Source organism: Candidatus Paceibacterota bacterium (assembly GCA_041666545.1).
Classification (GTDB): Bacteria; Patescibacteriota; Minisyncoccia; order Phycocordibacterales; family JBAYGS01; genus JBAYGS01.
In genome coordinates this window covers 57,672-105,450 of sequence record JBAYGS010000004.1, presented here as the reverse complement: position 1 = coordinate 105,450, position 47,779 = coordinate 57,672, and the positions used below count along the sequence as shown (strand labels likewise).

At 44.4% G+C, this 47,779-nt stretch carries 45 protein-coding genes (1 of these 45 running past the window's edge); 3 read left to right on the top strand and 42 right to left on the bottom strand.

The genetic code is table 11. The features are described from left to right. From WCT25_04020 to WCT25_03950, 15 genes are all read right to left on the bottom strand, one after another. On the bottom strand, positions 1 to 3,760 hold a 3,760-nt coding region (locus WCT25_04020), incomplete at its 3' end, for a hypothetical protein (protein MFA6536564.1). Positions 3,761 to 3,763: 3 nt separating this feature from the next. Beyond that, entirely contained in the window at positions 3,764 to 5,248 is a 1,485-nt protein-coding gene (locus tag WCT25_04015; protein MFA6536563.1) for a fibronectin type III domain-containing protein, read from the bottom strand. Positions 5,249 to 5,250: 2 nt separating this feature from the next. Further along, the gene (locus tag WCT25_04010; protein MFA6536562.1) at positions 5,251 to 7,317 is read right to left on the bottom strand and encodes a hypothetical protein; all 2,067 of its coding nucleotides are present in this window, start codon (positions 7,315 to 7,317) and stop codon (positions 5,251 to 5,253) included. A 130-nt stretch (positions 7,318 to 7,447) separates the two neighbouring features. Then, positions 7,448 to 8,896 carry an Asp-tRNA(Asn)/Glu-tRNA(Gln) amidotransferase subunit GatB gene (gene gatB, locus WCT25_04005; protein ID MFA6536561.1) on the bottom strand — a complete coding sequence of 483 codons (1,449 nt, stop codon included), beginning with the start codon at positions 8,894 to 8,896 and terminating at the stop codon, positions 7,448 to 7,450. 23 nt (positions 8,897 to 8,919) lie between these two features. Then, positions 8,920 to 9,897, bottom strand: a complete 978-nt coding sequence (gene obgE, locus WCT25_04000) for a GTPase ObgE (GenBank protein ID MFA6536560.1) — start codon at positions 9,895 to 9,897, stop codon at positions 8,920 to 8,922. Between the two features lie 79 nt (positions 9,898 to 9,976). Then, positions 9,977 to 10,321 carry a four helix bundle protein gene (locus WCT25_03995; protein ID MFA6536559.1) on the bottom strand — a complete coding sequence of 115 codons (345 nt, stop codon included), beginning with the start codon at positions 10,319 to 10,321 and terminating at the stop codon, positions 9,977 to 9,979. A 28-nt stretch (positions 10,322 to 10,349) separates the two neighbouring features. Next, on the bottom strand, positions 10,350 to 11,246 hold the full coding sequence (locus tag WCT25_03990) for an MYG1 family protein (GenBank protein MFA6536558.1): 897 nt from the start codon (positions 11,244 to 11,246) through the stop codon (positions 10,350 to 10,352). A gap of 65 nt (positions 11,247 to 11,311) precedes the next feature. Beyond that, a complete protein-coding gene (locus WCT25_03985) occupies positions 11,312 to 11,713 on the bottom strand; it encodes a hypothetical protein (GenBank protein ID MFA6536557.1) in 402 nt (133 codons plus the stop codon). Positions 11,714 to 11,809: 96 nt separating this feature from the next. Continuing rightward, positions 11,810 to 12,298 carry an 8-oxo-dGTP diphosphatase gene (locus WCT25_03980; GenBank protein MFA6536556.1) on the bottom strand — a complete coding sequence of 163 codons (489 nt, stop codon included), beginning with the start codon at positions 12,296 to 12,298 and terminating at the stop codon, positions 11,810 to 11,812. 4 nt (positions 12,299 to 12,302) lie between these two features. Further along, on the bottom strand, positions 12,303 to 12,917 hold the full coding sequence (locus tag WCT25_03975) for an HD domain-containing protein (protein MFA6536555.1): 615 nt from the start codon (positions 12,915 to 12,917) through the stop codon (positions 12,303 to 12,305). Positions 12,918 to 12,952: 35 nt separating this feature from the next. Then, positions 12,953 to 13,273, bottom strand: a complete 321-nt coding sequence (locus tag WCT25_03970; GenBank protein MFA6536554.1) for a four helix bundle protein — start codon at positions 13,271 to 13,273, stop codon at positions 12,953 to 12,955. 185 nt (positions 13,274 to 13,458) lie between these two features. Continuing rightward, a complete protein-coding gene (locus tag WCT25_03965) occupies positions 13,459 to 13,848 on the bottom strand; it encodes an NUDIX hydrolase (GenBank protein ID MFA6536553.1) in 390 nt (129 codons plus the stop codon). Positions 13,849 to 13,887: 39 nt separating this feature from the next. Beyond that, positions 13,888 to 14,271: an HIT family protein gene (locus WCT25_03960; GenBank protein MFA6536552.1), complete on the bottom strand. Its 384-nt coding sequence runs from the start codon at positions 14,269 to 14,271 to the stop codon at positions 13,888 to 13,890. A gap of 14 nt (positions 14,272 to 14,285) precedes the next feature. Beyond that, a complete protein-coding gene (locus WCT25_03955; GenBank protein MFA6536551.1) occupies positions 14,286 to 14,777 on the bottom strand; it encodes an asparaginase domain-containing protein in 492 nt (163 codons plus the stop codon). A 7-nt stretch (positions 14,778 to 14,784) separates the two neighbouring features. Beyond that, complete coding sequence (locus tag WCT25_03950; GenBank protein ID MFA6536550.1) at positions 14,785 to 15,147, bottom strand: hypothetical protein; 363 nt, start codon at positions 15,145 to 15,147, stop codon at positions 14,785 to 14,787. A 51-nt stretch (positions 15,148 to 15,198) separates the two neighbouring features. Between WCT25_03950 and WCT25_03945 the strand changes: the two genes are divergently transcribed. Both WCT25_03945 and WCT25_03940 read left to right on the top strand, forming a co-directional pair. Then, entirely contained in the window at positions 15,199 to 15,381 is a 183-nt protein-coding gene (locus WCT25_03945) for a hypothetical protein (protein ID MFA6536549.1), read from the top strand. 109 nt (positions 15,382 to 15,490) lie between these two features. Then, positions 15,491 to 15,700 (top strand): hypothetical protein, encoded by a 210-nt coding sequence (locus tag WCT25_03940; protein MFA6536548.1) that lies wholly within the window; start codon positions 15,491 to 15,493, stop codon positions 15,698 to 15,700. 78 nt (positions 15,701 to 15,778) lie between these two features. Here the strand turns inward: WCT25_03940 and WCT25_03935 are convergent, their stop codons facing one another. From WCT25_03935 to WCT25_03815, 25 genes are all read right to left on the bottom strand, one after another. Continuing rightward, entirely contained in the window at positions 15,779 to 16,237 is a 459-nt protein-coding gene (locus WCT25_03935) for an NUDIX domain-containing protein (protein ID MFA6536547.1), read from the bottom strand. A gap of 115 nt (positions 16,238 to 16,352) precedes the next feature. Further along, positions 16,353 to 18,833, bottom strand: a complete 2,481-nt coding sequence (gene secA, locus WCT25_03930) for a preprotein translocase subunit SecA (GenBank protein ID MFA6536546.1) — start codon at positions 18,831 to 18,833, stop codon at positions 16,353 to 16,355. Positions 18,834 to 19,319: 486 nt separating this feature from the next. Continuing rightward, the gene (gene murB, locus WCT25_03925) at positions 19,320 to 20,333 is read right to left on the bottom strand and encodes a UDP-N-acetylmuramate dehydrogenase (protein MFA6536545.1); all 1,014 of its coding nucleotides are present in this window, start codon (positions 20,331 to 20,333) and stop codon (positions 19,320 to 19,322) included. Positions 20,334 to 20,793: 460 nt separating this feature from the next. After that, positions 20,794 to 21,831: a hypothetical protein gene (locus WCT25_03920; protein ID MFA6536544.1), complete on the bottom strand. Its 1,038-nt coding sequence runs from the start codon at positions 21,829 to 21,831 to the stop codon at positions 20,794 to 20,796. Positions 21,832 to 21,972: 141 nt separating this feature from the next. After that, positions 21,973 to 22,659, bottom strand: coding sequence for an HAD family hydrolase (locus tag WCT25_03915; GenBank protein MFA6536543.1), 687 nt, complete (start codon positions 22,657 to 22,659; stop codon positions 21,973 to 21,975). 80 nt (positions 22,660 to 22,739) lie between these two features. Continuing rightward, positions 22,740 to 24,929, bottom strand: a complete 2,190-nt coding sequence (locus tag WCT25_03910) for an O-antigen ligase family protein (GenBank protein MFA6536542.1) — start codon at positions 24,927 to 24,929, stop codon at positions 22,740 to 22,742. 86 nt (positions 24,930 to 25,015) lie between these two features. Further along, complete coding sequence (locus WCT25_03905; protein ID MFA6536541.1) at positions 25,016 to 26,119, bottom strand: Gfo/Idh/MocA family oxidoreductase; 1,104 nt, start codon at positions 26,117 to 26,119, stop codon at positions 25,016 to 25,018. Positions 26,120 to 26,295: 176 nt separating this feature from the next. After that, positions 26,296 to 27,189 carry a DMT family transporter gene (locus tag WCT25_03900; protein ID MFA6536540.1) on the bottom strand — a complete coding sequence of 298 codons (894 nt, stop codon included), beginning with the start codon at positions 27,187 to 27,189 and terminating at the stop codon, positions 26,296 to 26,298. 110 nt (positions 27,190 to 27,299) lie between these two features. Further along, positions 27,300 to 28,025, bottom strand: coding sequence for an acylneuraminate cytidylyltransferase family protein (locus WCT25_03895; GenBank protein ID MFA6536539.1), 726 nt, complete (start codon positions 28,023 to 28,025; stop codon positions 27,300 to 27,302). An 8-nt stretch (positions 28,026 to 28,033) separates the two neighbouring features. After that, a complete protein-coding gene (locus WCT25_03890) occupies positions 28,034 to 29,587 on the bottom strand; it encodes an N-acetylneuraminate synthase family protein (GenBank protein MFA6536538.1) in 1,554 nt (517 codons plus the stop codon). Positions 29,588 to 29,720: 133 nt separating this feature from the next. Further along, a complete protein-coding gene (locus tag WCT25_03885) occupies positions 29,721 to 30,755 on the bottom strand; it encodes a GNAT family N-acetyltransferase (protein ID MFA6536537.1) in 1,035 nt (344 codons plus the stop codon). Positions 30,756 to 30,778: 23 nt separating this feature from the next. Further along, positions 30,779 to 31,465, bottom strand: a complete 687-nt coding sequence (locus tag WCT25_03880; protein MFA6536536.1) for an SDR family oxidoreductase — start codon at positions 31,463 to 31,465, stop codon at positions 30,779 to 30,781. Position 31,466: 1 nt separating this feature from the next. Continuing rightward, positions 31,467 to 31,910, bottom strand: coding sequence for a MaoC family dehydratase (locus tag WCT25_03875; protein MFA6536535.1), 444 nt, complete (start codon positions 31,908 to 31,910; stop codon positions 31,467 to 31,469). 1 nt (position 31,911) lies between these two features. After that, a complete protein-coding gene (locus WCT25_03870) occupies positions 31,912 to 32,145 on the bottom strand; it encodes an acyl carrier protein (GenBank protein MFA6536534.1) in 234 nt (77 codons plus the stop codon). A gap of 17 nt (positions 32,146 to 32,162) precedes the next feature. Then, positions 32,163 to 33,788 (bottom strand): HAD-IIIC family phosphatase, encoded by a 1,626-nt coding sequence (locus tag WCT25_03865; protein MFA6536533.1) that lies wholly within the window; start codon positions 33,786 to 33,788, stop codon positions 32,163 to 32,165. 4 nt (positions 33,789 to 33,792) lie between these two features. Beyond that, positions 33,793 to 34,122, bottom strand: a complete 330-nt coding sequence (locus tag WCT25_03860; GenBank protein MFA6536532.1) for a 4'-phosphopantetheinyl transferase superfamily protein — start codon at positions 34,120 to 34,122, stop codon at positions 33,793 to 33,795. Further along, positions 34,119 to 35,084, bottom strand: coding sequence for a polysaccharide deacetylase family protein (locus WCT25_03855; GenBank protein ID MFA6536531.1), 966 nt, complete (start codon positions 35,082 to 35,084; stop codon positions 34,119 to 34,121). The genes WCT25_03860 and WCT25_03855 overlap by 4 nt, the downstream gene beginning before the upstream one ends. Positions 35,085 to 35,123: 39 nt before the next feature. After that, positions 35,124 to 35,849 carry a hypothetical protein gene (locus tag WCT25_03850; GenBank protein ID MFA6536530.1) on the bottom strand — a complete coding sequence of 242 codons (726 nt, stop codon included), beginning with the start codon at positions 35,847 to 35,849 and terminating at the stop codon, positions 35,124 to 35,126. A gap of 28 nt (positions 35,850 to 35,877) precedes the next feature. After that, positions 35,878 to 36,609: an acylneuraminate cytidylyltransferase family protein gene (locus WCT25_03845; GenBank protein MFA6536529.1), complete on the bottom strand. Its 732-nt coding sequence runs from the start codon at positions 36,607 to 36,609 to the stop codon at positions 35,878 to 35,880. 6 nt (positions 36,610 to 36,615) lie between these two features. Continuing rightward, positions 36,616 to 37,788 (bottom strand): UDP-N-acetylglucosamine 2-epimerase, encoded by a 1,173-nt coding sequence (gene neuC / locus WCT25_03840; protein ID MFA6536528.1) that lies wholly within the window; start codon positions 37,786 to 37,788, stop codon positions 36,616 to 36,618. A 5-nt stretch (positions 37,789 to 37,793) separates the two neighbouring features. Beyond that, positions 37,794 to 38,903, bottom strand: coding sequence for an N-acetylneuraminate synthase family protein (locus tag WCT25_03835; GenBank protein ID MFA6536527.1), 1,110 nt, complete (start codon positions 38,901 to 38,903; stop codon positions 37,794 to 37,796). Positions 38,904 to 38,929: 26 nt separating this feature from the next. Next, positions 38,930 to 40,258, bottom strand: a complete 1,329-nt coding sequence (locus WCT25_03830) for a hypothetical protein (GenBank protein ID MFA6536526.1) — start codon at positions 40,256 to 40,258, stop codon at positions 38,930 to 38,932. Positions 40,259 to 40,434: 176 nt separating this feature from the next. Then, positions 40,435 to 41,220, bottom strand: a complete 786-nt coding sequence (locus WCT25_03825; protein MFA6536525.1) for a class I SAM-dependent methyltransferase — start codon at positions 41,218 to 41,220, stop codon at positions 40,435 to 40,437. Positions 41,221 to 41,306: 86 nt separating this feature from the next. Next, positions 41,307 to 42,698, bottom strand: a complete 1,392-nt coding sequence (locus WCT25_03820) for an oligosaccharide flippase family protein (GenBank protein MFA6536524.1) — start codon at positions 42,696 to 42,698, stop codon at positions 41,307 to 41,309. 135 nt (positions 42,699 to 42,833) lie between these two features. Next, positions 42,834 to 43,577 (bottom strand): class I SAM-dependent methyltransferase, encoded by a 744-nt coding sequence (locus tag WCT25_03815; protein MFA6536523.1) that lies wholly within the window; start codon positions 43,575 to 43,577, stop codon positions 42,834 to 42,836. 221 nt (positions 43,578 to 43,798) lie between these two features. Between WCT25_03815 and WCT25_03810 the strand changes: the two genes are divergently transcribed. Next, the gene (locus WCT25_03810; GenBank protein MFA6536522.1) at positions 43,799 to 45,793 is read left to right on the top strand and encodes a hypothetical protein; all 1,995 of its coding nucleotides are present in this window, start codon (positions 43,799 to 43,801) and stop codon (positions 45,791 to 45,793) included. On the opposite strand, the gene asnB is transcribed toward WCT25_03810, so the two are convergent. Further along, entirely contained in the window at positions 45,790 to 47,670 is a 1,881-nt protein-coding gene (gene asnB / locus WCT25_03805) for an asparagine synthase (glutamine-hydrolyzing) (GenBank protein ID MFA6536521.1), read from the bottom strand. The two genes, WCT25_03810 and asnB, sit on opposite strands and share 4 nt — an antisense overlap. Positions 47,671 to 47,709: 39 nt before the next feature. Next, a protein-coding gene (locus WCT25_03800) for a lysylphosphatidylglycerol synthase transmembrane domain-containing protein (protein MFA6536520.1) crosses the window boundary here: on the bottom strand, positions 47,710 to 47,779 show its final stretch. 926 nt of this gene lie beyond the right edge of the window; only the last 70 of its 996 coding nucleotides appear in the window; the start codon falls outside the window, past its right edge — the gene reads right to left on this strand; its stop codon occupies positions 47,710 to 47,712.

The following is a 47,779-nucleotide window of genomic DNA, read 5'->3' as shown; positions in this document are numbered from 1 at the left end:
GATTGATGGCCGCAACATTCAAACCGTTCGTGAGAGTTGAGGTGGCGGAGGCGACGAAGTTGCCGACGCCTTGGATTGAGAAAATACTGCCCGGAGTAGTTGTACCGATACCGACATTGCCGGAGTCCAGAACTACGAGTCTGGAAGTATAAGCGGAATCAGTAACTTCAAAAGCTCGACTAGTGGCAGTGGTAGTGGTACCGACAACTGAAAGCGCTGCGTAAGGAGTGGTGGTACCGATACCAACTCGACTGTTGCGAATTCCACCGGCGCCGTCTGATTCGGCGTAGACAGACAGGAGGGCGTTGCCGTCGATTTTGGCGCGATAACTCTCAACCGTGCCGGCAGTGGCCGAAGAACTAACCGGCAAATCGGTCCATGTGACAATGCCGGCATCAGTATCGAAATTGAGCGTACCAAGATTTAGATTGTCGACAGTTGTCACACCTGAGGAGTAGTCGTAGACCAGACCACCCCCACCAACAGACAACCCCCCTGCAATAGTCGAGGTAGCCGAGGCGTTGGTGACATCCAATCTCGTCACCGAAGCATCACCGGCAACCGAAAGGACTGCATATGGTGAGGTGGTACCCAGACCAAGCTTACCTGCCGAGGTAACGATAAGGGCAGTTGAGGTTGCAGAAGCGGTAGAGGTTGAAATTCTAAATAGATCGGCGGTGCCGAGAGACAGACCGGCCAGATAAAAACCGACCGAGGAGCTGCCTTGGATAGACAGACTAGCACCCGGAGTTGTAGTCCCAATCCCAACATTGCCGGTACTGTAATAAATATCTGACCCGTTTGTCGTCCATTGTGATGATGCCCCACCTACGCACGTCCCATTGATTGAGAAACAACCCGAGGCAAGGTTGAGGCCGTTAGCAAAAGTTGAGGTCGCAGTACCAGTTTGATTAATTGCCAAGACACTTAAACCGCCTGCAAAAGTCGAAGTGGCAGTGGTTGTGGCGGTGAAATAAGGAGCAGTAAGAGAAGAGTACAGAGTTGAGATTGTCGGAGCAAAGTTACCGACTCCCGCTACAGAAAGAATTGTTCCTGGAGTAGAGGTACCAAGGCCGACGTTACCGGTCGAAGCTCGCAACCTCAACAAATAAGGAGCCGAATTGGAACTAAATAAAAAATCTCGGGCTTTAGTTTCAATGTTGTTGACCGCATTAAAAACACCTATCCGCATGTATTGTGAAGAATCGGCCGCGGTACCAAAACCCAAGTAAATTCCACTACTATCGGTACTTTGATTTATAGTCAAATTATTTGCAGTATCATAAAGTCGAATTTTTTGACCACTATTGCCGGCCACATCAAGTCCAATTTGTGGCGCCGCCGTCCCGATCCCCACATTACCGCTCGGATTAATATAAAGAGAGTTTGCCGGAGCGGCTGAATTAACAGTCAATCCGGCATTGTTGCCAGCGGTAAGCCCACCAGCAAAGGTGGAGGTGGCAGTAGTTGAAGTTGCGGTGAAAATGTTGGCCAAGACTCCGGTTGAACCGGCCACAGCTAAAGCAGTGTACGGAGAGGTCGTCCCAATCCCAACATTGCCGGTACTGTAATAAATATCTGACCCGTTTGTCGTCCATTGTGATGATGCCCCACCTACGCACGTCCCATTGATTGAGAAACATCCGGCGGCCAAATTAATACCGTTAGCAAAAGTTGAGGTCGCAGTACCGGTTTGATTAATTGCCAAGACACTTAAACCGCCGGCAAAAGTCGAAGTGGCGGTGGTGGTGCCGGTGAAATATGAGCCAATAATATTGTTGCCAAGGATGTCCCCCGCCACTGAAAGTTTCTGACCGGGAGTGGTGGTGCCGATGCCGACGGAGCCTTGTAATATTGTATTAGTGATACTGGTATTGCCAAGTGTTACTGAATTCGAGCCATTACCGATAGCAGAAGATCCGATTACAATTTCATTGGTGTCTCCGGCACTTAAAGCCATACTGTTATATCCTATAAATACAGAGTTGTAACTGGTTTGGTTATTTGTTACACCATCTGCCAAAAATGCACCAGCTTGGTAACCACTGGCAGTATTTTGGTAGCCGGTCGTGTTGCGGTATAGGGAACTGTAGCCAGTGGCAGTATTTTGGTAGCCGGTAGTGTTACCTTCAAGAGCAGAAAGTCCGAGCGCAGCGTTATGATAGCCTGTGGTATTAAAGTACATAGCGAAGGCACCATCCGCAGTGTTGCTGTGACCTGAAGTGTTGGAGTTGAGAGATTGATTTCCGACAGCAGTATTTCGATAACCCGTGTTATTACTAACAAGAGCGGAATAACCAAGAGCTGTGTTTTGATAGCCCGAGGTGTTGCTATTGAGGGAAAGATAACCGTTAGCAGTGTCATGGTGACCTGTAGTGTTTTTATAGAGAGCCTGATATCCAATACCAACATTATAATCAGCTGCGTTGGTTTTGCCTGTAGCATTATCAGCTGAACCAGCTTGATACCCTAACCACGTATTATATTGTCCTAAGTCATATTTACCTGCTTGATAACCAATTTGTGTTCTTAAATCAGCACTATCAAAAGAAATCAAATCCGCCACCTCCAGTAAATTTCCCGGCGTCGCCGTCCCCACCCCGACATTCCCATTTTGCAAAACCGTGAGACCCGAGGAGCCGGCAACTGAAAGACCTCCGGCGAAAGTTGAAGTTGCGGTGGTGGAGGTAGCGTTAAATGTCGAGGCTGATGAGAAACCACCAACGACAAGATTGCGGGAAATATCGACTAGACCAGAGAAGGTGGAGGTGGCAGTAGTTGAAGTTGCGGTGAAAATGTTGGCCAAGACTCCGGTTGAACCGGCCACAGCTAAAGCAGTGTACGGAGAAGTCGTCCCAATCCCAACATTGCCAGCGGTGTAATAGATATCTGAACCTGAAGTCGTCCATTGTGATGAAGCACCACCCACACAGGCGCCATTAATTGAGAAACAACCGGAAGCCAGGTTAAGGCCATTGGCAAAAGTTGAAGTGGCGGCACCGGTTTGATTAATTGCCAAGACACTTAAACCGCCTGCAAAAGTTGAAGTGGCGGTAGTGGTGCCGGTGAAATATGAGCCGATAATATTGTTGCCAAGGATGTCCCCCGCTACTGAAAGTTTCTGGCCGGGTGAGGTGGTGCCGATGCCGATGTTGCCAGTACTTAAAACATTAAAAATATTTGTCGCGCCGTTTGTAATATCCAAAACATTACCAGCGCCAGTTTGGTTTATAGTCAAGAAAGTCGAAGCGGTTGAGGTGGAATTGGTGGCATCCGATCTTAAGAACTGGGCAGAATTTAAGCCGCCAAGTTTGACCGACTCGATTGCCGAAGGCACCGCGCCTAAGATTTTTCGTGGAGACATTTCAGAGTCACTCTCAATCGTCACTCCTAAATAAAGAGTCTGGTTAAAATCCACGCCCGTAAGCGGAGTAGTCGAGCCAAGCATCACGCTGAAGAGACCGCCGGTCACCGTCACTTCGTTTGCACCCGTCAAAGCTTCGGTCCAAAGAGCCGTTCCGCCGGCTGACGCCGTATAAAGAGAAAAAGACATTGCATAGGTGCCATCGGTGACGGCCGTGCCGGCCGAATCGGTGAGTTTGCCTTGGTAGTTAATCTGCTGATTGATGGCCGCAACAGCTTCCGGTACTAGGACAAAACCGAAGGCCGAAGTTGCGGTCAGAGAAATAATACTTGCCATCGCCAAAACACCGGCGATTTTTTTGAAAAACTTTTTCTTTGTAAAAGCAAGCAAGTTCATTTTTTAAGCAATGATGAGAAGCATTCTCCCCAGACCAACCAAGAAAATCATGATCAAAATCACGATTCCAGCCTCATTCAAGGAAATGTTTGGCCAAACTTTATGGATGGTGGCACCGAGCTGATCGGAGACAAATCTGGAAAATGGATACGAGGCGTTCACTTTCCCGTCAATTACTTTGATGGCCTGATTATCATGATCGATAATCGCAATCCGCACTTTATAAGTCCCCGCCTCACCCAAAGCCTCAACCGAAGATTCGTAAGCGGTAAGCCCGCGATTTACCCGAAGCATGAAAGAAAACTGTCGGTCGGGGATTTCGGCGTTTTGGACTGTGACTAGAATAGTTTTTAGAACTTCCGGCAAAGTTTCGTAGTTAACTACCATTTTAAACGGTACCGAACCATTGATTGCGAACCCGTTAGTACCAGCATTAATCAGGCGATTACCTTGAATAATCTTGAAGTCGTCGAAAGTGACCTGATTGAATCTTGGATCGACTTCGGTAGCTTTAGGAATTGAATCGAAGACATCTGGCACAACCACAACCGGTGCCACGCCCTGAATCTCAATCCGGCCGGAAATCAGAACTCCTGAAGAATAATTGCCGGCAGAATCTTGAGAGAAAATTGAGTAGAAATAATTTGTATCGATGTCAATGTTCTGATCAACCACAGAACCGCCATTGCCCCGATAAATCAAAATGCCGTCAGTCGGCCCGGCTGGATAAAATTCCTCCGATCTGACAACTACAACATCACTAAAATCCGTATCAGTCGGGTTTTGCCAATTGAGCCTGACGGCTTTGCCCTCGGCCGAAATCGTAACATCCTGTGGGTTGGCTGGCGGAGTAATGTCTAGCGATGGAGTGGCGACCAGTGAGGCGCCCTCGAGACCAGCTCGGTTATTATTGGAGTCAACTGAAGTAAATCTGAAGTAATAAGTCTTGCCGGCGACCAGATTAGGAATTGTAAAATTATGATTCAAACTCGAAGTCTGCTCGGATAAACTGCCGAGCTCGTAAGTCAAAGTCTCACCCCAAGCTAAAGTAGAGACCGCGTTTTCACTCGTCTGCCAAGTGACAGTAGCCGAAGTGTCGGTTCGACTAATTTGGATTCCACTAACCAAAAGCGCCGGCAACCAATTGCCGTTGACATCGCCGTGCGGCCCATTGGCGCCGACGGCGGTTGTTGCGGTAGTACTATCGCCACCACCACTGCCACCGGAAACCGCAGCCGCCACTTGACGGTAACCGGCCTTAAGAATATAGAGCGCGCTTGAGAGCAGACCTGTGCCGGTTTCGCCCACAGTATCACTCACCTTGTAGGAAGCGCTTGAACTATTTTCCGTCCCGCCAATATTCAAGCTGTCAGATTGGATTTGATAAGTCGCACTTTGCATCACTGCCGCAAAAGCACTTGGCACCAAGACTAGGCTTAGAACCACAAACAACAAGAACAAGATTATGATGTAACTTCCAGTTTCCATGATTATTGTTTTACCGGGACCAGAACATAAATGTACGCGGAATTTCGACCACTCTTGAAATTTGGCTTCACAATCCCAGACTGCCCGGTCTCATCTGGAATCACTTCGACAGTATCGGAAAAAGTCTCTCGGATTTCATTTTTAGCCGCCTCATCCGCGATAGCACTAACACTTGGTTTAACAGCAATCCCGCGCCTCTCATTATCTGCTTTGGTTGCCAAGACTCCCCCAATATTCATCTCCGAGCTTTGCTGGCTAATATTTAGATATTGAGTCAAGCGAGAATAATATTCGCCGGATAAAATTGAGGCGACAGCTCGATAAAGAACTGTCGGCACTTCCACAACCTTGCCAAACACAAGACCAACTTGACCAACAACTTTGCCAAAACCTGAAACTGTAAGTGACTTAGCATCCGAATAACCAGCGGTCAGACCTTCCAAGATCTCACCCTTGGCTAGTCTTAAAACGGCAATGACCCGAAGTGACAAATCCTCGACTGAATTTTTCAGATTACCAAACCATGAACTAGCTTGGACTTGAGACTCAGATTTAGTTGCAACTGCGACAGAAACTGCAGCCACACTTGGTGAACCTCTACCAATTTTGGCAATCCGACCCATCGTCTGGCCGACTTGATTTCGAAAATTAAAACCTAAAGTTTGATAGAAACTTGGAACAGTCTGGATAGCCGAGGCCAGTCCATTTGAAGCCACCGTCGGCCAACCAAACATAGCCGAGACAAACTTGGAACTGCCGACATTGGCAACTCGACTTCGAAAATCAAATCCTAAGTTTTGATATAAATTGGTGAAATTTTGGGAGAGAGCGTTGACACTTTGTGACAGAGCCAAAGGGTAAGTGGCCGCCAGATCAGACCGGAGGTAAACGACTGCACTTACCCGAGCCAACACACCGAGACCTTGATACAGCTTGGCAAAATTGTGCGAGAAATTATTGAAACTCTGCGAAAAGACTTTCGGGTAAACAGCGACTACGGCTGTTTTAGGATAAGTAGCAAGATCAAATCTCAAGTCTGAACCCAGCCTTTGATAAACCCCTGACAAATCTTGGAAAAAGCCAAGAAAGCCTGTAGTAAATTTGGCCGGATATTTAACAACGACACCAGAGCCACCAAAGGCCACGAGATTATTCCTAAAATTTACGCCCAAATTTTGATAAAGCCTAGCCAAATTCCAAACTCCAGCAACATATTTTTCTGACAGCCTGACCGGACCATTGATGATTTTATCTGAAAAATCAGACTGAACAATCGCAACCACATCTCGCCTCAAATTAGCGCCAAGATTCTGATAAAGATGACCGAACAATTTTGTCCCGGCAGTAAAAATTCTGCTTGGCGCATTGGCAATCGGACTATCTGTAAATAAATCGCCAATTCTTGCCGTCTCCCTGACAACTCCAAGATAAGATTCGCCGAACCACTTAACCAGATTTAAAACATGGTCGCCAGAATGAGATAAAATTTCCAAATCATAGTCAACAGCAACTTCGAAACTTGTCATCGCTACGGTTGCAAAATGGACCGGAGCAAGTGAGACATTAGCGACCACTGCAGTGCCGGTAGTTTTAAGTAAATTGGCTGCCGCTGGAAATGGATTATTCTCCTTAGCAATTAAAATGGTGGAGAATAGTACCGCCACGATAAAAAGCGAGAGCAGTCGGGTCATCGAATCAGCCGAGGCTTCACCAAAAAGATGGAAATGCCGTGGCAAACTTGTTTGTGAGTTGGTGTCGCTTTTATGGGTCGGATTTTGGATAGGTAAACTGGCAAATTCATTCGCCGTCGGAATAGCCTCCTCGGTCAATTTTACCTGCTCAATTTTTGACTTCTCGGATATCCGAGAATCATTACCACCTTGTGAGGCGGCTTCCTTGTGTTTCAAGATCGAATCCTCATTCACAAACCAAGTCCGTCCGATTCGCTTACTCTCAACCTTGCCGGTACGACAAAGCTGGCCAACATAATCAATTTTGTAGCCAGTCAAATCCGCCGCCTGCTTGGATGGAAGGTACTTTTTGCCGTTAAAAATTAGGCCCTCGTTCATTTCCCTTAATTATAAAATAAAAAAACGGCTTTAACTAAGGATGAGTGGGGATATCTCGGCTATCCGAGACTATATTTTAAGCCATTTTTTCGAGAAGGTTTTTTAAAATCCAAAAATTGAATGAAAAAACTTAATTTAGCTCTTTTTGGAGGAGTTCGGAGAGAATTTTTGGGTTGGCTGAACCCTTGCTCAACTTCATTCCTTGACCAATCAAAAACTGAACCGAGGCGGTTTTACCAGCTTTGAAATCAGCGACAATTTGAGGATTATTTTTGACGACTTCCTTAACAATTTTATCTAAAGCTCCTAAATCACTTTTTTGAACCACGCCAAGTTTCTCGGCCAAGCTTTTTGGCTCACCACCCTCCTTAAACATCAACGCCAGGACATCTTTACCACCACGCGAAGAAACTTCGCCACCAGCGATCAATCGGATTAGATCAGAAAAATTCTTAGAGCCGATTTTCGCTAAAATATTTTCGATATCATCACTGCCATCATTTTTTTTGATCAAACCCTGAAGATCAGAGAGCAGATAATTGGCAGCTAGTGCCGCTAGTCGAGACACATCAGCACCGAAATCAGCTAAAACTTGGCTGAAAAATTTTTCTAGAGCAAAATTAGAAATCAGATTTTCGATATCAACCGTTTTTAGGCCAAAATCTTTTGCATAGCGAGTTCGCTTTTCACTCGGCAACTCCGGAATTTCTTTTTTTAAATTAACAACAGAAAATTCTTGGAGTTCGCTAAGTTTTAACTTGGGCAAATCCGGGTCAGGAAAATAGCGGTAATCGTGGGAATCCTCTTTAACTCTTTGTGGAAAAGTAATGCTTTTATCCTCGTCCCAACCTCGAGTTTCTTGAACCAGCTTTTCCCCTTTTTTTATAATTTTAATATGACGGTCCAGCTCGAAGGCAATGGCCTGTTCGACAGACTTGAATGAGTTGAGATTTTTAACTTCAACCTTAGTACCGAAGACCTCAAGACTATCCGAAACTGAAATATTCGCCTCCACCCGCATCTCGCCTTTCTCCATATTCGCTTCCGAAACGCCCAAGGTGCGAAGCAAAAGCTGAAGTTCGCGGGCAAATTGACCGGCTTCTTCCGCCGAATGGATTACCGGTTCAGTCACCAATTCCATGAGTGGCACTCCGGCGCGATTAAAATCAACCAGGCTAAAGTTGCCGGTCTCATGAGTCGATCTCGCTGTGTCTTCCTCAAGATGCACCCTGGTGAGCTTGACTCCGGCCAATTCCCCGCCTTTTACCAACGGGAATTTGTACTGACTGATCTGATAACCCTTTGGGATATCAGGATAAAAATAGTTTTTACGGTCAAATTCGGTAAAATCGGCCAATTCACCGTCAACCGCGAGGCCGACCTTCAAAACATGCTTAACCGCTTCCCGATTAATAGTCGGCAGTGTTCCAGGATGACCCAGACAAATTGGGCAGACATTCATATTGGGCTCTTTTTCGTCCGGATTGTTTTTGGAATTGCAAAACATCCTAGTTTTGGTACTAAGTTCGGCATGAATCTCAAGTCCGATTGTTGGAAAATACTTTTTATCGTCTTCCATGAAAATTAATTTTAGCACATTATCTAGCCCTGATTCTCGCGCAAGATTTTCACAATTTCATCACTAATCCTTTTTATCGCCTGATCATCAATAACCGATACCGAAAGGATCTTCGGGCTGATGCTTTTAAATTGTTTTTTAGCTTTGACGAGAGCTGTCTCGTCTACAAGATCGGTCTTGGTCAAAATAATTACTTCCGGTTTTTTAGCGAGCTCGGGATCAAACTTTTCCAGTTCGGCTCTGATGGTACGATAAACTTTTAAAAGATCTTCGTTTTCTAGAGACACCAAATGGAACAAGACTTTGGTCCGACGAATATGTCTCAAAAATTTATGCCCCAAACCCCGCCCTTCGGAAGCGCCTTCAATCAAACCCGGAATGTCCGCCAAAACAAAACCGTAAAGCGCACCAAGATGCGGTTCGAGAGTGGTGAATTCATAACTACCAACTTTCGAATTGGCGTTAGTAATGGCGTTAAGCAATGAAGACTTGCCAGCATTTGGTAAACCCACCAGACCGGCATCAGCAAAAAGTTCTAGCTCAATTAAGAAATCCGCCGATTCGCCGTCTTTGCCCGGAGTCCACTCTCGTGGGGCAACATTGGTCGAACTCTTGAAATGTTCGTTGCCAAAACCGCCAACTCCGCCGGATAGCAATTTTTGCTCTTCCCCCTCTTTCAGAAGCTCGATTTTGATGCCACTGTCTTGATTCGTAATCACCGAACCAACCGGCAATTCGACTATCAAATTTTCACCGGCTAAACCACTTTTGCTTTGCTTGGAACCCGCTTCGCCATTATCGGCGCGAAGGGCTTTGATATTACGATAACGCACCAGAAGACCCGGATCGCGAACCGCCCGCACATAGACATCGCCACCTTTGCCACCGTTGCCACCCGAGGGGCCACCTTTCTCGATAAATTTTTCTTGGCGCCAACGCACCACTCCAGCACCACCCTGGCCAGCAGACAATTTAATTTTTATTTCATCGATAAAAGCCATAAGAATGAGTTATAAAGTTAAAAAGTTCACCAAGTTTATCAAGTAAAAGAAAATACCGATAGCCTATGGACTAATTGCACTAAAGCACCTTAATAAGGCCCGAAATAAGCTTGGAAATTTCCAAAGAATTCGAATAAATTTCTCGTGATTCCGCCTCTTTAAGATAACCTAACTCTACACCAATTTGAGTCATCGAGCGAACTTCCCCGCATGACCCCTTTGCAATATAGAGAAATTGCTTGAACTCCTTATTACTCCGCCTCTCATAACCCTCAGCTGTATTATTTGAAATACTTACTACCGCTCTTTGCATTTGGTCTTTAAAGCCAAAATCTTTATTACCATGTAGCGCCTTGTAAACAATTACCACCAGATTTTTTGACTTCTGCCACGATAAAATATCTTCAAACTTATCTATCTTCATACTTTATAAACTTGAAACTTGACGAACTTTATAAACTTAGAGCGAGTCTTGCGAGCTCTAGCGCTCCATCTTTCGATTTGGCAACAGCGATAAAAAGCGCGTTGTGGCAAAAAGTTGCGTCCGTCACACCGGTGATCTCGGCCAAATCTTTACCGGACTTGCCGGCCCAAGCCAATGGTAGGTCCTTCCGATTTTTGAAAGAAAAAATGTTGTCTCGAACGGCGCGAACCTTCCAAGACGAAATTGTGTGATCTTCAGAAATCGGCTCAATAATAAAAAGTGGCTCCGGATATTTGGCCAAGACCTCGGCCCATGGCAACTTCTGGTCAAAAATAACCAGCCTCTTATCTGCCGACTCTTGATAGGCTTTGACTACTAACAATTTCCCCTCTTCTTCATCTTTTAAAATTTGAATTTCGCGAACGATTAAATCCTTAGCAAAATTTACGGCTTTTCTAAATCCCTGATCCATCTCCTCACCTTCACTTTTCCAAGTCGGCAAGAATGAGAAAATTACTCCGGCTAAGGTATAAGGGTAAACATCGCCAAAAACCGGCTTAAGCTCTCCGTCCCCGTTATCCATAATATCTATATACCTGACAAAATCATGATCGAAAAGATTGGCAATCTCCTTTGGACCGGCAATCTTGTCGCCAAATTTTTTCCAAACCAAACCAAAGGAAGCAAACGGGACACCGTCTGGACGCTTGCCAGCTCCGCCCTTTTGATGATGATCGAACCGATTTTTCGATTCATCATAAATCCCTCCAACATCAAAAACATAATCACCCTGCGAGATTAAAACCTCATCTCGAGTTCTGACCAATTCTAGATTTTCAGTTTCCAGTACCAATTCCAAGGTTGCGGCAGCAAAAACATCGTCCGGATGAAAACTGCCGCTGTGAGTAATGATTCTAAGTGACATAAATTTTAGCCCGCGCGCTTATATCACAATCTGCAAACTCTGCAAAAATGTGCGCACAAACAAGCTTATGGTTGCTTCTGAACTAACAACTCTTTAATCTCCTGAACTTGCTTTTCCAGATTTGTCACATGCAAGTGAACATTTTGAATTGTATACTCGCCTTCTATAACCTCCTTTTCAGTTTTCTCAGTAGTTTTTTTCTCATGCTTAAGGCCGGAAATAATGATGGAATCGCCGATAAAGGAAGCGACCAGAAGTCCGGTACCCATCAGGACCAGCGCCCCAATTATGAGTGAGCCCCAATTCGAGAGTCCGTAGTCATCCGCCACATGCCAAACTCCGCGCCAAAATAGAACATGGGCGGCACCGCCGACGATAGCGTAAACAATCGGCGCTCGGCTCAAAAGTCCTCGGTTTTTATCCTCAAATTTATCAAAGAAACGAACGAGTTTTTTAATCATAGTCATATATGTTTCATTATAGAAGATGACGCCCCGCGGCGCAACGCCGCGGGGCTTTGGGGATAAACCTGTGGATAGCCTGTTAGTAAATCGTGGACAACTCTACATCAAAGGTTCAGTAAAACCGCCAATTTTTACCCGATGTTCGATTACCTTATCGCCTGGCGCAAAAAGAAAATAACCTCGAAACTTTTTCCCTTGCAAAAATATCGGCAACCAATACGGATCATCGCCCCACATCTCCTTAAAAGGAATCTCGTCGACAAAAAACCACTTCGGCGCCATCTCCTCGCTTTCTTTCGGAACACCTTTAAATTCGTGAACTTTAAAAATATGGACTTCCGAAATTTCCGGATTATTTTGAAATTCAAAATCAACAATTCCCAATTGTTCAAGTTTGCCGGCCTCAATTCCAGCCTCCTCACACAACTCTCTCTTGGCGCTATTTTCGATAGTCTCACCTGGCTCAAGTTTACCACCAAAACCATTCCACCTCCCCTTCCCAAAACCTCTCTTCTTCATGCCAAGAAGCACCTTCCGCCCTTGGTGCGGAATAATCAGCGTCAAAATCATTTTTGTTTTCTCCACCATAAATTTAAGACTTTTTCTTTTTGTCGACTTTCCAGTCTCCACCCAAGTGTCGATTTTTAGGAGACTGATTGTGCCAATCGTGGGGATCTGTCTTATCGATTTCATCCCACATTTTTTTAGCTGACTTGGTAAAAAGCCTAGTGTAAACACCGGCTTTTCTCTGCGGTGCTATTTTTTGTCTGATCGTAAAACCTTTAGCTTCATACTCTTTGGTCTCGAGTTCAATGTCCAAAGTGTCAGCATCCTTGACGATTTTGGCCTCTAAGCATTCCCGCTTCTCGTATTCTTCAAAAATTTCAAGCATTTCGGCTTCGTGGACAGTCCCGGCAAACATATCCCGCGCCGCTTCAGTTTGCTTCCGTTCAACATATTGTCGAGATAAGTAATGCACATCGCCAGCTCGACTTTCCGGCAGATCGTGGACCATGGCCATTTTCAAAATTTTCTCATGATTTTTGGCGCCTTCCATTTTAGCCAAAGTCAGAGCGATCCAAATCACCCGAAAAATGTGTTCGGCATTATTGGCTACCGAGTCATCAAAAAATTGCTTCCAGGTCCGATCAACATGGCGTAGAGAGCTCACCTCAAAAAGAAAATTTACATTATTTTTGAAATTCATTGGAGAAAATATCGATATTTCGAGATATCGATATACTAGTCTTTATAAAATCGTTTGTAAACTTCCGGCGCCATTTCTTTGGTCATTTCCTTGAGTGGGTCCGGCCTTTCGGCTGGTTTAAATTGAACGCCACGGTGCGAGCCGCCTTTAACTTTCTCAGCAAAACTGCGAATTAACCTCGCACACTCATCGGTTAGAACCATTCCCTCTCGATATTTCGAAATATCGATATATTTCCGATCCGAAGCTATTACCAATTGACTTCGCACTTCACCAACCTCACCTTTGGCAATAAAAAGCGCATCGACAAATTCATTTCTTGTGCCTCGATCAAAACCCTCGGCAATATTGGACATTGGTGAAATTGCCGCTCGGCGAATTTGCTTTTTAAATCATGGTCTTTAAACTCGGCTCGGTCAGTAATATCAAAAATAAAATTTGCCAATTTGCGAGACTTCTGCCAACAAATCAAATCTTCAAATTTTTCAATGCTTGCCATAACAAAGATATTTCGAAATATCGATATGTCGATATATGAATTTCAAATCTGATTAATGATACTTAGAAAAAATTGCTTATCTTTAGGGTGCGTTAGAAGCTCGGCCACTTTTTCTTTCAGCACCCAACGCGCTTCAGGGTTTTCTGGGTCTATTGGTTTAAGAATATCAGATTTAGATTTAAACAAGAACATCAAGATTGTCTTCTGTTCGCTCCTATCCTCTCTACCGTCTTTGCCAATCCTAAAACGCTGATATTCACCCAAGGTTTTAACAAATTCCAAATCCGACAAGCCCGATTCTTCCAAGGTTTCCCTTTTGGCGGCTGAAATAGCATCTTCTCCCGCCTCAATATGCCCCTTGGGCAATGACCAAGCTGTGCCATGCTGACTCACCACCAAAACTTCTCCTTTTTCGTTCAAGACCACCCCCACCACCGCTTTTAGTCTCTCTAAATCTTATTTTCCATGACATTAAATTTTGTCTCTACTATGAAACCACATTTTTAAATTGTCTTCAGGGTATCTTGGGACAACATGGAAATGCAGGTGGAATACGCTCTGTTCTGCATCTTTCCCGCTCGCGTGCATGATGTTTACACCGGTTGCATTATGTTCATCACAAAGTCTCTTCGCCAAAACCTTAAACATTTTGCCAATTTGGCCCAGGATTTCCTCAGGAATTTCAAAAATATCCTTAAAATGTTGCTTGGGAATTATTAAAGTGTGACCCTTGGTTGCAGGGTTTTTATCCGGAAATGCAACTATAAGTTCGTCTTCATAGGTAATTCTGCGCTCTTCTGAATTACCATTGATGATTTCACAAAACACGCATCTTGTATTGTCTTTATTTTTCATAATGACTCATCTCCTTAAACTGACTCGACAAATTTACCGTCTGCCCGATCTCTCTTTACTCTATCCCAATTATAAACCCGCCCATTCATTGCAATGTAAATACCGGGCGGGAGAGTTTGCACCGCCGCAACCGCAACTCCGATATTGAACATCGCATCAGAATCCGAAAATTTCTCCGGCCTCATCGCCCCAGTAATTACTATTACCTTGTCTTTTATTCCGCTTAACTTTGAAGCGGTTTCAGTCATTGTATCAGTGCCGTGAGTCAGGATAATTTTACTGTCACTGATGTTTCTACAAGTCTCGAGTATTTTCTCTCGATCAGCTTCAGTAATGTCTAAACTGTCTTTCTTAAGTAGAGGGATGATTTCATATTGAAAATTTGGGTTTATTTTATCCAAAACCCTCCCGACAGCGGCCTCACCTATCTCAAAAGCATAACCCTTCATTGTCCTCGGATAGCTTTTATCAATCGTGCCGCCAATTTGGATAAAAGTTATTTTCATAATTAAATTATACACTCATATTTGAATCAACAATAATTTGGTACTGGTCTTCGTAGAGAACCCGTGCCGGCCTGTTGATAGTTATAATGTCTGTCTTACCGTTTACGACTGATGCGTGCCAACTCATTAATCCAGATTCTCGATATTTTCTTAGTCCATATTCAGTCCAATAAGATATCGCCCCCGGATAGTCTAAACCTTTTTTCGGTAGCCAAGACCCATCTGGTTTATTCCCCCTTCTTGGATCATTTCTGGGACAATCTTTCTCGACAGCCTCATAAACCCCCACATCACCGACAACAATTCTATAGAATTTTTCAGACTCACTTCCTGCGGGATCTTTGGTATTCCTAAAATCTTTCCTTGACATTTTAATTGAATTTTGTTATTATATCAAAAGACTCGAACCTGGAAAAACTATATGAAATGGAATGAAATTCTACTAGCAATCCTGGCCGGTGCTTTTGGTGGTTTCATCTTCTTCTCTGTCGGAATGAAGCCCTTATGGGCAAGCGGATTGGGGTTTGCGTTCGCAACTATGTTTGCGCTAATGCTCGCCTATCTCAACCGCACTGGCCCTTTCAAAAAAACCAGGAAGGGCTGACTTTCTTTTAATTTGGCTCGCCAAGGAAACTTGGCGGGCTTTTTAATTTACTCAACTAACTTTAATCTTATCATGCTAAACTTATAGCAGAAGTCTACGAAAGGAAGTTATGAGAAAATTGAAACCTCAGCCCAAATTCCAGGACCTGATATACCAATTCCTTGATGACAACCCCCAAAGTGTTAAGCAGAGATTTGCTGACAGGATGAAGGTCACAATTTCGACCCTCTATCGTTGGGCCGCCGGCACCAGTTGCCCACACAAGCTAGTGAGACTCCGGGTTGCCAAAATTTTGAAGGCTGAATTTACAACTTCCTAAAACCAAACCACAGAAGCCTTGGCTTCTGTGGTTTTAATTATTTTCTGATTTGTGTGACATCTTACAATATTTATCAACTTACTCAAGCGTATAGAATATTTTCTTATTATAATTATCAACAATCTTGGCACTTGGAAAATATAAAGGGGTTGGCAAATTATTAATTCCAAACCATTGCCATTCAGTAATTTCGTCAGGTTCCATAACTTTTGGTTCTCCATTGAACTTGTCGGAAAATAACCCAATGGTTACAAAGTGAGCGTGTTCGTTTTTATCATTATTAACACAAATAACTCTCACATCCTCCAAATTGATTCCGGTTTCTTCAGAAACCTCTCTCCTGGCTCCATCTTCAAATGATTCCCCATATTCAAGCTTTCCGCCAGGCATTGTCCAAGCCCCTTCCCCATGTAACTCCGAGTCGGCCTTATCCGAATCAGAATGTCTCCTACCAAGCAGGATATCACCGTTTTTGAAGACCATCACTCCAAAACCTGCCCCAACTTTCTTATTTTCTTTATTAGCATCATTTCCCATGGCACTTTTTATCCCGCTAGTTAATTTATCAGAACAAATTTACTACGAGACTGCGCTTATTTAGTTTAAATAATTAACTCTCTACACTAGATTATGCACCTATACTTACGGCCGGTTACTGACCATGGCACCGCTTGAATTTTTTCCCCGACCCGCAAGGACAAAGATCATTTCTGCCCACTTTCGGACCTTCCTGCGCCGGCGCAGCCTTAGGATTGTCAGTGTTGCCAACAATCAGTTTTGCTTCATCATGGACTTCTTGCAGTCGCGCCGGTGCCTCCTGTTTAAAGCCGTCGGTCTGCAGTTTTGGCAAAAGCTCCAAGACTTGGTGCCGAATAGAAGCCTCCATATCTTTGAACATTCGTAGGCCTTCTTTCTTGTACTCAACCAGTGGGTCCCTCTGGCCGTAGGCGCGCAAATTAACGCTACCACGCAGATAATCCATGACTTCCAGATGCTCCACCCAGAACATGTCGACTGTCTGGAGAATCAATCTTTTTACAATTCCCAGAAAGACTTCCTTGCCTAGAATCTTTTCTTTTTCAGCCAAAGCCTGTTTGATTGTCTCGTCACTACCCTCGAGCTCAATAAAATTCTTAAGGACTTCCTCTACATCAGAAATCTCGCCGAGCAGAACTTTGCGTCGTCTTTCATAAATAGTTTTTCTCTGCAAATTCAAAACATCATCATATTCCAAAACATGCTTGCGGGCATCAAAGTTGAAACCTTCGATTTTGGTTTGAGCACTCTCCAGCGATTTGGTAATCAACCGGTTTTCAATCGGCTCATCTTCAGCGATATTAAATCGCCCCATCATTTTTTTAATCGTATCCGAAGCGAAAACCCGCATCAAAGAATCATCGAGCGAAACGAAAAATTGTGTCGCACCCGGATCGCCTTGACGGCCGGAACGACCTCGGAGTTGATTATCGATTCGTCTCGCTTCGTGCCTTTCAGTGCCCAGCACAAAAAGTCCACCCAAACCTTTCACAGCTTCATAATCAGACTTCACCAAAGGACTACCGCCCAATTTAATGTCAACACCTCGACCGGCCATGTTGGTAGCAATCGTCACCGCACCTTGCCTGCCGGCTTGGGCGATAATTTCCCCTTCCTGCTCATGATTCTTGGCATTCAAAATCTGGTGCGGCACGCCTTCCGATTTGAGATAGGCCGAGAGCAATTCGTTTTTTTCAACCGAAACAGTACCAACCAAAACCGGCTGGCCGGTTTTATTCAATTCTTTAATTTTTTTGGCCACGGCTTTAAACTTGCCGGTTTCGGTCTGAAAAATTTGATCATTATTATCGACTCGCGCAATCTCCCGATTAGTCGGCACGATCACAACATCAAGACCGTAGACCTTGAAAAATTCCTCGGACGAAGTGGCGGCCGTACCGGTCATGCCGGAAAGCTTCTCATACATTCGGAAATAGTTTTGGAAGGTGATAGACGCAAAAGTTCGAGACTCTTTTTGAATCTTCACGCCTTCTTTGGCTTCAATGGCTTGGTGCAGACCTTCCGACCAGCGTCTACCAGGCTGTAAACGGCCAGTAAAAGGGTCGACGATGATTACTTCATCATCTTTGACGACATAGTCGGCGTCGCGTTTGAAAATCGCCTTGGCTCGCACCGCCGTCTCCAAGTGATGCACATACTTAATCCCGCCTTCAGTGTAAATGTTCTCAATCCCCAAAAATTTTTGCGCCTTCTCAATTCCGGCGTCTTTGAGAGTAATCGCTTTCAGCTTTTCATCAACTTCGTAATCGCTATCTTGATGAAGCTTCTCGGCGATTCCGGCAAAGCGCGTGTAAAAATCATCCGACTCGGCAGTCGGCGCCGAGATGATAAGTGGGGTTCTCGCCTCATCAATCAAAATCGAGTCGATTTCGTCAACAATCGCATAGTGAAATTGGCGCTGACGGATTGAATTGCCGTCGTATTCGATATTGTCGCGCAAATAGTCGAAACCGAACTCATGATTGGTACCATAAGTAATATCTGTGGCGTAGGCCTCTTTGCGACTGACCGGTCTTAAAAATTCGTGCACAACCTTAAACGACCCTAGCCCATCGCGTGTCTCATCCAATTCTTTATGGGCCGGATCATAAACAAAACTACTTTCGTGATTTATAACTCCAACAGAGAGACCCAGTGCATTATAAATCTGTCCCATCCAGACAGCGTCACGGCGAGAAAGGTAATCGTTGACCGTCACCACATGAACACCACAGCCCGTAAGTGCGTTTAGATAAGCCGGCAGAGTGGCCACCAGAGTTTTACCTTCACCGGTTCTCATTTCAGAAATTTTTCCAAAGTGAAGCGCCGCACCACCCAAAAGCTGAACATCAAAATGCCGTTCTCCCAAAGTTCTTTTGGCCGCTTCCCGAACCAAGGCAAAAGCTTCCGGCAAAAGATCGTCAAGCTTGGCTCCGGTAGTAAGCCTAGCTTTTAGGTCTTGGGTCTTAGCCTTAAGTCCACCGTCCGCCAACTGACCAAACTCGGCTTCCAAAGCGTTAATCCGCAGCACCAGAGGCTCGTAGACCTTGGCCGAACTTAGACCTTTGTTCCCAAATAATTTAGCTAAAAATGCCATAGTCGGGTCATTTTAACACAAAACCGAGCCCGCCGGTAAGCGGGCTCGGAGTGACCAAATTACAAGATACAAATTCCAAATTAAAATTCGGAAGACAAAAACTCGACATAAATGTCGAGTTTTTTGTTGGACAAAATGTCCTCAGAGTTATCGGCGTCTTTTCTTGGCCTTCTTTGCCTTCTTGGCTGGCTTTCGCTTCTTTGATGCCTTCTTGGCTTTTTTCTTTGCCATAAAATAGATTGAGTTTCTTTATTTTCACAGAACGAGTGGGAAGAAAGAAACTTAAATTAAATTTTTAACAAGCGTACAATAATTTTATTCGACCATTTTGCCTAGCAAAATTAGAAATTAAATTTATTGCATAGACTTAAGTATATTATGCGCCTTAAATAAACCTAGCACAATCAATTTTTGTCAAAAACAGTGGATAACTCAGAACCAGTTTATAAAATTATTTTTAATTTAAAATTGAAACTTAAAAAGTAATCAGACAATCTGAACTTCTTCCTCAATTTCAATTCCAGTCGCATCCTGAACTTTATTTTTTACCATTTGAGAAAAGTTTTTAATTTCTTCGGCGGTAGCTTCGCCATAATTTACCAAAACCAACGGCTGTTTTTCAAAAAGGCCGGTTGATTTGTGACGAAAACCTCTCAGGAGACAGATTTTGTCCAAAATCCAAGCCAAAGACACTTTGACATGTTCACCTTGATGAGAAAAGGTCGGCAATTCTGGATACCGACTCTTCAATCTAGACGCCACAGAATGATGAACAATTGGATTCTTGAAAAAAGATCCGGCCGTGCCAATTTTACTTAAATCAGGAAATTTACCAGCCCGGATTTTGAGCACCGCCACCCTGACCTCATCGGCACTGACCGGCCTCTGATCGGCAAAATAGCTAGCCAGATCAGTATAAGAGATGCGCGGTTGAAATTTGCGACCTAAAAGATAGCTGACACGGACAATGACAAACTTTTTGCCGGCTAGGGTCTTGAAAAAACTGTCACGATAACCGAAATGGCACTCCCGATTGGAAAATTTTTTGACTTCACCGGTTTCCAAATTAACGGCCTCAACCCAATTAATCAAATCTTTGACCTCAACTCCATAGGCGCCGACATTCTGCACCGGCGTCGCGCCGACTGTTCCGGGGATGCCGGAAAGATTTTCCAAACCCGATAGCTGATGTTCAACGGTGGTTGCGACGAAACTATCCCAATTTTCCCCGGCCCCGGCAATAACCTCGGCCGAGTCACCGACTTCACAAAAATCCAAACCGAGAAAATTAATCTTAATCACCAAGCCGTCAAAACCTTTATCATCAATCAGCAAATTTGAACCGCCACCAAGAATTAGAATTGGCACCTTTTCATGCTTGGCAAAAGCAAAAGCCTCTTTAAGATCGTTTAGGTTATCGGCCAAACAAAAATAGCGAGCGTCACCGCCCACCTTTAAGGTCGTTAACTCTCGCAAAGGAAACTTTAATTTAATTTCCATCCTGCAATTTTTAAATTTTGCGCCGAGAGATGGCCGGCGGGGGCTAACTCCAAAACTAATGTCTTATGTGAGTGCAACCGCCGGCCGTCACTTGAAACAACTAGCATAATCATAACACATAGAACATGGAACATTATGCACACGACACAAATACACGACAGCACTCGACACCAATACGCGAATGAGAACGAATGACACGAATATTAGTGTGCCCTATTCGTAAGGGTTCTTAACACAAACACGAAACCCGCCGGTAAGGGCGGGACTCATGCAGACATTCGTTTTGTTGAGCTAACCAATACCTAAAGAACTTGCGTTAATTAGGGCTAGCACTCACACCCTGTAGCATAGCATATATCATTAAAAAAAGCAAGCTTTTTACCATTTCACTGTGGATAACCCTAAAATAACCAATAAAATAGGCCTTTCCTGTCTCCAGGAAAGGCCTGGGAATCGGGTTCTAATTCGATCCCCTGACAATTGTCTCCATCATCTCAACGGCAATTTTGGCCGCCGTGCCAGGCGGATTCGGCCTCGGATAGCACCGAGCCTGATTTTCCCGAACCGCATCGGCCTTGGGGCTTTTTGGGTCAAACAACGCACTCAAGGCCACTCTAGCCTCGGCAATGCTGTTAACCGGAATCGCCACACCCTCCTCGGCCTCAATCGCCCGTTCGGTGCCGAAGAGAGTTCGCCGTTTCTGACGAATCACCTCGGACAAGAGAACGATGGTCGGGACCCGTCGGTAAGCGGCATCCTGGTAAGTCGTCGACAGGGCGTTAAAGAAAACATCTGCCCCTGCCAACACTTCCGCAGTCGAGGCGGTACTTGGTGGCACCAGCTCAACCCCGGAGAAAGCCGTGTAGCCTTTCCAAGCATTCTTGTCCCCGGGATGAGGACAGAAAATGATTCGGCGACCCTTCAAGTTCGGATCATCAGACAGAAGAGCCTGCGAAACGGTCGCGAGCAGACTCAGGTTCACCGCGAGATCCTTGCTCCCGGAGCAAAGGATGATTTTCGTATCCGCCGGCAGAGCCAACTTTTGCAAAACCGACTCTCGCGAGACATTCGCAAGAACAACTTCCCGAGAAGGGTGCCCGGTCGCTTTCACAAAGGCAACTGGGAAAAGTTCCCGAGCTTCCTCCGCTTCATCTTCACGCAAAACGGCGAGAAACGAAGCGTCCGCCCGGAAATCTGCAAACCACTCTCGTTTGAAACAACCCGGCGCGTCGGAGAAAAGTCCAAAAGGAATTTTCAATGCGAGAGCCTGGGTCAATACCTCCAGCTCCGGGTCAGCCAATTGCTCACTCGAAGACATTCCGACAAAGACGACGTCCGCATCGACCGCCTCCCCCACCTGCTCCAAAGTAACTAGGCACTCACCGGGGTTTTCACCGATGATTAAGACCACCCGATGGCCACGAGCTTCAAGCTCTTTGGCCACCGCTTTCATCATATCCGTGGGATTCTTATCATTCGCGACAAGCACTACCTTCATCTAGACCTCCGTTTTTGAGGGTTTTCTATCAAACAACTGCCGGTTTTAAGCCAGCTTTTCTGTTCTGAGACTAGCACACTGTCTCGACTTTGTCAAGAAAATTAAAGGGCCGGCAATCGTCGCGATTGCCGGCCCAAATCCCTACTTCTTTTCAAAAAGAGCGATCTTTTTCGGAATCTCCTGAAGGTCACTGATCAAACAGTACTTCGGCATCCCCTTCGGTCGCCTCTCCCCCCAATTGTTCCAGGAATTGGCCATACCAACGAAATGGCAACCGAAATCTTTGGCCGCCTTCCAGTCATTTTCGCCGTCTCCGACGAAAACGATTTCCTTCGGTTCCGCCGCGGGCGTAGAACTTCTGACAATCCGCAAATTTTCGAGCTTTCTGTTCGGCCAACCAAGAATTTTTTCAAAGTAGTCGTCAATCCGAAGCGCCTGCAAGCTTTTCAAAAGTCCGGGGGTTGGGGTAGCAGAATTGACATACAACTCGAATCTGAATGTTTGAAGAGAATCCAGAAGCTCTTCGGCATGTTCTGCCAAACCGCTATCAACCAGCAGTCGTTGGACAATCTGGTCATAGCACTCGGCATAGGCTGGAACCAAGACATCGTCAAACGCTTCGGTGTGGCCGAACCGGAGAATAACATACTTCAGAATATCAAATCTGGATCCTTTACCTTGCCCAAATTTAAGGCGAGCTTCACCAAGCCATTTCTTGGCCTGACCACTCCACAGGTCAGCCATAAAGTCCCAGGCTTGTTCCTTGAGCGGTTCCCCGCCTTTGGTCAAAACTCCGTCAAAGTCGAACACTATCTTTTTGATCCTCATGAATACTCTCCCATTCAGTTTTGTTTCGGCCTCAATTGGCCACGGTTCTATATTACAGACTACAGATATTTCTCAGAGTGTCAAGGGTTCCGGCCGGCTTGAATCTCGCGAATATAATATTCACCCTGTTCTTTAACGCCCGGATTAAGCTCGATCGCCTTTTGAATTTCCGCTACTGCCGCCTGTCGTTGACCAAGCTTCAAATAGGTCGCGGCCAAAGACAACCGCGGGGCCGGGTCGTTCGGGCTATCTTTGATAACAAGTTGCCAGAGTTTGGCCACACTATCAAAATCGCCGATAGCCGCAAAAGCGTTAATGAAGCGACTGTCAGGAACAAGAATTGTTCCGTAAATCGGCACCAGAATTTCGCGGGCCAAATCTAACCTTTTCGCGTAAATCGCGCCGACACCGTAAGTTTTCCGGGCGTCAACATAATTTGGCTCAAGATCTAGGGCTTGCTTAAAAATGTCCAGAGCTTTGTTCGGGTCACCGTTGTTGATATAAAGCGAACCCAACTCAAACATAATTGATTGTTTTTGGGGCGAAAGAGCACGCGCCATATCGTAATACTTCAGCGCCTCATCATAAATCTGGAAGTTATTCAAGAAAGTCGCCATAAAAAGCTGGTACCTCGCATCCTGGGGGGTTTCGGCAATCTGCTTTAGCAACTCAGTTTTCGTCAAATCAAAAAAAGCCTGTTTAATTTCGATTGGTGCATTTGACCTGCCGAAAGCGTAAGCAGCTTGGGCCAACTGTTCACGAACTTCGGCCTGACCAAAAGAATCGTATGACACGGCTTTTATGAATAATTCCAAATTTTTTGACGGCCCCTCGCTCCGCTGATGAAGCGCCGAAGTAAGTGCCCGGCTCTGAAGAATACCTTTAACATTCACAAAATATAGGGAGACAACAGCCAGCACAACAATTGCCGGCACAAAGATCCTATCGGTTGTTCCCTTGTCTAATCGGTAATCAAGACTGACTTTATTATAGTCGCCCAACTCTGTCGCAGTATCTTTAGTATAAAGATAGGCCAACAACGAGAAAAACATCAAATAGCTAACAAGCTGGTCAAACACGAAAATATTGTTTATGCCGTAAGCAATGATAAGGCCGGTCAAAATGGCCTTATCAATTACTGAAAACCGCTTATCGCCACCACTTCGCCAAATTGAGTATAGGGCTGACAAATACAGGCCGAGGTAGACTGAAAATCCCAAAATTCCGCCAGCAATCAACCAGTCGAGAAAAACATTATGTGCCCGATCAAACCATTGCTCCTGACCGTACATTTCCGGATTATAATATTTGTTAAAAACATAATTGAAACTCTCTTGGCCCCAACCAAAAATCGGCTTCTCTTTAAAGCCTTGCCAAGCCATATTCCAAACCTGAAATCGTGGCTGACCTTCAGCCAGAGAAATTGAAGCCAAGCGAGAAAGTGGCCCTTTGTTTTGCAAAAAATTAGAATCTCTAATTAAAGCGAAACCAATAACCATAACAAGCATCACAATTAAAGCTCCGCCGGCAATCCTTCTACTCTTTAAATGAACTCTCTCAAACAGGACTAGACAAATCAACGCCACAATCGTCCCGCCGACAAGACCCAGCAATGCACCTCGAGTGGCAGTATTATAAAGACCAAATAATTGCAAAAACAAAATCACACCGTAGGTAATTCTCATACCTATGCCGTTTTTATCTCGAAGCCAAAGAAAAACCGTAAGAAAGGAGGTAAATAAGAGATAGACCGCTAAATAAGTTGCATTGCCCATTGTCGCGTCCAATCTGGTAGCCCCTTGGTGTATGACAAAAATGCCCAGCAGCTGAAAGACTGCATAAGCCGAAACCAATGTACTGACGCCGATTACTGTTTGGAAAAATCGAGTCCAAAGTTTCTCTGCCCGGAGAACTGTTCCGATAACCAGAAAATAGGCCACGAGATGAAGCAGCGTGATATAACCCTCCATTCGTTCAAAATTGCTCCAAAAACTTTTGTAAGTATTCAGACTTAAAGCGTCAGCAACCAACATTACCAGCAAAAAGGCTCCTAGCATCCAGATTAGTAAATGCTTTTTAGGACGAAAACTCACCGACCGCAAAGCCAAGATTAGCCAGCAGGCCAAAATAATTTCGGTGATAATTCTAAAAACAAAACCTTTACCACTAATAAATGGAAAAAAACTACTGTTGGTGACAACTAGAGGAATGAACGGCACCAAAAATATTCCGACCAAAACAACTCTTCTCAAAATTTTATTCACCTCCATAACCCTTTGAATATATCACAATCTAAATTGACTTACCATTTGAGAAAATTAAAGGGGCGCGAGGTAATCCTCGCGCCCTTGAAAGACTAGAACTGGAAGGCTGGCAAATGCTGATTTTCATCACTTCGCCTGGCAGCCTGCAAAATCTCCATCACCAAGAGTCCGCTCTCCAAAGAAACCGGGGATCGCCAAGCACTGCCACCGTTTCCAACTGCGGCCCTCGTCTCGATCACTTTTTGAATGTGGAGCATCTCCTGGAAGAAGTCGTCCTGCCGTCTCTTGGCAAAGACTTTTTCTTTAACCTCCGGCGAACCGAAAGTTTGGAAGCGAACCAAATCACCTTCCGTGTGCCCATTGCAGATCCATTCAATGAAACCCTTCGACCCCTGCAATCTGACCCACTTGCGAGTCGGCTTGGTAACGACATCTTGAACCACTCGACCAATGACTCCGCTCGCAGTCGTCAGATTGAAACAGGCGATGGAATCATACTTCCCACCGGTCGGTGGCTCCTCCATTTTTAGAAACGGAGTGACCATCACAACTTGACCAAGACCGGCCTCAAGCGCCAGATGATTGAAGAGGTGCAAAGCGTGTGAATGCTCGCCAGAAGCTCCTCCGCCTCGAGCCGTGAAGCCCAAGTAAGAGTCAGCCGGACCTTTGAGCCACCGGTGGGCTTTGAAAATTCCCTCCCAGTTCTCGCGGAATTCAACATCCAAAGTTTGGACTTCACCAATTGAACTCTCGCGTAGCATTTCGGAGACGAAATCAATCGCCGCCGAAACCGCATGGTCGTAACCAGCCAGAACCGTCGTCGGGCTGATCGGCTTCGTCACCTGATTCATAAAGTCGGCAAACTCCTCCCGTTCGGCAAAATCCGGCGTAAAGAGTGGCTTTTCAAGAAGCAAAACTTTTGGCTTCTCTTCGAGTGCTTGCAAAGCCAAATGTAGTCGAACATCCGGAGGTGTGCCAATGCAGATCACATCGAAGCCACCTTTCGGTTCATTCGCCGAATCAAAAAGTTGGATCTTTTCATCCCAGGCACCGTAGCGAGAAGGAAAAATATCTTCCTTCATCCGCCGAAGTGCTTCCTGATCCCGATCCACCACTGACACATCCCAGCCCATTCGCCTGGCAGCTTGTGAAAGATGGTTCCCGATCGATCCTGCCCCAATGACTTTTACTTTCATATTTAGCCCTTTGTTGAGGGTTCACTTGGTAGAACAACCGAGTAGCTCGGTTCTGTTCACACCATATATCAGATAAACAATAGTGTCAATAAAATTAGCCCCATTTGATTCACGAGATTGTGGTTAGAAATAAAAAACACCGAAAACTTTTCGGTGTGACGCTTAAAGAACCCCCGTCATCCTCCAAGAACGGACAGGACCGTACCGGCTATCATGATGACAACTGCCAAAATTTTTCTATTAATATTCTTTTCTTTAAGGAACGATCCGCCAAAGATAACTGCCCAAATTGCAACCAGCCTCTTAGCCGATGCAGCATAGGCAGCAAAAGAATAGTTCAAGGCCTCAAAAGTCAACACCAGACCAAGGCTGAACAAAATCACCAGGCCAGCCACGAATAGGAAAGACTTTCTGGTAAACATCTGGCCGATTCCCCACCCAGGCTCCCTAAATTTAAAGCTAGAGATGAAAAACACAATCACACCAATCAGGAAAAAGGACACCGCTCCAGAAAAAACAGCCGAGGACAAAACAACAATCTTTTTGTCAAAAGGAAAGGAAATGGCAAACAAAACTGCTGTAGCTATTCCCATTTTGACACCTTGGCTTTTCAGAACAGTCGAAAGTTTAGTTTTCGCAAATCCAGCCTCTGAATACATCAGGAACCAGAGTCCGATTACAGTCACAACAACCCCCAAGATACCCCAAACGGTCGGTCTCTCTCCAAGAAACAACATACCGGTCAATAGCACGATCGGAGGTGTGAGTGTTCGGAGCGGAGATATCAAGGAAACTTCGTCGCGATATGACATTGCAGAATACCAGGCATAATGGCCGGCTGAAGCAAAAACAACTGATATAGCTAGCGCAAACCAGAAGCCCGTTTTTACTTCTGGAAAACCAATAAAACTCGACACCAAAAACAAGACGGCTCCTGACAACATGAACACGGTACTCAATAGGAAATCTTTGTTGATGCCGGACGCAAGAGTTTTTTTCAGCAAGACATCATAGAGACCGAGGGCGATTGTTCCAGGCAACATAAACAGAAAAAATAGAGTTGTTTCCATGTTGAAGATTTGTTGAATTTCTTATCAAAGTCCATTGACCAAACCCGATGTCGGGTCTGGAAATCTATTTAAGGACTAACATATCTTTAATGTTTTGTAAAGAAATCTGATTACTTAGTGAATTCGGCTGAATGCTTTTTCATCAATTCTTCAGCCAATAAAAAATCAATCGAGGTGTCAATGTTAACCGATTCCCAGTCCTCCATTGTATAGCCGAGAATTTTTTTGCCAGTCATAGTTTTTTTTTCCAGAATTGTCTCCGGCCAAAAGGCGTTCATGCAACCATTATTCTGGTACACCAAAGGAAAAGACTGCCTTGGCGCATCCCAGGAATCCTTAAATCCACTTTCCTCTTCACTGTAAAGAGGGTTTAGGAAACCGACATTAAGCTTCCACATTTTGTAGGGGTGTTTCGCTGCCTTGGCCACAGCCCGAACAGAATCAGCTTTCGCTTTACCAGCCCTGCTCAAGAGCTCAATTCCCTCCCTGATACGAGCCGAATTTCTTAAAGGTGCAGTTGCCCTTAAATCAACTATCATATCTGGCAAATCATTTTTAGATTTCAAGGTTTCTAGATGGTGTCTAAAGACCGGCAAATCTAAAGTTAAATCTTCGGCCAACTCTTTTGGCCTCATGAAAATTTCTGCACCATATTTTTTAGACACTTCAGCAATCTCCTCATCATCAGTATTCACGATCACCTTGCTAATTTCTGGCACAGCTTTTGCCGCCTCAATCGTCCAAGCGATTAAAGGCTTGCCATTCAACAATTTAACATTCTTGCCCGGCACACCTTTGGAACCACCTCTGGCCGGTATGATAGCGTAAATCTTCATGATTTCATCTAATCCGGTAAGTCATCGAATTGGTGTCGGCCCCAATTTAGAAGCTTAGTTTTGCGCATTTCGCGAGGCTTCTCGGCAATATCTTTATCGACATAGTAGGAATCGCCGGAAGTTTCGAGGCTGGTAGTGGAAATTTCTTCGAAAATGACACCAGTATCAGTTTTAAAACTGTGCCAAACTCCGCGCGGTACCCAAAGGGTATCGCCAGGATAAAGAGTGTAATTTTTCCCCTCAACATTAGCCTCCATTGAACCGTGGAGAATCTGGAAAGTCTCATCCTTAACTTTGTGGTAATGAATTGGATGGAACTGGCCCGCAAACTGAATAATCAATTTCTTGGCATATTCTCGATTGATACAGTCGACAATAATACAGCCGGTCTCATTGAATTTCTCCAGGCCATAGTGGTGAGAAATTTCTACCTTAAAGTCATGACTCAAAGGAATTTTCGCCTCGTTGAGCATTCCCTTGGCGGCGTGGATGGCTGAATAGATAATATCTTTTTTGCTCGGTCGTGGCGGTTCAACTATGGCGCTAATTGGCTCACCGACTTTGTAATTTTTGTCAGCCACTAAATTATTATTAAATCGCCCGCTTCGAAGTTGTTCGTGAGAAAGATATGGCATGGCAAAGAAAACATCTTCCCTCTTAATCGGACTGCCGGCCTTGATTTCTTTTTTGGCGTAAACTCCGCGCATCAAAGACCGCAAGTCAGCAATTTCTTCCGGTGGCACTTGTCGCTCATTGTTATCACCGCAAGAAGCCAGAGCTTGCTTGTAAGCTTTGACCCAATTTCGAGTTTCATTCGGATTAGATGAATAAGCATTGAGCTTGATCGAGTCAGTCGGCACTCCGACATGCTTTTCAAAAATTCGAGCACCTTTGGCATAGGCAAGACCGATGACAGAAGTATTATCCGGAGCCTCATGGGTAGAAAAACCGACTGTGAGATGCGGGTAGCGACGCTTCATAATCTCAATCTGGTTGAGATGAAGTTTTTCGCTCGGAGTCGGATAAATCGCCACGCAATGCATCATGGCAAAGTCGGCACCACGATGTTCAAAAAATGAGACAACTCGGTCGACTTCTTTAATAGTTAACCCACCAACGGAAACTATAATCGGCTTGCCAACTTCGGCAATCTTAGCCAGTAACGGCCAATCATGAGCCGAGCAACTGGCAACCTTCATAATTTCAATCCCAAGTCGGTTCATAGTCTCAACCGAATCCTCATCAAAAGGAGTGGCCATGGTAATCAAACCGTTCCTCCTGGTCTCATCAACCAATTCTCTAAACTGGACTTCGGAAAGCTTGGTCGACATGAAACGCGGAATATGCTTAACATCAGTCCGATTTTTATAGTCCGGGTGGATAAAAGTATCAAGGTTCCTAAACTGCAATTTTACCGAAGCTTTCAGGTCAAATTCCTTGGCAATTTTCCCCATTTCCTGGATAATTTTCTTGCCATGTTCGACCGACCCTTGGTGGTTATTGGCCATCTCAAAGGTGAAGAGATTATTGAAATCAAACTTATTTTTTAGGTCCGCAGGCATTTTCGTACTCTATATTATTTTGGTAAAAAGTCAAACCACTTTCTCCGTCTATATGAAACTATAACGACTTCCGGTCTCTAAATATTACAGAATTCTACCACACCGTCTTCTCCAAATCCCGAGCGACCGGCAATCAGTGTGGATTGGGACGATCTTGGTCGCTGTCCCCTTTGGTTAAATACATATCCTGAATCGGGGCCTGAATATCGCAAGCGATATTGATATTAAATTTTGAATAAGAAATCGGATTAAAACGGACTGGAAATTTTGAAAAATCTGTCCCAGACACATCGAAAAACCCTGCCACTTTTAGAGAATCTTGATAAAGCTGTCCAGAAAACATAAAATCGGCCGCCTGTGCCCCGGCCGTTCTAGCCAGATCCAAAAACTTCTTCAAGAGTGAGACTTCCGCAACTTCATTAGAAACAAAATCAATAATACGGGCAATTTTAAAGTCTTCAACCTCTTCAAATCGATAAATCAGAAAACCAAGCAACTTGCCATCTTCGCGCGCCTCTAAAAATTGATAATCAAAAAATGGATGGCCGAGATATCGCCACTTCAGATATTCAGAGCCTCTCTCAATGGTGACCGAATACCTGTCCCGAACAGTCTGCCAGAACTCGTCAACATCTTTAGAAATTTTTTGGACAACTGTCACTTTAATATTGACACTGCCCAGCGCCTTTTTTCGCCCAAAAGATGAAGCTAGCGGCTTAAGGTGACTCATCAACTTATGAGGAGCGAGAACTGAGAAAAATCTAAAAAGATCTCCGGACCCTGTCCAATTAGCTCGCAAGTGCTCATAGAGACTCTGGGCGGTGTCATTATAGCCGGAAACTAGAATACAATTGGGTGTGCTAAAAACCTGTTGTGCCAGTCTTGGACCGACACCGGCCCGCCGATATTTTGGAGCCGCAAAAAAATTCATGACCACCCTAACCTCCTTGGTCTCTCCATAAATTTTATAGGGAAAATCTTTATAGCCCAGAAAACCGACAATCTCTTCGCGAACCTTTGCTAACAGCAAAGCACCACTGCCACTGTATTGCCAATCCAAAAACTTCTCATCACCTAAAATATATTTAGATTGAAAAGTCTGCCCGACAAAATCGCGCAGTTTTTGGTAATCATTTTTTTGATACCCGATCAGATTGATATCGTCCATATATTTGTCCAAACACCAAAAACCTACGGCAAGACTACGATATTTTCACCATTCACATCTTGAGAAAAATTTTTCACCTGAGCAAGAACTGCCTCGGCCACATCGGAAGGAGTGACTAAACGGGAAGAAGGGCTTTGCGCCTCAAGAATCTCAATCATTTTGGCCGGCATTGTTTTGGTAAAATCATTTTTCACGAGACTTGGGGAAACGGCACTAACCGTCACACCAAAACGACCATGTTCCTTGGCCAGAGCCTTAGTGAGACCGAGCAGGGCATATTTGGCAGTGACATAGTCTGCCATATGGCTTGGTGGCACGCCCTCCACTGCGGAAGTAATAATATTGACTATTTTACCAAACTTTCGCTTAGCCATCTCAGGTAAAACAAATTGCGAAGCAATAACTGCCGATTTGAGTTGAATATTTAGATGATTCAGGAAATCGTCCCACGTCTTTTTATCAAACGCTGAAAGCGTAAGCGGCGCGCTTACGGAATTTACTAGAATATCGATCCGGCCGAATTTACTGACGACGTGTCCCAATAGCCTCAGTAATTCACCATCCTTGGCAAGATCGGCGGAATATTCACCGGCTTTTCGTCCATGTTTTATAACTACCATTCCTTCTTTCTCTAAAGCCTCGGCAATCGCCCCGCCAAGGCTACCGGTCCCGCCCAAAACTACTGCAATTTTATTTTTTAATTCAGACATATTATTCTCTAACCTTAACTCTGGCCGTGCCACTGACCGCCACTTCGCCCTTCTGATTTTTAATTTCCGTTTGCAGGGTGATTATCTTTAAAGCATCGGTTTTGGAAGTAATCCTGCCTTCGACAAAAACTGTCTCACCAATTAAAACCGGTTTTACAAATTTAAGGTCTTGAGATAGGTAAAGTGCCTTTTCACCTGGGACCAACATTCCAATTAAGGTAGAGAAGAGCGAGCCCAAGAACATGCCATGAACAATCCTCTCACCGAATTCGGATGACTTGGCATAAGTAGGATCGGTATGGAGCGGACTATAATCACCCGAGAGATCAGCAAAACCTTTAACGTCCACCTCTTCGATTTTCCGTTCAAAAGAAAACTCATCACCAATCTTGAGATCTTGATAGGAAAACTTATTTAAATTGATTTTTAAATTTTTATCAGGCATTTTAATCAAGCTTAACACCTTGCCGTTTAAGCGCTTTTTTAATATCGCCGACATTTTTCACTGCCACCACTTCGTCAATGGTAAACTTAACCTCAAAACCTTTTTCCAATTCCGTGATTAAAAGTAGCCCATTAAACGAATCCCAGCTCGGAGTATTCTCCGGACTAGTCAAATCCGTGATACTGTTCGGATCAATTTCCAAGACTTTAGCCAAAATTTGATTTAATTTTTCCATATTAAATAGGCCGTAAATTACAGATCTTCGCTTTCAGATACCGTCACTCTAACATAATTCGGAACAATGCACTTCTTGGACAAATCGTACTCATATGACTCTCTGGTTGCATCCTTTCCGACCAACTCAAAACCTGACTGGGCGAGAAAGGTCTCCGCCGGCAGATTTTTTTTGGTTCTGATAAATTCGGCTGAAACGACTTTAAGATCTGATTTTTGAGCTTCAGTTAGAACCTGCGCCAAAAGAGCCGTCTCGACGCCACGCCCCAAAACTCGGCAGCTAAGCATAAAGTTGTCTAAATGGCCCTTGGCCGAATCAAACATGGCCAGACCAACTATCCCGTAATCACCGAAGACATCCTTAACCTGAAGAGACCAAATTTTCCAACCGGTTTCAAGAAACTTTCTAATTTCTGACTCAGAATATCTGCGAGTGGTTAAATTAAATTGATTGGTTTTCTGAGTCAGCTGACTGGCACGGCCAAGATTACTATCGGAGACCGGCGAAATCGAAACCTCCATATTTAATTTTCGCAAAAAATCTTCTTGGTCCGGCACAGCTTGTTTCAATTCTTTACGCCGCCGCTCCTCGACATACATTTCGCCCCGGCGCACATCTTCCCTGGTCAGATTAAACGAGTGGAAACCGACGTAATCAAAAACCGAATCCGGATGCATTACCGCAACTTCCGGCAAATTCGATCTCACTAGTCCGAGATTAAGTGGATCATCATCAATAAAAGCAAAACTAGCGGTTCCCAGAGACATCTCCTCGCTAAGCTCAATTAAATTTGAATCTTTATTATTCCAGTTAATCCGCCAAGCGGCAAAATGATCCCGACGCAAAATCATCTCTGGATGATTATCAATTACCTCAAAAGCATCTTCCGGATTATTTTTGCTGTTAATCGCCAGGACTACACCCCGCTTATAGAGTCCGAGCAGATGTTCCTGGAGCTTTTGGTTTGGCACGACTTTTCGCGGCCCATCCTCACCAGCCACGCCGGTCCAGAGGGTATTGTCTAAATCAACTACCAGGCATTTCTTGTTGTTGCCGGCCGATGCCACCGCGTAAGCCAAGAGGGACTCAGCAAGAACCGGAAACGCTTGTGGCGCCAACCGCAGATCACCCAAGTCTTTGAATTTGGTATACCAATTTCCCGCACGACCAATTTTGTCCAAAAAAGATTCGAAGTCAAAAATGTGCAGCCTCTCCCTGCCCCGGTTTTCCCCGCCCGCCAAAACCAGAATTACTTCTGCCTCAGTCTTCTCCTTTAAGGTTTCGACCAGCTGAGCCAAATGGCCATCACCGAGAAAATCTTTCTGCTCCGCCAAAATGTAAACAATGTCCGGATTAAACTTATAAAGTTCGCTTGCTTGATTTAAAATTTCCTGACTAATCTGCGCGTAAGGAGCAGTGTAAGTGCTGATCTTTAAATTATGAAAAACACCTCGAACCTGAAACACCTCCGGTAATCCTTGAATCGTGTAACTGCTCAAAAAAGCGGCTTTGATCTGGCGAAAATAAAACGGAAATTCACCGGCGGGCACTATCTCCTTTGAAATCTTTAAATAGTCAGCCACCGTAGCAGTCCGACTGGAAATTAATTCTCCGATCTTCATTTGTAAATCACGAAAAGACATAAGCCTATTTTTTAGTCGAGGCTAGAACAAACGCAATCGCCAACCCCTGATCATGAGAAAGGCTCAGTTTAGAACCTTTTAAATTAAGTTTCGGAGCCCCCAGTTTATCATGGCGAACCTCAAACTTACGATAATTCTCCACTCCTACCAAACCGGTAGCTTTCATCGCCGCTTCCTTGGCGGCGAAGATGCCGGCCAAGTGCGAAGCAGATAAGCCATCCTTGAAAGCATACTCCCACTCTAACATCGAAAAAACTCTTGACCAGTGTTTATAGTCGTGAGCCTTGATTTTATGGAATTTTTTGATTGCGACCAAATCAACGCCGATATTCATTGGTTTATATATTTCTTTAAATCGTTAGTATCGTAACGGGGTATCAAAAAAGAATCGTCTTTTGATGAAACTGAACGTGGCTCGATTGTCACACCGTATTTTAAACCGGCCTTAACAATCACATCGCGAATCCGTTCGTCAAAACGGCCATGCGGATAAGAAATCACCGTCGGCCGTCGACCCAACAATTTATGTAAGATCGAGTTGGCAGTTTCGAGATCGGCCGTTAGGGCTTCGACTGAAACCTGCTCCAGAGAACCGTGCTCATGGGTATGATTTTCAATAAAAAAACCCCGACTGGCCAGATCGCTGATTTCCGCCTCTTTCATAAAAAGCATCTGATTAACGGTCGACTCATCAAGCCCAAATTTGTCAAAAGCCTCAATTAAAAAAGCGTCACGAACTTCCGACGGAACAACAATCAAAGTCTCTTTGAAGTTGGCATCAAGCAAGCTGTCATATTTACGCCGCATTGTGATGCGTCGATCTTTAGGAATAAAATGCTGTGCCTCTAGATCAGGATAGGTCCTGATCAAAAACTCGTTGAACATATCAATCAGTTTCTCGGTTGAAGCAGCCGAAAGCACCACGTGAATTTTATGGGCTGAAGGAACCGTCCCGGAAAAGGTACTGGTGATAACAAAAAAAGTCGCTGTCGCCCCGTACTTTTCCAAAATCGGTGCCGCATATTGAAATTGGTTTTGCAGACCGTCATCAAAAGTTATGGCACAGAACCGACTCGGATTACCGGCAACCGTCGGCTTGGCACCACGACTGACATCCAAACGCGTAGCTTCCAGCACCTCCCCTACCGAGACTATTTTGTAATTTTCGGACAAGAATTTTACTTGCCTCTCAAATTCTTTTGGCGTGCAGGGATGAACACCGGAAAGATCATCTCGCGGATCCTCCACATAATGATAATTGACGATGATATGATTTTCGTCTGTCGAAAGAGACATAATAAATTTTAACTCTAAACCAACCGGCTGCAGGTAAGCCTACTTGGACTTAGATCTACGTGATTTAGCTTTGACAAACTCGGCATTTTCTTTGACCAATCGCTTGGCAGAGGTAGATTTTAGCAACTCAGCATTGGCGATGACACAGTGACCGCCCACTCCCCCCGGCACATGCGACAAAACATACTTTTGATACTCCGGCCGACCCAAGATTCGATAGCCGGCGTTATAGCTTTGATTGGCCTTAGTATAGACAACATCAAAATCAACCGAATTGTCTTCGCAAAATTTATGGATTTCTTTTTCCAAAATGATGTTGAGACCGTAGATCGTGGTATCCCAAAGCTTCATCGCTTCAGTCGTCTCGGCCTTCGGGGTGCAGAGAATTTTTACTCCGACGCGATCGAAAATTTCTGCGGCCAATCTCGCTTTGGGTCCGCCGAAAAACTTGGGAAAAATTTTCAAACTCTTAGCCAAATGGGGATGGATACCCCTCACTGGAGAGTGGACGGCTTTAAGTTTATCCGACGTCCCCAGTGGAACTGTTGAGTGGATAATTGTCAGACTCGGTTTAAACTGTTTTTGATACTTCTGTACGCTTTTCACAAAATCCCTATTGTAAGGAAAGCAGATGTGCAAATTTAGGTATCTCTTTTGGCTGACCGAATTCTTAGTCGGATCGATATCAAAAATTTCCGATCCTTTTAAGATGCTATTGATAGCCGACCCGACTTCGCCCCCTCCGACAACAAGGTTATCTTTCATAGAAATCGATTTTAGCAGAAATTTTAGATTAAGTCCTGAGGCGCTCTCCTTGAAACTTTTTGAGCTTATACTCCGCCACCAGAAAATCTTCCTGGGAATCGATATCAACGACAAATTCCGAATCAACCACAAAACCGGCAATATTATCGCCGTACAAGCGGTTCTTAACCATAATCGTGTCACGCTTCATCGCGTAAGCATCACTGCTTCGTTTGTAGGCTTTGGGGAAATCTTGGCGCCTCAAACCTTCCGGCTCCGGCAGACAAAAAGGAATCACTTTGCCATTTTCAAATTTTTTAATTTTAATCGGATGATTAGATCGGACTTCGGCAATTGAAACTGCGCTGTCGGCGCCTGACTTAATCAGCTCATCGAGAGTGCCATCAATTATCTCGACAGTTTTCAAAGGTGAGGTTGGTTGCAAAATGACAATGTAATCAAACTTAAGTCCTTCGCGCTGCTCCATAAAGTTGATAGCGTGCTGCATAACCGGCAACTGTGGCGTGTCATCTTTGGCCAATTCGGCCGGACGTAAAAATGGCACCTCGACTCCATATTTTTTAGAGATGGCGGCAATTTTTTTATCATCAGTAGAAACAATCAGATGACTGATCAACTGGCTTTTCTTAGCCGCCTCGATAGTATAAGCAATCATCGGCTTACCGGCCAATTTTTTAATATTTTTCCCAGGCAAACCTTTAGACTGGCCCCTAGCCGGAATAACACCGAGAATATTGTATTTTTTCCTGTCTTGATTCATTTTAATCTACTCAAATTTCTTTTGAACATATAGCTTAGCTGTAGCAATTTTTTCCGCAATTTTTTTAGCGGTATCTTCACCCTTGTAGATATCGGAAACTGGGTAACGGCCATTTTTTACCTGGTTTTTTATAGCCTCAACAATCTTCGCTTCATTATAACCAACCTTCACGACATTACTTGAACTCAAGCGTCCATTCTGCCTGGTGCCAACATCAATTACCGGCACACCCAAAAAAGATGTTTCTTTGATGCCGGCGGAAGAATTGCCAACCAGACAACTGGTTCGTCTCAGTAGCCAGATAAAGTCTTTAGGTGGCAGGTAACGCATAAATCTGATTCGATGATCTTTAACATGCTCTTTGAAGACTCTGAGTTCATGAGAGATCTGTTCCGCACCGGCGTCAAAATTGGGCCAAAACCAAATCGTCGGCATCTTGGTTTTATGAACGGCATTTAGAAGAGTCCTGACATTCTCTCCGATTTTATCAAGTTCGGTCGTGACCGGATGATACATCACCATCAGAAATTCTTTGCTCGGATCAAGCTTGGCTCCGCTACCGGTCTCCTCCAAATTAACTCGGTCAGCCTTGAGGGGCATTTTACTCACCACTTCAACCTCCGGACTGCCGAAGTTGAAAACGTAATCCTTATTCTCGCCCATCCTGATAACGCGCTCCTTGGCCTCATCGTTGGTGGTGAAATGGATATGAGACAGCTTGGTAATCGCGTGCCTCAAGCTCTCATCAATCGTGCCCGACACATCTCCACCTTCGATGTGAGCGATTGGAATATTCATATTGGCTGCCGCGATTGCGGCGGCGAAAATCTCGAACCGATCACCCCTAATTACAACCATGTCCGGTTTGATATGGTTGTAAATGCTGGCAAATTCGATTACCCCAAGACCGATTGTTTTTGTTTTAACAATCGCATCATCGCCCTCCAAATTAAAGTGAAGCTCATAAATGTTTTTATAGCCGTCCTGTTCCAAGATTTTCCGAACATAAGCCGAGCTCGCAGAATATTTGCTCAAGATGGCAGTGCCACCGACAATTATGTAAAGTTCCACATCTTTACGAGTTCGGAGCTCCTCCAAAATCAGGATGCTTCTGGAATAATGAATAAAGCTCGTAATGACGAAACAAACTTTTCTTTTAGGAGTTATGGTCTTCTTCATTGTTTTTAATTTAAATTTTCAGCTTTAATCGGATTAAGTTTTTTAATTCCGCAGTTAGCTTTCTTGCCGACAACTTTGGTCAAATCTTCTGACGGAATTCCTCCCAGCAAAAGCGCCGGTCTCATGGCCAAAATATTATCCAAAGTAATCACTTCACCTTTTTTGATATCACGCGCCGCGACAAAAGCTTTTCGAAAAAATGGACGGAATTCGCTGGTCGCGCCAGCCAACTCTTTGCCTTTGGAACCGTAAAAATCTCCGACCTCGAGCTTCTTCGTTCCGCTACGGATCTCTTCAACCAGTTCGCGTAACTCAGCAAAGGTTAAAGAGGCCTTGTGGTCCGGTCCCCAATGGTCTCTGGAATACGAGACATGCTTTTCAATTAAACTAGCACCTAGTGCGACCGCAGAAAGAGCGATGTCATGATTATCAACCGAATGATCCGAAAAGCCAATCTGCAAGTCTGGGTATTTTTCCTTCAAAAATTCAATCGTGCCAAGATTGAAAGCTTCTTTTGGCGCCGGATATTTGCTGACACAGTACATGATTACAGGCCTAACTCCCTTAGCCCTGATATAACTTACCACCTTATCCAACTCTTTCAAACTGACCATACCGGTCGAAATAATAATCGGCTTATTAAACTTGGCCAATTCGTCGATCATCAAAAAATCAGTCACATCGCCGGATCCGATCTTCCAAAAAGGCAGACTGAGGTCTGCAACCTTCCGCACTGCCCCACGCGACATCGGAGTGATAAAAAACTGAATTCCCAGATGATCGGCATAGTTTTTGATTTCCCGCCAAAATTCTATCGGAGTAAGCCGACTATTCCTCAGGACCCAATTGTAACGATCCGCACCGTTGAAATGTGGCGAAAAAATCTTCTCCGGTATCTGCTCATCTTCAAAATGGTGGGTCTGAAATTTAACCGCATCGGCACCGGCCTCATAAGACTCTCGGATCAAATCTTTGGCCCGCTTAAGATAAGTCTCTGGAGACTCATCCTGTTCAGAAATTATAAAATTTTTGCCAATTTCAGCAATGACAAAAGCGCCGCTTCGGCCAGGCTTCGGTACAATTTTTGACGACGATTTACCGGTTTTTGAGGGCATCTAAATATTAGAATGCAAAAAGGCTATTATGTCAAGCAGGACTTCACAAAATCGGCCATTCGCTTGCCAGCCAAGCCATCCTTAAATTGGCACTGCCGAGCCACCAGATTATCACGATTACCCCGATTTTCATCTGGACTCTTAATATAACCCTTTATGAGCTCAATCATTTCCTCCTTTGAGCTTGCCAAATCAATCGCCCCTGTCTTGAGCGCCTTTTGATAATGGGTCATGGGATAAAACGCTGTAGGTGTTTTAATCATCAAACTCGAGGCCCGAGTTATGAAATTTATATTAATGATGGGTTTTTCAAAGATACTGGCATCAATTGAGATACTGGAGGCATAGCAAATTACCAACTCTGAGTATTTGAGAGTTTCCTTGAGCGACATGATATCTGCAAAACTCATATCCCAGTCGCTCCCCCGCTTCGAAGAGAAACGGATTCCCGGAGCATAAAAATGAAGATCTTTTCTCTTGTCAGACTCAGCTTTGTTTACAAAATCATTTGGTGGAAACCGGACAAAGAGCTCGAGACCGGAGCCAAACTGTCCTTGCTTTATTGATTCCGTCAAAAGATCAATAATCGCCCAATCGTCATTACTATAGACACTGCCAACCGGAGCGTAGAAAATAAACCTCTCATCTTTGGTAAGACCGATACTATTCAAAAACTCCTCTCGAGTCCGGAGCTTTGGCACCTCAATCTTGAAAGTCTCTTTGATTATTTCAAGAGCCGAGTCATCAAAGAAATAATCGTATTGAGGGATTCCGGATACGTAAACGTCTTGAGCCTTCACATCATCATTTTCGATGAGCTCAGTCTTAACGATCTCATTGTAAGTTATAAACTTATCGACTAGAACACGGAAAGCGTTTCTGGCTGTGACTTTGTCCCAAGTATTAATGAAGCAAACAGTCTTCACGCCTTCAGCTTTGGCCCGCTTGACCAAATGGACCTCAATCTCTTCAAACAACTGGGCGCAAATAATCAAACTCGGCTGGTATTTTTTAAAATACTTTTTAAAAGTCCGATCTTTTATTAGCCGGCTATCGAGGAAACGGATGACGACTCTCATGAGTCGCCGTGCCAATACTCGATGAAGCAAAAGCTTAAAATAATAGGCAAAAAATTGACCGTCGCGCTCTTTGACCATCTTAGCTCGCAAATCCGTAGTTTCAGTCCAAATCTGATAAAACTTCAGAGTCGCAAAAATTTTTTCCGGCCAAACTGTTTTAGGAAAATCGACGGCCTCAAAAAACAGCCTCGGATGTTTGAAGAGCTTTTCATAGCCAATCTTCCTCTCGTCATTTTTAACAAAACAGACAATTTTAATATCCTGGCCGGACAGCAAATGACTAACAAAGGGAGACCGCAGCAGATTTTTCCCCTCGATCCCTTCAAATAGAGTTAAAAATACGACTCTCTGATGCATCGTTAAATTAGCGTTAGCTTAGTTCAATCTGTACAACAGCATTTCCACCCAAATTGTCACAGCCGAGCGTTCCGATACGGCCATTCTGACAGAAACTAGTCCAGACGGAAATGATAAAAGCCGGTAGCTCCATTGTGCTTCAACTCACCCTCGAGTTCTGACACATGACTATCCAACCATTTGATAAATGTATCAATGCCGGTTTTGGAGGCGCCTTTTAAAGGTTTGAGCACGTTTGGCAGGCGCCGAGTAAAATCTTTGATGAGTTTTTTTCCATGACCCCAGTCATGCTCCAAGGTCTTCCAGCTTAAAAACATCTTAAGCAGCTTAGACCACTTCTCAAATTCAACGGGAGTAAAATAATGGATATCGGCCAGAGTGATTTCGGCATCAAAAAGGTCCTTGAGCGCGAGCAGAATATATCCCCTCGGATTTGACCAGTTCGGGCAAGTGACAATAATCGAGCCTTTCGGTGCCAACATCTTCTTGAGCTTTTTAAGGAGCTTCAAGGGATCATCAATGTGCTCCAGGACTCCAACCACTGTTATGACATCAAAAGAACCGGAAATCTTATTAATATCCTCGCAACGATAGGCTAAATTGTCAGAATGGTAATTCGCGTTGGCAACTTCAATCGCCGATGCCGAATAATCGATCGCTACTACTTTCTCTGCCCCTTCCTTAGCAACCAGAAACGCCAGCTCCCCTGTGCCGCAACCAACATCGAGCACTTTCTTGCCTGACCAAGACACCTCGCCAAGGATTGCCTTTTTCTCCTCGGTAATCTTGTCTCCCAAAAGCAGTTTGCTGTAGTGTTTCTTCTCGCCTTTCAAGTAGACCTTGTCGTAAAAATTTTTTAATTTGGAATTCGTTCTGGCCATATTAATTATGTACTAATTATAATTGTGATGATTATTATATAACGAAGCTACACTATACGATTTTACGGTCCCGACTACAAGTGGCCTCAAACCCCGGAAATCTTGTCGAGGAAAGCCTGTCGAAAGTGCCGCCACACATTTTGATAAATTTTACTGTCCTCCTCGGTCCAACGGAACAGGGTACGAAAAGAAAATGGTCTGACAAAACCGGTTTTAACCAGATAGATGAACCGGCCAGCATCGGTGATAAAGTCGGCCGAGACTGAAGCTACCGCCATGCCCATAAGCCCCCAAAAAGGCAGGAAGAGGAGCATCAAGCTGATTCCGACGACATTGTCAAAAATCATCTGATAGAAAATGAAGCGCTGTCGGCGTTTTGCCACCAGGAAAACGGCCAAGAGTTTAACGAAAGCAAAAATTGGCACGCCCAAAATCAAAACTGAGAAAATCGGAATTGAGGCGCTGAATTTTGGGAAAAACAAATAAATTGCGACGGGATAAAAAATCAGTCCCGCCACACTGACGACGAGCGACATCAGAGTGTAGTGCTTGGTCCCATGCCGAAACAAATAATCAGAATACTTCCGATCGGCCGCCTTGCGCGGAATGAGAGTCGTCAAAGTTCTGATTGGCAGCAAGTCCTTGAGAATCGAAATAGCCGTATTGGCAACACCGAAGATGCCGACTGCCTCAGTGTTCAAGAAGAGCTTAATGACAAATGGGCTTACTTTGCCGGTCAAACCTTTAAAAAGCAGCTGTGGAACTTCCCAGAAACCGTAGGTCCGGATGACTGGTACAAACATTTGTCCCGGATCAGGAGTTAAGTGGCGCCACGGTGCAAACGCTCGGCGCAAAGCCGGTGAAAATACCAAAATAGATATGATCGGGGCCGCCACTAGCGAAAAAATCACATTGGTAAGAGATAGGTTTGAGAAAAAGTAAAAATAAACCAGAAATACAAGCTGTATCGACTTTTGCGTAGTCGGCATAATCGCCAAAGTTTTAAAATCCAATCGCAAATTTAGGGCCAGTCGGAATAAATTTGAAGCGGCGTCGACGATAAAAAGCAAAGAGAGAATCCTGATCCAAACTATGGCTTCCGGCCCATAGCGGGTAAAGAAGATTGGCGCAAAGAAAAAGATGCCGAGAAAAGGGATAAGCGCCATCAAGAGACGGAATCTGGCATACTCAAAATAAAGTTTCTTAGCTTGAGCCTCCTTACCTTGTCCAACCAAAAGGATGACATCGTTGCCGGAAACTGTGGCGAACAAATCTAGAAAGACATCGGAAAGTATCGCGTAGGAAGTCAAAAGCAACTGATAAACGCCGTACTGATAAATCGACAACGCCCGGAGTACAAAAAAAGAATCGGCGGCACTTACCCCTTTTTTGACATAACTCCAAAAGCCCATCTGAACCTCGCCGGTCACAAAGGCTTTTGGAATACTGATGTTATCTGGCACTGAAGGATTGGCCATTTAATCGGTTTAACTTAAACTCCCGTTTGAGAACAAATTATAGCAACAATTATAGTAACCGCCTAAATTGGCAGCTCACGTGGTTAAAATGATAACAAGCATCTCTTGTTGGATATTACACCGGGACTAATTGACCTATCTTTTCTTAACCAGGACGGTACCGATCGAAACCCCGAAAGGCAGTCGGAAATACCTCAAGAGAAAAGCTTCGGACAAGAACACCTTTTTCAAGATCTCATTGAGCAGCTTTGGTGGGTTCGAAACTTCGTATTGGGAAAGGCCCTTGGGCTCAAATACTCCTAAAGCAATTTTAATCAATGCAATTGCCGGGAAAAATATGGTATTAAAATAAGTCAGTCTTTTAACCTCAAACCGTTGACTGACCAAATCTCGCAACCGCCCTGCAGTGAATCGACATTTATGATGTGACCTTTCATCGCTTTTGCTCCAGAGAAAATTATAAGCCGGCACAGTCAAAACAACCGTACCATCATCTTTGAGGACTCGGTCAATCTCATTTAAAACCGCGTTGGGGTTATCGACGTGTTCAATTACATCTAAGATGAAAACCAGGGCGAAAACTTTATCTGGAAAAGGCAGCTTTTCGGCATCGGCGACTGCCACCAAACTTTTGGGATTATTTTTCCGGCAAAAATAAATTGCCTCCTCGCTCTTATCGACTCCCGCGACTGAACCATAGCGACCGAGAAAATCCAACTCTTGGCCGGTCCCGCAGCCGACAGACAAGACTCGCTTTTTGGACAGATCTCCTGGAATTAAAAAAGGGTGAAGAATCGTGGAAATAATTTTTCTCCGGCCGGCATACCACCAATTGTCATTGCCAATTTTATCAAATTCTCGGTATAGGCCTATATCCATTTGGGATTCACACTTACGAGCTAAGCTAAATTAGTAAAAAATCTAAACACTTAAGATAAAACAGTCCGCTCTTTGATGTAATAGTGTAGCATGCACCAAACTCCAAATCCATTTAGTTAAGTATCGACCAAAAACGACCGCTCGGCCGAGTACCCGTCTACCATTACCATTACCTTTAAACCCTGATATACTTTGCATTGTTTAATTAAAGACCGAAAGCCATGCGCGCATACTTAAAAAGACACCGGATAGCGATAATTCTGGCCATCGCGCTTGGTGTAATCCAAGTCTTACCTAATCTAGTTTTATACCGCGACTACGCAACTTCAGGTAGCCGGTACATACCAACCACCATCAATCTTGATGAAAGGCACTTCACGACCCCAAGGGTGCGCGAAGTCTTTTTTAACGGCTATCCAACCGGCGATGCGGCGACTTACGAACATACCGATTCGCCGACTTTTATGCCGCCCTTGCCACACATCATTGTCGGCTACATTTCTAAATTATTCAACCGAATTGATTTCGGATTTACCGCCAGTGATTTTATCTTCCCGGCGATTATCTTTTTCATATTCTATGTGATACTTTTTGAGATTACAAAATCGAAACTATATTCAATATTCGGCGCCGCCATCATGTGCGTTTTACCTCGATATCTGGCCTTTTTCCCACCCTATAACGAATACTACTTGTCTTGGTTTTGGAATCAAATCTCCAATATCCCCGGCCGCTTGCCTCTTGATAGATTTGAAGACCCGCAATTAACCTTGCCATTCTTTTCAGCTTTTCTATATTTTTTCGTCAGATTTCTGAAGAGAAACGGCGAAAAACTAATAGTGGTTCTGCTTGGTATCACCTTCGGTCTTTTGTTTTATGTCTACTTTTACTATTACGTCTACGCAGCGCTAGGAATATTTTTTGCCTTAGTAATTCTTTTAGCCAAGAAGGAGTTCGCTTTAGCCAAAAAACTTTTTTACGCCGCCACAACCGGCACAATCATCTCAATATTCTACTGGCTAAACTTTTGGCGACTTACAAGGCTACCAACATATCAAGATGTCGTCTCAAGGCTGGGTCCGGAACACTCTAAAGAATTCTTCCTTTACCCGCGAGTTTTGTTTTTCTATGCTCAGCAGGGCTTGCTGGCACTCATCTCTTACTTCAGTTGGAAAAAAATCGGCGGCAGTTTTAAAACCGGAATTTTTTTCGCCAGTTTGCTTTTGCCGGTCTTTATAGTTTACAACATTCAAATAATTACAGGCTTCAATCCTCAACCGGACCACTGGATCAAACCGGAACAGGTAATAATCTCGATTACTCTACTGTCCCTTTCCATTTTATTCGCTCGCAAATACAGATCTTTCATTTGGAATCCGGTCTTCAGTTTCACTAAAATTTTAGGCACCGCAATCATAATTGCCACCATCTTGATCTGGAAAGCTAGCGGCACTTCTGACCTAGGAGTCAAGATTCAGGCCTTCGTGATTGCCATCGGCTTGCCGGTATTAACAATCGCCCTGTATCTCCTCCGAAAATATTTTGGGGTCTCTCTCGACAAAATCGTCGGCTGGTTTTTGATTGTGGCGACTCTGGCGATTTTTCTAAAGGCCTCCTTAATTCAAAGACAATTTTACTTGGACAATCTTACGACCGATGTTGCAACTTCAGAGATAAAAGCCATCGACTGGCTTTCTAAAAATACCGACCGTTCGGCCGTAGTCGCTTCACCGTCTTTTATGACCAACACCTATATCATGAACTTCGGGACGAACAAAATCTTGCAACCAAACTGCCTGCTCACGACGTCCCCGATTAAAGAAATCTTGGACAGATTTTACTTGACCAATGCTCTCTTTGGAATTTCGAAAAGTCAGCTTAGAGCGAATTATTTCCCCGATCATCAACCAACAAAATATGACGAAGCCGGCATCTCTTATCTTTTTGGTGACAAATACAGGGCGACTGAAGGCGGATCAATTTTCACCAACGGAGGATTTAACGCCATTACTATCCCGACCAATGACATCGATAAAATCGATCAGGATTATAACCCGGACGTGATTATGCGACAGGCCAAATCATACCGAGTCGATTATCTCTATCTCGGGCCACGGGAAAAGGCTCTATCAGTAAGCCTGGATAAACGGCTCAGCCTAAAGATAGTTTACGACGCAGACGGCATTCAGATCTACCAACTGGAGCAAAGCAATTAAGCTTTGAGCCACTCTTTACGCCACAACTCAAAAACCAACAGTGTCCAAAGTAATTTACGGTTATCTTTCTTGCCGGATAAATGATCGTCTATTAGTTTTTTTATGAAACTATAGTTGAAAATTTTTCCTTCGTTAATTGACTCCTCACTCAAAGTCTCGAGCATAAAATCTTTCAGCTCGCCTCGAAGCCATTTGGCAATCGGGATGCCAAAGCCTTTTTTGGGTCGATAAACCACCTCATCGGGCAACTTACCTTCCATCAGTTTCTTCAAGAGATACTTAGTATTGAAACCCTTCATTTTCAAATCTGTCGGTAGCGAAGCGGCAAAATCAACCAGCCGGTAGTCGAGGAACGGCGCGCGAAGCTCGAGAGATGCCATCATGCTCGCCCGATCTTTAATCGCCAAAACCCCATCAGCCAAATAAGTCCTCAAATAAAAATCTCCAACCTGATCGAGTTCACCGGCTCCTTTAATCGGATCTCGATACTTATCGACGAAGGAAAACTCTGAGCCGGGTTCGATTTGACTCAGAAAATCTTCGTGCAACAATCCCCGCTTCTCTTCGGGTGTAAACGAACCGACCCAAATCAGCTGCTCATACTTTTTTGGGTAATGAAGACCCGTGAAAAAACGCTTCAGTTTATAGTCTAAAGTAATATTATTGAAGGAAGTCGGAAGCAGGCCGACCGTCGGTTCCAAAAGCGACCGCCTTAAACTCTCCGGAATCTTTCTAAACCAATCAGAAATCTTGGCCGATTGAAAAGTCGGGTAACCGAAAAATATTTCATCACCCCCGTCACCGGCGAGAGCAACTGTCACATTTTCTCTGGCAAATTTCGACAAGAGATAATTGGGAAAGAGCGCCGCATCGGAGACCGGTTCATCAATCAATTTGGCAACCTGCGGAATCAGGTCCTGCATCTCCTTGGCCGAAAAATTTTTGTTCTGATGCAAAGTTCCGAGATAATCGGCGGTCAGGCTACTCCACTCCGATTCGTCGAAAGATTTATCATCAAAACCGATCGAAAAAGTTCGCGCCTGCTGGCTGCCAAACTTCATCGCATAATGCGCTACAGCGCCAGAATCAAGTCCACCGCTTAAAAATATTCCGAGCGACACATCCGAAACTAAACGCTTTTTGACCGCATCACCGAGCAAAAAATCCAACTTTTCCAAATATTCCGTTTCGCTCAAACGCGGCTCATCTTTATTGTACTTTAAAAAATAAAATTGCAATTCCCATTTACCTGATCGGTCGAAGGAAATCGCCGTTCCGGGCTCAACTTTAAAAATATTCTGATAGATGGTTCTCGGCGACGGCACAAACTCGTGCGTCAAATACAGATTAAGCGAAGTGGCGTCGAGTTTGGGATTTCTGATCAGTGGGTGCTTGAGAAGAGCCTTGAGCTCAGAACCGAAAATTACCGTCCCCTCTCGTTCGGCATAATAAAGCGGTTTTTTGCCGAATCGATCACGGGCGATCACCAACTTATTTTTCTTTAAATCATAGACGGCAATGGCAAACATGCCATTTAGCCTCTCAAAACACTTTTCCCCGACTTCCTCATAAAGGTGGATGATAACTTCCGTGTCAGTTTTGGTCACAAAGCGATGACGCTTCTCCAAGTCGTTGCGTAAATCTTGGAAATTATAAATTTCACCATTAAAAATAACCGCTACATCTTTCGTCTCGTTCCAAATCGGCTGATTGCCACCGCGGACGTCAATAATGGCCAACCGTCTGAAACCGAGACCGATTTTGCCATTTTCGAAATACAGTCCTTCCGAGTCCGGACCACGATGAATAAGCGTGTCATTCATCGCCTGAAGATCAGCCTTTGAACCTTGTCCATAGAAGCCAGTTATGCCGCACATAATTATTAATTTAGAATTATATCTCAACTAAAAGTTCCTTTAAACAACGCTTTTATCCTGAGACCCTCTCTGGCGATTTCTAAGAAAATAAGCCAATTCAAGCAAACCG

Coding starts and splice junctions, on each gene's coding strand:
- WCT25_04015 (MFA6536563.1), bottom strand. CDS start 5,248: ATGGAAACTGGAAGTTACATCATAATCTTGTTCTTGTTGTTTGTGGTT.
- WCT25_04010 (MFA6536562.1), bottom strand. CDS start 7,317: ATGAACGAGGGCCTAATTTTTAACGGCAAAAAGTACCTTCCATCCAAG.
- gatB (MFA6536561.1), bottom strand. CDS start 8,896: ATGGAAGACGATAAAAAGTATTTTCCAACAATCGGACTTGAGATTCAT.
- obgE (MFA6536560.1), bottom strand. CDS start 9,897: ATGGCTTTTATCGATGAAATAAAAATTAAATTGTCTGCTGGCCAGGGT.
- WCT25_03995 (MFA6536559.1), bottom strand. CDS start 10,321: ATGAAGATAGATAAGTTTGAAGATATTTTATCGTGGCAGAAGTCAAAA.
- WCT25_03990 (MFA6536558.1), bottom strand. CDS start 11,246: ATGTCACTTAGAATCATTACTCACAGCGGCAGTTTTCATCCGGACGAT.
- WCT25_03985 (MFA6536557.1), bottom strand. CDS start 11,713: ATGACTATGATTAAAAAACTCGTTCGTTTCTTTGATAAATTTGAGGAT.
- WCT25_03980 (MFA6536556.1), bottom strand. CDS start 12,298: ATGGTGGAGAAAACAAAAATGATTTTGACGCTGATTATTCCGCACCAA.
- WCT25_03975 (MFA6536555.1), bottom strand. CDS start 12,917: ATGAATTTCAAAAATAATGTAAATTTTCTTTTTGAGGTGAGCTCTCTA.
- WCT25_03970 (MFA6536554.1), bottom strand. CDS start 13,273: ATGTCCAATATTGCCGAGGGTTTTGATCGAGGCACAAGAAATGAATTT.
- WCT25_03960 (MFA6536552.1), bottom strand. CDS start 14,271: ATGAAAAATAAAGACAATACAAGATGCGTGTTTTGTGAAATCATCAAT.
- WCT25_03955 (MFA6536551.1), bottom strand. CDS start 14,777: ATGAAAATAACTTTTATCCAAATTGGCGGCACGATTGATAAAAGCTAT.
- WCT25_03950 (MFA6536550.1), bottom strand. CDS start 15,147: ATGTCAAGGAAAGATTTTAGGAATACCAAAGATCCCGCAGGAAGTGAG.
- WCT25_03945 (MFA6536549.1), top strand. CDS start 15,199: ATGAAATGGAATGAAATTCTACTAGCAATCCTGGCCGGTGCTTTTGGT.
- WCT25_03940 (MFA6536548.1), top strand. CDS start 15,491: ATGAGAAAATTGAAACCTCAGCCCAAATTCCAGGACCTGATATACCAA.
- WCT25_03935 (MFA6536547.1), bottom strand. CDS start 16,237: ATGGGAAATGATGCTAATAAAGAAAATAAGAAAGTTGGGGCAGGTTTT.
- secA (MFA6536546.1), bottom strand. CDS start 18,833: ATGGCATTTTTAGCTAAATTATTTGGGAACAAAGGTCTAAGTTCGGCC.
- murB (MFA6536545.1), bottom strand. CDS start 20,333: ATGGAAATTAAATTAAAGTTTCCTTTGCGAGAGTTAACGACCTTAAAG.
- WCT25_03920 (MFA6536544.1), bottom strand. CDS start 21,831: ATGAAGGTAGTGCTTGTCGCGAATGATAAGAATCCCACGGATATGATG.
- WCT25_03915 (MFA6536543.1), bottom strand. CDS start 22,659: ATGAGGATCAAAAAGATAGTGTTCGACTTTGACGGAGTTTTGACCAAA.
- WCT25_03910 (MFA6536542.1), bottom strand. CDS start 24,929: ATGGAGGTGAATAAAATTTTGAGAAGAGTTGTTTTGGTCGGAATATTT.
- WCT25_03905 (MFA6536541.1), bottom strand. CDS start 26,119: ATGAAAGTAAAAGTCATTGGGGCAGGATCGATCGGGAACCATCTTTCA.
- WCT25_03900 (MFA6536540.1), bottom strand. CDS start 27,189: ATGGAAACAACTCTATTTTTTCTGTTTATGTTGCCTGGAACAATCGCC.
- WCT25_03895 (MFA6536539.1), bottom strand. CDS start 28,025: ATGAAGATTTACGCTATCATACCGGCCAGAGGTGGTTCCAAAGGTGTG.
- WCT25_03890 (MFA6536538.1), bottom strand. CDS start 29,587: ATGCCTGCGGACCTAAAAAATAAGTTTGATTTCAATAATCTCTTCACC.
- WCT25_03885 (MFA6536537.1), bottom strand. CDS start 30,755: ATGGACGATATCAATCTGATCGGGTATCAAAAAAATGATTACCAAAAA.
- WCT25_03880 (MFA6536536.1), bottom strand. CDS start 31,465: ATGTCTGAATTAAAAAATAAAATTGCAGTAGTTTTGGGCGGGACCGGT.
- WCT25_03875 (MFA6536535.1), bottom strand. CDS start 31,910: ATGCCTGATAAAAATTTAAAAATCAATTTAAATAAGTTTTCCTATCAA.
- WCT25_03870 (MFA6536534.1), bottom strand. CDS start 32,145: ATGGAAAAATTAAATCAAATTTTGGCTAAAGTCTTGGAAATTGATCCG.
- WCT25_03865 (MFA6536533.1), bottom strand. CDS start 33,788: ATGTCTTTTCGTGATTTACAAATGAAGATCGGAGAATTAATTTCCAGT.
- WCT25_03860 (MFA6536532.1), bottom strand. CDS start 34,122: ATGAATATCGGCGTTGATTTGGTCGCAATCAAAAAATTCCATAAAATC.
- WCT25_03855 (MFA6536531.1), bottom strand. CDS start 35,084: ATGTCTCTTTCGACAGACGAAAATCATATCATCGTCAATTATCATTAT.
- WCT25_03850 (MFA6536530.1), bottom strand. CDS start 35,849: ATGAAAGATAACCTTGTTGTCGGAGGGGGCGAAGTCGGGTCGGCTATC.
- WCT25_03845 (MFA6536529.1), bottom strand. CDS start 36,609: ATGAATCAAGACAGGAAAAAATACAATATTCTCGGTGTTATTCCGGCT.
- neuC (MFA6536528.1), bottom strand. CDS start 37,788: ATGAAGAAGACCATAACTCCTAAAAGAAAAGTTTGTTTCGTCATTACG.
- WCT25_03835 (MFA6536527.1), bottom strand. CDS start 38,903: ATGCCCTCAAAAACCGGTAAATCGTCGTCAAAAATTGTACCGAAGCCT.
- WCT25_03825 (MFA6536525.1), bottom strand. CDS start 41,220: ATGGCCAGAACGAATTCCAAATTAAAAAATTTTTACGACAAGGTCTAC.
- WCT25_03820 (MFA6536524.1), bottom strand. CDS start 42,698: ATGGCCAATCCTTCAGTGCCAGATAACATCAGTATTCCAAAAGCCTTT.
- WCT25_03815 (MFA6536523.1), bottom strand. CDS start 43,577: ATGGATATAGGCCTATACCGAGAATTTGATAAAATTGGCAATGACAAT.
- WCT25_03810 (MFA6536522.1), top strand. CDS start 43,799: ATGCGCGCATACTTAAAAAGACACCGGATAGCGATAATTCTGGCCATC.
- asnB (MFA6536521.1), bottom strand. CDS start 47,670: ATGTGCGGCATAACTGGCTTCTATGGACAAGGTTCAAAGGCTGATCTT.